60 protein-coding genes (2 of these 60 only partly in view) are annotated in these 53,979 nt (G+C 71.8%); 41 read left to right on the top strand and 19 right to left on the bottom strand.

Translation table 11 applies throughout. The features are described 5' to 3' along the window. From ACIO3P_RS22585 to ACIO3P_RS22570, 4 genes are all read left to right on the top strand, one after another. Positions 1-35 carry the 3' end of a GntR family transcriptional regulator gene (locus ACIO3P_RS22585; protein ID WP_401789543.1) on the top strand. 511 nt of this gene lie to the left of the window's left edge, so the window shows 35 of its 546 coding nt (coding positions 512-546); its start codon lies off the left edge, out of view; its stop codon occupies positions 33-35. After that, on the top strand, positions 32-811 hold the full coding sequence (locus tag ACIO3P_RS22580) for a GntR family transcriptional regulator (protein WP_401855511.1): 780 nt from the start codon (positions 32-34) through the stop codon (positions 809-811). Before ACIO3P_RS22585 ends, ACIO3P_RS22580 begins: the two co-directional genes overlap by 4 nt. 150 nt (positions 812-961) lie before the next feature. Then, the gene (locus ACIO3P_RS22575; RefSeq protein ID WP_401855514.1) at positions 962-1,600 is read left to right on the top strand and encodes a SigE family RNA polymerase sigma factor; all 639 of its coding nucleotides are present in this window, start codon (positions 962-964) and stop codon (positions 1,598-1,600) included. Beyond that, entirely contained in the window at positions 1,597-2,097 is a 501-nt protein-coding gene (locus ACIO3P_RS22570; protein WP_401855516.1) for a PASTA domain-containing protein, read from the top strand. Before ACIO3P_RS22575 ends, ACIO3P_RS22570 begins: the two co-directional genes overlap by 4 nt. A 62-nt stretch (positions 2,098-2,159) precedes the next feature. Here ACIO3P_RS22570 and ACIO3P_RS22565 read toward each other — a convergent pair whose 3' ends face one another. Both ACIO3P_RS22565 and ACIO3P_RS22560 read right to left on the bottom strand, forming a co-directional pair. Beyond that, on the bottom strand, positions 2,160-3,182 hold the full coding sequence (locus ACIO3P_RS22565; protein ID WP_329824729.1) for a LacI family DNA-binding transcriptional regulator: 1,023 nt from the start codon (positions 3,180-3,182) through the stop codon (positions 2,160-2,162). A gap of 24 nt (positions 3,183-3,206) precedes the next feature. Next, positions 3,207-4,082 (bottom strand): response regulator transcription factor, encoded by an 876-nt coding sequence (locus ACIO3P_RS22560; RefSeq protein WP_329824730.1) that lies wholly within the window; start codon positions 4,080-4,082, stop codon positions 3,207-3,209. 659 nt (positions 4,083-4,741) lie between these two features. Here ACIO3P_RS22560 and ACIO3P_RS22555 point away from each other — a divergent pair. The 7 genes from ACIO3P_RS22555 (at position 4,742) to ACIO3P_RS22525 (ending at position 9,358) form a co-directional block, all read left to right on the top strand. Further along, on the top strand, positions 4,742-4,996 hold the full coding sequence (locus tag ACIO3P_RS22555; RefSeq protein ID WP_329824731.1) for a MoaD/ThiS family protein: 255 nt from the start codon (positions 4,742-4,744) through the stop codon (positions 4,994-4,996). A 10-nt stretch (positions 4,997-5,006) separates the two neighbouring features. Beyond that, on the top strand, positions 5,007-6,308 hold the full coding sequence (locus ACIO3P_RS22550; RefSeq protein WP_401855518.1) for a hypothetical protein: 1,302 nt from the start codon (positions 5,007-5,009) through the stop codon (positions 6,306-6,308). A gap of 231 nt (positions 6,309-6,539) precedes the next feature. Continuing rightward, positions 6,540-7,289: a DUF2993 domain-containing protein gene (locus tag ACIO3P_RS22545; RefSeq protein WP_401789529.1), complete on the top strand. Its 750-nt coding sequence runs from the start codon at positions 6,540-6,542 to the stop codon at positions 7,287-7,289. Between the two features lie 270 nt (positions 7,290-7,559). Next, a complete protein-coding gene (locus tag ACIO3P_RS22540) occupies positions 7,560-7,667 on the top strand; it encodes a putative leader peptide (RefSeq protein WP_384999017.1) in 108 nt (35 codons plus the stop codon). Between the two features lie 155 nt (positions 7,668-7,822). Beyond that, complete coding sequence (locus ACIO3P_RS22535; RefSeq protein WP_329824735.1) at positions 7,823-8,662, top strand: sulfurtransferase; 840 nt, start codon at positions 7,823-7,825, stop codon at positions 8,660-8,662. A gap of 29 nt (positions 8,663-8,691) precedes the next feature. Then, a complete protein-coding gene (locus tag ACIO3P_RS22530) occupies positions 8,692-8,979 on the top strand; it encodes a DUF1416 domain-containing protein (RefSeq protein WP_030590573.1) in 288 nt (95 codons plus the stop codon). A 70-nt stretch (positions 8,980-9,049) separates the two neighbouring features. Beyond that, positions 9,050-9,358 (top strand): DUF3099 domain-containing protein, encoded by a 309-nt coding sequence (locus ACIO3P_RS22525; RefSeq protein ID WP_329824736.1) that lies wholly within the window; start codon positions 9,050-9,052, stop codon positions 9,356-9,358. 3 nt (positions 9,359-9,361) lie between these two features. Here the strand turns inward: ACIO3P_RS22525 and ACIO3P_RS22520 are convergent, their stop codons facing one another. Further along, the gene (locus tag ACIO3P_RS22520) at positions 9,362-10,159 is read right to left on the bottom strand and encodes a TetR/AcrR family transcriptional regulator (protein WP_401855520.1); all 798 of its coding nucleotides are present in this window, start codon (positions 10,157-10,159) and stop codon (positions 9,362-9,364) included. Positions 10,160-10,302: 143 nt separating this feature from the next. Here ACIO3P_RS22520 and ACIO3P_RS22515 point away from each other — a divergent pair, with 143 nt between their 5' ends. After that, the gene (locus ACIO3P_RS22515) at positions 10,303-10,689 is read left to right on the top strand and encodes a VOC family protein (protein WP_329824738.1); all 387 of its coding nucleotides are present in this window, start codon (positions 10,303-10,305) and stop codon (positions 10,687-10,689) included. Positions 10,690-10,764: 75 nt separating this feature from the next. Here ACIO3P_RS22515 and ACIO3P_RS22510 read toward each other — a convergent pair whose 3' ends face one another. Then, positions 10,765-11,142 (bottom strand): DsrE family protein, encoded by a 378-nt coding sequence (locus tag ACIO3P_RS22510; RefSeq protein WP_329824739.1) that lies wholly within the window; start codon positions 11,140-11,142, stop codon positions 10,765-10,767. 105 nt (positions 11,143-11,247) lie between these two features. On the opposite strand from ACIO3P_RS22510, the gene ACIO3P_RS22505 reads away from it, so the two are divergent. The 6 genes from ACIO3P_RS22505 (at position 11,248) to ACIO3P_RS22480 (ending at position 15,862) form a co-directional block, all read left to right on the top strand. Next, complete coding sequence (locus ACIO3P_RS22505) at positions 11,248-11,994, top strand: hypothetical protein (protein WP_329824740.1); 747 nt, start codon at positions 11,248-11,250, stop codon at positions 11,992-11,994. Beyond that, positions 11,991-12,737 (top strand): hypothetical protein, encoded by a 747-nt coding sequence (locus ACIO3P_RS22500; RefSeq protein WP_329824741.1) that lies wholly within the window; start codon positions 11,991-11,993, stop codon positions 12,735-12,737. The genes ACIO3P_RS22505 and ACIO3P_RS22500 overlap by 4 nt, the downstream gene beginning before the upstream one ends. Continuing rightward, complete coding sequence (locus ACIO3P_RS22495) at positions 12,734-13,546, top strand: hypothetical protein (protein WP_401855522.1); 813 nt, start codon at positions 12,734-12,736, stop codon at positions 13,544-13,546. Before ACIO3P_RS22500 ends, ACIO3P_RS22495 begins: the two co-directional genes overlap by 4 nt. 207 nt (positions 13,547-13,753) lie before the next feature. Continuing rightward, on the top strand, positions 13,754-14,326 hold the full coding sequence (locus ACIO3P_RS22490) for an FABP family protein (protein WP_329824743.1): 573 nt from the start codon (positions 13,754-13,756) through the stop codon (positions 14,324-14,326). A gap of 22 nt (positions 14,327-14,348) precedes the next feature. Further along, positions 14,349-14,870 (top strand): transcriptional repressor, encoded by a 522-nt coding sequence (locus tag ACIO3P_RS22485; RefSeq protein WP_329824744.1) that lies wholly within the window; start codon positions 14,349-14,351, stop codon positions 14,868-14,870. A gap of 11 nt (positions 14,871-14,881) precedes the next feature. Continuing rightward, positions 14,882-15,862 (top strand): folate-binding protein, encoded by a 981-nt coding sequence (locus ACIO3P_RS22480; protein WP_329824745.1) that lies wholly within the window; start codon positions 14,882-14,884, stop codon positions 15,860-15,862. A gap of 73 nt (positions 15,863-15,935) precedes the next feature. Here the strand turns inward: ACIO3P_RS22480 and dtd are convergent, their stop codons facing one another. Further along, entirely contained in the window at positions 15,936-16,373 is a 438-nt protein-coding gene (gene dtd / locus ACIO3P_RS22475) for a D-aminoacyl-tRNA deacylase (protein WP_329824746.1), read from the bottom strand. 168 nt (positions 16,374-16,541) lie between these two features. Between dtd and ACIO3P_RS22470 the strand changes: the two genes are divergently transcribed. The 3 genes from ACIO3P_RS22470 to ACIO3P_RS22460 all read left to right on the top strand — a co-directional run bounded on the left by ACIO3P_RS22470 (position 16,542) and on the right by ACIO3P_RS22460 (position 19,566). Then, positions 16,542-17,144, top strand: a complete 603-nt coding sequence (locus ACIO3P_RS22470) for an ABC transporter substrate-binding protein (RefSeq protein ID WP_329824747.1) — start codon at positions 16,542-16,544, stop codon at positions 17,142-17,144. A gap of 61 nt (positions 17,145-17,205) precedes the next feature. Beyond that, a complete protein-coding gene (locus ACIO3P_RS22465; protein WP_329824748.1) occupies positions 17,206-18,216 on the top strand; it encodes an asparaginase in 1,011 nt (336 codons plus the stop codon). A gap of 99 nt (positions 18,217-18,315) precedes the next feature. Next, positions 18,316-19,566, top strand: a complete 1,251-nt coding sequence (locus ACIO3P_RS22460; protein WP_329824749.1) for a GNAT family N-acetyltransferase — start codon at positions 18,316-18,318, stop codon at positions 19,564-19,566. A gap of 39 nt (positions 19,567-19,605) precedes the next feature. Here the strand turns inward: ACIO3P_RS22460 and ACIO3P_RS22455 are convergent, their stop codons facing one another. Continuing rightward, entirely contained in the window at positions 19,606-19,797 is a 192-nt protein-coding gene (locus ACIO3P_RS22455) for a hypothetical protein (protein WP_329824750.1), read from the bottom strand. Positions 19,798-19,932: 135 nt separating this feature from the next. On the opposite strand from ACIO3P_RS22455, the gene ACIO3P_RS22450 reads away from it, so the two are divergent. From ACIO3P_RS22450 to ACIO3P_RS22440, 3 genes are all read left to right on the top strand, one after another. Beyond that, the gene (locus ACIO3P_RS22450) at positions 19,933-20,895 is read left to right on the top strand and encodes a winged helix-turn-helix domain-containing protein (protein ID WP_401789501.1); all 963 of its coding nucleotides are present in this window, start codon (positions 19,933-19,935) and stop codon (positions 20,893-20,895) included. A 112-nt stretch (positions 20,896-21,007) separates the two neighbouring features. Then, complete coding sequence (locus ACIO3P_RS22445; protein ID WP_329824753.1) at positions 21,008-21,766, top strand: HAD family phosphatase; 759 nt, start codon at positions 21,008-21,010, stop codon at positions 21,764-21,766. A gap of 191 nt (positions 21,767-21,957) precedes the next feature. Further along, on the top strand, positions 21,958-23,220 hold the full coding sequence (locus ACIO3P_RS22440) for a phosphotransferase (protein ID WP_329824754.1): 1,263 nt from the start codon (positions 21,958-21,960) through the stop codon (positions 23,218-23,220). Here ACIO3P_RS22440 and ACIO3P_RS22435 read toward each other — a convergent pair. After that, on the bottom strand, positions 23,201-23,926 hold the full coding sequence (locus ACIO3P_RS22435; protein WP_329825103.1) for an ABC transporter permease: 726 nt from the start codon (positions 23,924-23,926) through the stop codon (positions 23,201-23,203). The genes ACIO3P_RS22440 and ACIO3P_RS22435 overlap by 20 nt on opposite strands. A gap of 97 nt (positions 23,927-24,023) precedes the next feature. Then, entirely contained in the window at positions 24,024-25,016 is a 993-nt protein-coding gene (locus ACIO3P_RS22430; protein WP_401789496.1) for an ATP-binding cassette domain-containing protein, read from the bottom strand. A 111-nt stretch (positions 25,017-25,127) separates the two neighbouring features. Between ACIO3P_RS22430 and ACIO3P_RS22425 the strand changes: the two genes are divergently transcribed. The 4 genes from ACIO3P_RS22425 to ACIO3P_RS22410 all read left to right on the top strand — a co-directional run bounded on the left by ACIO3P_RS22425 (position 25,128) and on the right by ACIO3P_RS22410 (position 29,732). Then, complete coding sequence (locus ACIO3P_RS22425; protein WP_401855526.1) at positions 25,128-25,907, top strand: TetR/AcrR family transcriptional regulator; 780 nt, start codon at positions 25,128-25,130, stop codon at positions 25,905-25,907. A gap of 100 nt (positions 25,908-26,007) precedes the next feature. After that, positions 26,008-26,685, top strand: coding sequence for a TetR/AcrR family transcriptional regulator (locus tag ACIO3P_RS22420; protein ID WP_401855527.1), 678 nt, complete (start codon positions 26,008-26,010; stop codon positions 26,683-26,685). 55 nt (positions 26,686-26,740) lie between these two features. Then, positions 26,741-28,885: a HelD family protein gene (locus ACIO3P_RS22415; RefSeq protein ID WP_401855529.1), complete on the top strand. Its 2,145-nt coding sequence runs from the start codon at positions 26,741-26,743 to the stop codon at positions 28,883-28,885. Between the two features lie 181 nt (positions 28,886-29,066). Beyond that, complete coding sequence (locus tag ACIO3P_RS22410; RefSeq protein WP_329824760.1) at positions 29,067-29,732, top strand: NAD(P)H-dependent oxidoreductase; 666 nt, start codon at positions 29,067-29,069, stop codon at positions 29,730-29,732. 95 nt (positions 29,733-29,827) lie between these two features. Here the strand turns inward: ACIO3P_RS22410 and ACIO3P_RS22405 are convergent, their stop codons facing one another. From ACIO3P_RS22405 to ACIO3P_RS22390, 4 genes are all read right to left on the bottom strand, one after another. Further along, positions 29,828-30,451, bottom strand: coding sequence for a histidine phosphatase family protein (locus tag ACIO3P_RS22405; RefSeq protein WP_401855545.1), 624 nt, complete (start codon positions 30,449-30,451; stop codon positions 29,828-29,830). 44 nt (positions 30,452-30,495) lie between these two features. After that, complete coding sequence (locus ACIO3P_RS22400) at positions 30,496-31,662, bottom strand: hypothetical protein (protein ID WP_401855530.1); 1,167 nt, start codon at positions 31,660-31,662, stop codon at positions 30,496-30,498. A gap of 71 nt (positions 31,663-31,733) precedes the next feature. Beyond that, positions 31,734-34,184, bottom strand: coding sequence for an ATP-binding cassette domain-containing protein (locus ACIO3P_RS22395; protein WP_401855531.1), 2,451 nt, complete (start codon positions 34,182-34,184; stop codon positions 31,734-31,736). A 350-nt stretch (positions 34,185-34,534) separates the two neighbouring features. Further along, the gene (locus tag ACIO3P_RS22390) at positions 34,535-35,905 is read right to left on the bottom strand and encodes a helix-turn-helix domain-containing protein (RefSeq protein ID WP_401855533.1); all 1,371 of its coding nucleotides are present in this window, start codon (positions 35,903-35,905) and stop codon (positions 34,535-34,537) included. 189 nt (positions 35,906-36,094) lie between these two features. Here ACIO3P_RS22390 and ACIO3P_RS22385 point away from each other — a divergent pair, with 189 nt between their 5' ends. Next, a complete protein-coding gene (locus ACIO3P_RS22385; RefSeq protein ID WP_401855535.1) occupies positions 36,095-36,733 on the top strand; it encodes a DUF4232 domain-containing protein in 639 nt (212 codons plus the stop codon). Positions 36,734-36,769: 36 nt separating this feature from the next. On the opposite strand, the gene ACIO3P_RS22380 is transcribed toward ACIO3P_RS22385, so the two are convergent. After that, positions 36,770-37,036: a helix-turn-helix transcriptional regulator gene (locus ACIO3P_RS22380; RefSeq protein WP_329824765.1), complete on the bottom strand. Its 267-nt coding sequence runs from the start codon at positions 37,034-37,036 to the stop codon at positions 36,770-36,772. Between the two features lie 101 nt (positions 37,037-37,137). Here ACIO3P_RS22380 and map point away from each other — a divergent pair, with 101 nt between their 5' ends. Further along, a complete protein-coding gene (gene map / locus ACIO3P_RS22375; RefSeq protein ID WP_329824767.1) occupies positions 37,138-37,905 on the top strand; it encodes a type I methionyl aminopeptidase in 768 nt (255 codons plus the stop codon). 97 nt (positions 37,906-38,002) lie between these two features. Here the strand turns inward: map and ACIO3P_RS22370 are convergent, their stop codons facing one another. Next, entirely contained in the window at positions 38,003-38,851 is an 849-nt protein-coding gene (locus tag ACIO3P_RS22370) for a helix-turn-helix transcriptional regulator (RefSeq protein ID WP_401855536.1), read from the bottom strand. A 280-nt stretch (positions 38,852-39,131) separates the two neighbouring features. Between ACIO3P_RS22370 and ACIO3P_RS22365 the strand changes: the two genes are divergently transcribed. Both ACIO3P_RS22365 and ACIO3P_RS22360 read left to right on the top strand, forming a co-directional pair. Next, positions 39,132-40,469 (top strand): sensor histidine kinase, encoded by a 1,338-nt coding sequence (locus tag ACIO3P_RS22365; RefSeq protein ID WP_401855537.1) that lies wholly within the window; start codon positions 39,132-39,134, stop codon positions 40,467-40,469. Further along, positions 40,466-41,167, top strand: coding sequence for a response regulator (locus tag ACIO3P_RS22360; RefSeq protein ID WP_401855538.1), 702 nt, complete (start codon positions 40,466-40,468; stop codon positions 41,165-41,167). The genes ACIO3P_RS22365 and ACIO3P_RS22360 overlap by 4 nt, the downstream gene beginning before the upstream one ends. Positions 41,168-41,175: 8 nt before the next feature. Here the strand turns inward: ACIO3P_RS22360 and ACIO3P_RS22355 are convergent, their stop codons facing one another. Continuing rightward, positions 41,176-42,450: an FAD-dependent monooxygenase gene (locus ACIO3P_RS22355; RefSeq protein WP_401855540.1), complete on the bottom strand. Its 1,275-nt coding sequence runs from the start codon at positions 42,448-42,450 to the stop codon at positions 41,176-41,178. Further along, complete coding sequence (locus ACIO3P_RS22350) at positions 42,447-43,850, bottom strand: MFS transporter (protein ID WP_401855542.1); 1,404 nt, start codon at positions 43,848-43,850, stop codon at positions 42,447-42,449. Before ACIO3P_RS22350 ends, ACIO3P_RS22355 begins: the two co-directional genes overlap by 4 nt. A gap of 273 nt (positions 43,851-44,123) precedes the next feature. Here ACIO3P_RS22350 and ACIO3P_RS22345 point away from each other — a divergent pair, with 273 nt between their 5' ends. The 3 genes from ACIO3P_RS22345 to ACIO3P_RS22335 are packed head-to-tail and all read left to right on the top strand — an operon-like array spanning position 44,124 to position 45,131. Then, positions 44,124-44,450 carry a PadR family transcriptional regulator gene (locus ACIO3P_RS22345; RefSeq protein WP_329824775.1) on the top strand — a complete coding sequence of 109 codons (327 nt, stop codon included), beginning with the start codon at positions 44,124-44,126 and terminating at the stop codon, positions 44,448-44,450. Further along, complete coding sequence (locus ACIO3P_RS22340; RefSeq protein ID WP_401853229.1) at positions 44,447-44,803, top strand: DUF1048 domain-containing protein; 357 nt, start codon at positions 44,447-44,449, stop codon at positions 44,801-44,803. Before ACIO3P_RS22345 ends, ACIO3P_RS22340 begins: the two co-directional genes overlap by 4 nt. Position 44,804: 1 nt before the next feature. After that, positions 44,805-45,131, top strand: a complete 327-nt coding sequence (locus ACIO3P_RS22335; RefSeq protein WP_401853227.1) for a DUF1048 domain-containing protein — start codon at positions 44,805-44,807, stop codon at positions 45,129-45,131. A gap of 30 nt (positions 45,132-45,161) precedes the next feature. On the opposite strand, the gene ACIO3P_RS22330 is transcribed toward ACIO3P_RS22335, so the two are convergent. Continuing rightward, positions 45,162-45,716, bottom strand: a complete 555-nt coding sequence (locus ACIO3P_RS22330) for a TetR/AcrR family transcriptional regulator (protein WP_401853225.1) — start codon at positions 45,714-45,716, stop codon at positions 45,162-45,164. 123 nt (positions 45,717-45,839) lie between these two features. Between ACIO3P_RS22330 and ACIO3P_RS22325 the strand changes: the two genes are divergently transcribed. Continuing rightward, positions 45,840-46,880, top strand: a complete 1,041-nt coding sequence (locus ACIO3P_RS22325) for an NADP-dependent oxidoreductase (protein WP_401853223.1) — start codon at positions 45,840-45,842, stop codon at positions 46,878-46,880. A gap of 336 nt (positions 46,881-47,216) precedes the next feature. Here ACIO3P_RS22325 and ACIO3P_RS22320 read toward each other — a convergent pair whose 3' ends face one another. Continuing rightward, positions 47,217-47,873, bottom strand: coding sequence for a response regulator (locus ACIO3P_RS22320; RefSeq protein ID WP_401789446.1), 657 nt, complete (start codon positions 47,871-47,873; stop codon positions 47,217-47,219). Next, on the bottom strand, positions 47,870-49,027 hold the full coding sequence (locus ACIO3P_RS22315; protein WP_401853222.1) for a sensor histidine kinase: 1,158 nt from the start codon (positions 49,025-49,027) through the stop codon (positions 47,870-47,872). The genes ACIO3P_RS22320 and ACIO3P_RS22315 overlap by 4 nt, the downstream gene beginning before the upstream one ends. 165 nt (positions 49,028-49,192) lie before the next feature. On the opposite strand from ACIO3P_RS22315, the gene ACIO3P_RS22310 reads away from it, so the two are divergent. The 5 genes from ACIO3P_RS22310 to ACIO3P_RS22290 all read left to right on the top strand — a co-directional run. Continuing rightward, the gene (locus tag ACIO3P_RS22310) at positions 49,193-49,948 is read left to right on the top strand and encodes an ABC transporter ATP-binding protein (RefSeq protein ID WP_329825106.1); all 756 of its coding nucleotides are present in this window, start codon (positions 49,193-49,195) and stop codon (positions 49,946-49,948) included. Positions 49,949-49,963: 15 nt separating this feature from the next. Then, on the top strand, positions 49,964-52,522 hold the full coding sequence (locus ACIO3P_RS22305; RefSeq protein ID WP_401853221.1) for an ABC transporter permease: 2,559 nt from the start codon (positions 49,964-49,966) through the stop codon (positions 52,520-52,522). Positions 52,523-52,671: 149 nt separating this feature from the next. Continuing rightward, positions 52,672-53,121 carry a helix-turn-helix transcriptional regulator gene (locus ACIO3P_RS22300; RefSeq protein ID WP_329824783.1) on the top strand — a complete coding sequence of 150 codons (450 nt, stop codon included), beginning with the start codon at positions 52,672-52,674 and terminating at the stop codon, positions 53,119-53,121. 23 nt (positions 53,122-53,144) lie between these two features. After that, positions 53,145-53,750, top strand: coding sequence for a hypothetical protein (locus ACIO3P_RS22295; RefSeq protein WP_401853217.1), 606 nt, complete (start codon positions 53,145-53,147; stop codon positions 53,748-53,750). A 150-nt stretch (positions 53,751-53,900) separates the two neighbouring features. Continuing rightward, on the top strand, positions 53,901-53,979 hold the start of the coding sequence (locus tag ACIO3P_RS22290; RefSeq protein WP_329824785.1) for a DUF2516 family protein. Its footprint extends 260 nt past the window's final position; 79 of the gene's 339 nt are visible here — the first part of the coding sequence; the start codon lies at positions 53,901-53,903; its stop codon lies beyond the right edge, outside the window.

The raw sequence follows: 53,979 nt of genomic DNA, 5'->3' as shown, positions 1-53,979 counted from the left end.
AGCGGCTGCGCTACGAGATGGGGATCGAACGATGACCACGCCTCGCACCGAGGGGGACGCGTACGATCGCCGCTCCCTCCACGAGCGGATCGCCGCCGATCTGCGCGACGAGATCATGACCGGGGATCTCGCCCCGGGCGCCAGTCTGCCGTCCACCGTGCGGCTCAAGGAGCGGTTCGGTGCCTCGAACGCCACCGTGCAGAAGGCGCTGCAACTCCTCAAGGGCGAGCGTCTGGTCGTCGGCCGCGCCGGTGCCGCGGTGACCGTAAGGGAACACCGGCAGTTGACCGTGCGCCCCGCCTCCTCCATGGCCCCGGCCGCCGCCGGCGAGCCGTACCCCTGGCTCGCCGAGACCGCGAAACGCGGCGGAGAGGCCCGGAGCACTCTCCTCGCCGTCACGGAGACCACACCCCCGGCGGATGTCGCGGCGGCCCTGCGTCTGCCCGCCGACGGAACGGCGCTCCTCCGCCACCAGGTGCTCTCTCTCGACGGCGAACCGGTGGAGCTGGTCCACGCCTACTACCCGCCGCACATCGCCCGGGGCACCGCCCTGGCCGAACACCGCCGGATCAAGGGCGGAACGCCCACCCTGCTGACCGCGCTGGGCCACCCGCCCCGGCTCAGCGTCGACCATGTCTCCGCGCGCATACCGACACAGGAGCAGTACGAGGCGCTCCACCTGCCCGGCGATCTGCCGGTGCTGCGGACGCTGCGCGTGGTGTACGACGCCGACGAGCGCCCGGTCGAGGTCACGGTGATGGCCAAGGCGGGCCATCTGTACGAGCTGCGCTACGAGGTCACGCCGGGGTGACACCCGCCGAGCGCCTGCCTGCCATCTGGATCTGAACCTTCCCTCCCTCCCCTCCCTCCTTCCTCACCCCTGTGACCCAGGTCTCCTCGGGGTGGTGCAGCAGATGGGGCCCTTCCGCCGTCGAGAGGGGGACAGGAAGGAAGGAGCGGCGTGGATCTGGCAACCAAGTGGAGTTCGCTGTTCTCCGAGGCGAGTCGGCCCGTTCTGACGGGGCGGGGCGGCCTCACCGGGTGGGCCGATCGGGCCGACTCGGCCTGGGCGGGGACGGATCCGGGGGCGGGGTTTCACGCTTTCGTCGCCGCCCGGTCGGGGGCGTTGTTCCGGGGGGCCCTGGTGCTGACCGGGAGCCGTGAAGCGGCCGAGGATCTGGTGCAGGAGACCCTGGAGCGGGCCTGCCGCCGTTGGCGCACCATCGCCGTCAAGGATGCTCCGGACGCCTATGTGCGGCGGATCATGGTGAATCTGGCCAACGACAGGTGGCGGCGGTTCCGTCGTGTCGTACCGCAGCCGTCCCCGGGTGACGACCGGGCCGCGCCGGGGGACGAGTACGGGCGGGTCGACAGCCGGGACCAGTTGGTCCGTGCTCTGCAACGGCTGCCGATGGGGATGCGGACCGTCGTGGTACTGCGCTACTTCCACGACCTTTCGGATGCCGAGATCGCCGAGGACCTGCGGATCTCTCCGAGCGCCGTACGGTCCCAGCTCGCCCGTGGCCTCGAAAAGCTCCGGGCCCAGATACCCGCGCTCTCCGCACCTTCGTCACCGCTGCCCCGGAAAGGAACCCGATGACCGGCCACCCAGCGCGGTCCTCGGACGGCCGCAGCGGTGACACCCACTTCGAACAGGAACTGGTAACCGCCTTGAACGACTTCGCGAACACCTCTCCCGCACCGCAGTTCGACGCCGCCGGCATCCAGCGCCGCGTCGGCCGTAAGCGCGTCGGCCTCATCGCCGCCGTTGTCGCCGTCATCGCCGTGGCGGGCGGCGGCACGGCGCTGGCCACCGTGGCCGGCGGCGGCTCCGACGCCCCCGCGCCCGCCGCGGTGACCACCGCGACCGACCCGGACGCCGCCACTCTGCTGTACGGCGACATCAGGATCGAACTGGCGGGCGCGCACCCGGACGACGCCAAGGCCGTGCTCCAGAAGGCCCGGTTGAAGCTCGGCACGGTCGGCAAGGCGAAGGCGCCGAACTGCAAGCCGGGCTCGGTCATCGGCGTCGACCCGCACAGCCCGGCGACCGTCGCCAACGGCGATACGGTCAACCTGACCCTCTGCGCCGGCTGATCCGAGCCGCCCATCGGTGAAAAAGGGCGGTGGCCCCGCCGTAATCGGGGCCACCGCCCGATCTATGCGCAGCCGCAGGAGCGTCGGACGATCAGGGCCGACGGGAACTGCTTCACGCGCTCGCGGCGCGAGCCGGCCACGCGCAGGCCGTCGTCCAGGACCAGGTCCACCGCCGCGCGCGCCATCGCGGGCCGGTCGGAGGAGACCGTCGTCAGGGGCGGGTCCGTCAGACCCGCCTCCTTGACGTCGTCGAAGCCGGCCACCGCCAGCTCGCCCGGCACGTCGAGGCGCAGCTCGCGGGCCGCGCGCAGGACGCCGATCGCCTGGTCGTCGGTGGAGCAGAAGATCGCGGGGGGCCTGTCCGGGCCCGCCAGCAGTTCCAGGGCGACCAGGTAGGCGTCGTACCGGTTGTACGGGGCCTGGAAGAGCCGCCCCTCCACCGAGTGCCCCGCCTCCAGCATGGCCCGGCGCCAGCCCTCCACGTGGTCGGCCACCGGGTCGCCGACCGCCGGGGTCGACTCGACGCCGCCGAGGCAGGCGACGTACGGATGGCCGTGCTCCAGGAGGTGGCGGGTGGCGAGCTGCGCGCCGCCGATGTCGTCCGTGACGACCGCGACGTCGTCGATGCCCTCCGGGCGCTCGTGCAGCAGGACGACCCGGGCGTCCCACGCCTCTATCTCCGCGGCGGCGCGCTCGCTCGGGCCCTGGCTGACCAGGATCAGCCCGGAGACCCGCATGCCGAGGAAGGCCCGCAGGTAGTGGACCTCGCGTTCGTCGCGGTAGTCCGAGTTGCCGACCAGCACCATTTTCCCGCGCTCGGCCGCCGCCTGCTCCACCGCGTGCGCCATCTCCGCGAAGAAGGGCTGCCTGGCGTCGGGCACGACCATCCCTATGAGGTCGGTCCGCCGCGAGGCCATGGCCTGGGCGACCCGGTCGGGCCGGTAGCCCAGCTCCTTGATGGCGTTGACCACCCGCTCGCGCGTGGCCGGGGCGACCGGCCGGGGTCCGTTGTTGATGACATAGCTGACGACGGCGGTGGAAGTCCCCGCCAGTCGTGCCACATCGTCCCGCGTCACCTTGGCCACGCGCGGCAGTCTACGCGTGGTGACCTACCGCTGGGCAGGCCGTACGGATGCTTCTTCGACCGCATCCCGCGGGGCGTCCGGTCCGGCGGCCGTCGCGGCGTCGTCGCCGGGCGCCTGCGCCTTCTCGTGACGGGGCTCCGCGCCGTCCTCCGTACGGGATCCGGCGGATCCGGCGGATCCGTTCGCGCCCGCGGCCTTCGCCCTGGCGTCCTCGGAGCCGCGCTCGGCCTTCTCCGGGGTGACGAAGCGGTAGCCCACGTTCCGTACGGTCCCGATGAGCGACTCGTGCTCCGGGCCGAGCTTGGCGCGCAGGCGCCGTACGTGCACGTCGACCGTCCGCGTACCGCCGAAGTAGTCGTACCCCCAGACCTCCTGGAGGAGCTGCGCGCGGGTGAAGACCCGGCCGGGGTGCTGCGCGAGGTACTTGAGCAGCTCGAACTCCTTGAAGGTCAGGTCCAGGACCCGGCCCTTGAGCTTCGCGCTGTACGTCGCCTCGTCGACCGACAGGTCGCCGTTGCGGATCTCCATCGGGGAGTCGTCGGTCTGGATCTGCTGCCGGCCCATCGCGAGCCGCAGCCGCGCCTCGACCTCGGCCGGTCCCGCGGTGTCGAGCAGGACGTCGTCGATGCCCCAGTCGGCGGTGACGGCGGCGAGACCGCCCTCCGTCACGACGAGGATCAGCGGGCAGCCGGGCCCGGTGGAGCGCAGGAGCTGGCAGAGCGACCGCACCTGCGGGAGGTCGCGGCGCCCGTCGATCAGGATCACATCGGCACCGGGGGTGTCGACGAGGGCAGGTCCTTCGGCGGGGGCCACCCGTACGTTGTGGAGCAGCAGCCCGAGCGCCGGCAGCACCTCCGTCGAGGGCTGGAGGGCGTTGGTCAGGAGCAGCAGAGAACTCATCGCCGCTCACCTGCTTCGGCCGGACTCTTATCCGGACAGTTGCCCGGACTGTTGTCGTTCACGGTTCGCTTGCCCATTACGTCGGTTCCTCCTCGGTCCCTGCGAGGACGTATGCGGCACTGCCTACTGCGTACTGCTTACTGCTTTTGTACTGCCGTACGGCCCGCGCTGCCCCTCGTCCCCGGGGGCGCGACCCGGATGTCCGTGTCTTCCGTCTGTGACATCTGGCTGTAACAACGATCGGAAAACACAAAAGGACCCGGGGGCTACATTGCCCGGATCCTCTTCGGAGCAGAATAACCCACATTCGTTCCGTGTCAGAGGGGCAATCTCGCAGATCATGCAATGAGTCGGGTCCACGCGACCTCCGGCGCGGGGCCGCGAGGCCGCCTCGGAACGGCGCCGGAACCGCGTGGGGAGGGCCCGGAGCGTGCACGAAGAGGCGGTGTACTGCCTGTGTACGGGGGGTTTCACGCAGGACTTGGAACTTAGACGGCCAGGACCCGATCGGGCGGATCGCACAGGGGGCGCACGGGTGCGTGTCCGCGCCGTACATCATGGAATCCGACGATCCGATGATCTGGTCGTCCCGGTCATACGGCCGTCCCGGTCATCCGGTCGTCCCGGCCGTCCGGCATCCGAGGGAAGGAGCTGCCTTCATGGCAGTCGGCACGATCCGCTACTGGGCCGCGGCCAAAGCCGCCGCGGGGGTCGCGGAGGAGCCGTACGCGGCGGACAGCCTGGCCGAGGCGCTCGACGGCGCCCGGGTCAGACACCCCGGCGAACTGACCCGGGTACTCCAGAGGTGTTCGTTCCTTGTCGACGGTGACCCCGTGGGCACCCGTGGGCATGAGACCGTACGCCTTGCCGAGGGCGGCACGGTCGAGGTGCTCCCGCCGTTCGCAGGAGGGTGAACCGCACATCATGAGCAACGATCAGCAGTACCCGTACGGGCAGCAGAACCCGTACGGGGAGCAGGGTGAGTACGGACCGCAGCAGGACGGGTACGGGCAGCAGGCGCCGTACGTTCCGCAGCCTCCCGCGCCTCCGCGGCCCCCGGCGCAGGCGTGGGCCGAGCCCGAGCAGTCCGCGCCGGGAGCGGCGGGCGCGGGCGCCGCCCAGACGTGGGAGGGGCAGACCTGGGACACCCAGTACCAGCCCCATGTCCAGGCCCACGCGCAGCCGCAGGCCCAGCCCCCGGCGCAGGCGCAGCCCCAGGGGACGTTCGGGCCGCCGTCGTACGGGCAGCCCCAGGCCCAGCCCCATCCGCGGCAGGCCGCACCGCAGGCCGCCGCCGACACCGCGTACCTGCCGCCCCAGAGCGCGTACACGGCCCCGTCGGCGCCCGCTCCGGCCCCCGCGCCCGCGCAGGCGCCCCCGTACGCCCCCCGGCCCCCGCAGGGCGCCGGACCCGCAGGGACCGCCGACGCGGGCGGCTACAGCGCGCCCACCACCCTCGGCAACGCCCGGGTCACCGACGCCCAGCGCGCCCGCGCCGAGGGCCGGTCGCCGATCATTCCGCCGGGCGTGCGGCCGGCCGCGCTGACGGCGGTCCTGGGGCTGCTGCTCGCCGGGGGCGCGGCCCTCGGCCCGTACGCGCTGCTCGTACCGCTCGTGCTGCTCCAGGCCGTCACGGCCGCCGGCTGGTTCCGGCTGAACGGGATGTGGCCGGCCCGGCAGGGCATCGCGCTCGCCTTCCTCGGCGGGATCGTCGCGGACATCGCCGTGCTCGCCGCTGGCCGGTCGAACGGTCCCGCCGCGATCATCGGCACCCTGGGGGTGTGGGTGCTGCTCGTCCTCGTCCTGCAACTGCGCAGCCGCGCGGGCGCCGACGAGCGGATGACGGGCCTGATGGCCACCGTCGTCTCCGCCGCGCTCGCCATCCTCGCCGCCGGACATCTCGCGGCAGCCCCCGACGCGGTGGTCGTCGGCGGTGTGGCGGTCGCAGCCGCGACCGTGGCCCGCGCGCTGCCGCTGCCGGGGTTCGTCTCGGTCGTGGTGGCCCTGCTGGCCGGCGCGGGCGGCGGGATCGTGGCGGGCGGGATGACGGACCTGGGCGCCGCCGGCGCGCTGCTGGGGCTCGGGGCGGGCGTCTGCGCGCTGGTCGGGCTGCGCGCTGCGAGCTACGACTACCCGTCCACGTTCGTGCACATGACGGCCGGGGTGGCGCTGCCCCTCACGGCCGCCGCGCCCGCCGTCTACCTGCTGGGCCGCGCGCTGGCCTGACGCGCGGCCGACGCGCGGCTGACGCACGGCCGACGCCCGCTCGTACGCCCGTCACCCGCTCGTACGCCTGCCACTCACCGGTTCCAGGCGTACGACGGACAGGGGCGGGAATCCGTACGCCGGGAACCGTACGGCCCTGTCGTACGTCGATCAGTCCGGCGGCCGGGGGGACGGCCGGGGAACGAACCGGACCACAGGACCGGTCATGACCAGGGTGGGGGACACCGAACAATGCGTGTACTGCGGACACTGCTGATACTCGTCGTGGTCTTCGGCGGGCTGTTCGTCGCCGCCGACCGGGTCGCCGTCCACTTCGCCGAGAACCAGGTGGCGAGCAAGATCAGGTCGAGCCAGGGGCTCGACACCGACCCGAAGGTCTCCATCAACGGGTTTCCCTTCCTGACCCAGGTGCTGAACACCTCCCTGGACGAGGTCCAGGTCAGCCTCGACGGGGTCAGCGCCAGCGCCGACGGACAGGCGGTGCGGGTGACCGAGGTCAAGGCGGAGCTGAAGGACGTGACGTTCGACAGCAGCTTCTCGACCGCGACCGCCGCGTCCGCGACCGGCTCGGCGCAGATCTCGTACGCGGACCTGACGGGCTCGGCCCCGAAGGGCGCCACGGTCGGGTACGCGGGCGCCGAGCGCGCCGCCAAGGGGGAGGTCAAGCTCTCGGGCCCGATGGGCGAGGTGCTGGACGGCGCGGGCATCACCGTCCCCGGCCCGTTCAAGTCGCTGCTGGACGGCAAGACCCTCACCGCGTACAGCGCGGTCTCGCTGGTCAACGGCGACACGGTCAGGCTGAAGGCGGTGACCCTGCCCGAGCTGTACGTGCCGGGCGCGGACGAGCGGATGCGGGAGGTCGTCGACTACGACCTGAAGATCGACGGACTGCCGTCGACCATCAAGCTCGACAAGGTCACGGCGACGGAGACGGGCCTGAGCTTCTCCGGTACGGGTACGGACCTCTCCCTGGCCGGCTGAGGCCGGCTGAGGCCGGCTGAGGGCCACCCCGGGATCACACCGGGGATCGCCCCGGGGGTCACACGGGGATCGCCCGACGCCGCCGGGCCGGATGCTGAGACGGCCCTGTCCGCTCCCCAGACCGCATCCGGCCGGGGGCGGACCCGCGGCGCGCCGCCACGCCCGGCCGGGTGTCGTGCACCCTCCTCCGGTCCCACATCGTGGATGATCGTGTCTTGACATGTGACACACCGGTGACATGACCGCCCGGTCGTCCCTACGATCGGACCCATGCAGTGCTTTATCGGCGGTCTCCCTCAGCGGGGACAGGCGGACCTCACGAAGCGGCGGGCAGTAGACCTGTGCCGCGTCGCCGCCATGCTCTGTCGCACTGTCTGAGCGGGACGGGACGTTCACGTTCCGTATCCCCCGATCCCGGCTTCCCGGGCCCTTCGAGCGCTCTCGGGGCCATCCGCGCGGCGAGCGCGGTGAAGCCGGCCCCTCGCATCACCTCGCAGTACACCCCGCCGCACACTGCCCCGGAGGAGAAAAGCATGAGCCGCAGCGACGTTCTGGTCGACGCAGACTGGGTCGAGGCCCACATCGACGACCCGAAGGTTGTCATCGTCGAGGTCGACGAGGACACCTCGGCGTACGACAAGAACCACATCACGAACGCCGTCAGGATCGACTGGAAGAGCGACCTCCAGGACCCGGTCCGCCGTGACTTCGTCGACCAGGAGGGCTTCGAGAAGCTCCTGTCGGCCAAGGGCATCGCCAACGACGACACCGTCGTCCTCTACGGCGGCAACAACAACTGGTTCGCGTCCTACGCCTACTGGTACTTCAAGCTCTACGGCCACGACTCCGTCAAGCTCCTCGACGGTGGCCGCAAGAAGTGGGAGCTGGACTCCCGCGACCTGGTCGAGGCCGTCCCGACCCGCGCCGCCACCACGTACAAGGCGAAGGCCCAGGACACCTCGATCCGCGCCTTCCGTGACGACGCGGTCGCCGCGATCGGCACGCAGAACCTGGTCGACGTCCGGTCGCCCGACGAGTTCAGCGGCAAGCTGCTCGCCCCGGCGCACCTGCCGCAGGAGCAGTCGCAGCGTCCGGGCCACATCCCGTCCGCGCGCAACATCCCGTGGTCGAAGAACGCCAACGACGACGGCACCTTCAAGTCGGACGACGAGCTGAAGGAGCTGTACGCGCAGGAGCAGGTCGACCTGGCGAAGGACACCATCGCGTACTGCCGTATCGGTGAGCGCTCCGCGCTCACCTGGTTCGTCCTGCACGAGCTGCTCGGTGTGGACAACGTCAAGAACTACGACGGTTCGTGGACCGAGTACGGCTCGCTCGTCGGCGTGCCGATCGAGCTCGGCGCCAACAAGTAATCACGCCCCGACCCGGAGGACTGAACAACATGTGTGGAGCACAGGCCGGCGGCCCCGACGCTTCGACGATCAAGCCCGGTGAGACCACCATCCAGGGTTCCGTGACCCGCGACGGCGAGCCCGTCACCGGTTACGTACGCCTGCTGGACTCGACCGGCGAGTTCACCGCGGAGGTCCCGACCTCGGCGACCGGACAGTTCCGCTTCTACGCGGCCGAGGGCACGTGGACGGTGCGCGCCCTCGTTCCCGGCGGCTCGGCCGACCGTACGGTCGTCGCGCAGACCGGTGGCCTCTCCGAGGTCGCGATCGCGGTCTGAGGCTCGCGCACGCACCGAAGGGCCGTACTCCGACTGTCGGGGTGCGGCCCTTCGCGTTTTCCACTGCTTGATGCAGGTTCCGGTCGGTCTGTCCGAGTCGTACGCTGAAGACATGTACGCGCGACGCCGTCGCCGGTATTTCCTGCTCATGGGCGGATGTCTGATCCTCTTCGTCTCCGCCGGGGCCTTCGTGCGCATCTGGTCGGTCCCCGCGGCCATCGCGCTCTGTGTGGTCGCCCTGCTGATCCCGCCGGTCGCCGCCATCGTGGGCAACACGCGCGACAAGGACGACCGCTGGTGGGACGAGCCGCCCGTGGGCCACGAGAACGACGAGAACGAGCGGTGGCTGGACGAGCTGGAACGCCGGAACCGCCCGTAGGGCCTACGCCTGAGAACGGGAACGGGAGCGGGAAGGGGAACGGCTCGCGACGAGGTGGGCGAGACCGTCCAGGACGCGCCGCAACCCGAAGTCGAAGGCGTGTTCCGGGCTGTACATGCCCTGGTGAGCCGCGCCCGCCGCGCTTCCGACCCGGGCCGCGAGAGGGAACCGGGCGGGGTCGAACACCCTGGCCAGAAGGGGTGCGTTGGCGGCCCACCACTGCGCGTCGGACAGGGCGCTGTCGCGGGCGGTGGCCTGGGTGTCGAGGTCGGCGCGGGCGACGGAGTGGACGAAGCCCAGCAGGAAGGTGAGGGCCGCGTCCATCTCGACGTCGTCGAGCCCGAGGCCGTCGAACGCGGCCAGTTCGTGTTCGTACTTGGCCATGAGCCCGGGGCCGAGCGCCGGGCGGGTGGTGGGCAGGGTCGCCACCCAGGGATGGCGCCGGTACAGGTCGCGGTTCTCGCGCGCGACGGCTTCCACCCTCGTACGCCACGGCGCGCCCTGCTGATCGGTGCGCGGCATCCGCAGATAGGCCGCGTCCAGCATGAGATCGAGCAGCTCCGCCTTGCCCGGGACGTACGTGTAGAGCGTCATCGGCGTGACGCCCAGCCGCTGGGCGACGCTCCGCATGGTCAGGGCGTCCAGCCCGCCGGAGTCCGCGAGTTCGACGGCGGCCTCGACGACACCGTCGACCGTCAGCCCCTGCTTGGGTCCGCGCCGGGTGCCGCCGTGTCCGGGCTCGCGCCACAGCAGTTCCAGGGTGCGGGCCGGGTCGTCCGCGCCGCTTCGTTCCTTGGCCATGCCCTCCATCCTCTCCCGTGCGGGCGGCGGACCTTCCTCTGTAATCTCTGTACGTCGTATGCTGTACGACGTACAGAGATTAATCCCAGGTGACCGGGCGACCGGGCTACCGGGCCATCGGGCCATCGGATCCAGGAGGAACCATGAAGATCACTTCCACCGCCGTCTCCCTGACCGTCGATGACGTATCCGCCTCCAGCGCGTTCCTGGCCAGGCACTTCGGCTTCCAGGAGGTCATGGCCGCCGACGGCTTCGCCTCCCTGGCCCGCGAGGACACCGCCAACGTGGTCTTCCTGCGGCGTGGCATCGAGGTCCTGCCCGAGGGGATGAGGGACCGGCACGCCGCGGGCGTGATCATCGCGTTCGTCGTGGCCGACCTGGAGGCCGAGTACGAGCGACTGCGGAAGGAAGGTGTCCCCGTCACCATGCCGCTGCGCGAAGAGCCCTGGGGCGAGCGCCTCTTCCAGGTCACCGACCCGAACGGAGTGATCCTCCAGCTCGTCGACTGGACCACCGCCGGCGACCGCTGACGGCCCGGAGCCCGGCGCGGGCCGACGGTCGGCGCGGGCCGGGCCGGGCTCCGGGCCGGAACACGGGGTCGTCCGTCAGTAGACGAGCGCCTGGACGCCGTCCGCCATGATCTCGCTGACGAAGACCTGCGCGCCCGCGATCCGTACCCCGTCCAGTACGTCCTTCTCCGTGATGTCCCGCCGGGCCGCGCACTGCGTGCACAGCGTGACCGACCCCGCCGCCAGGACCGACTCGATCAGCTCGGGCAGCGGCGCGGCGTGCGGCAGTTCGAACTCGGCCGCCCGCCCCGGCAGCGCGAACCACGCGGACTCGCCCGTCAGCCACAGCGAGACCTCCACCCCGCTGGCCACGGCGACCGCGGCCACCGTGAATGCCTGGGAGCAGCGCTCGGGGGCGTCGGCCCCGGCGGTCACTTTGATCACGAGCTTCTTGGCGTTCTCGGCGGATTGCATGGGCCGAATCGTAATCCGCCGCCCTACAACCCCTCTGTGTCCTGGCGGGTCAGATCTGTGCGCGGGTGACGGAACCCGCGCCTCAGGTCTCGTGGGGGGACACTTTTGGAAGCTCAACCAGTTACGGAGCCGACAGGCGCGTCGCGAAGACGCGGCCGTACGGCGCTGCTGATCGCCGTGGCCGCGGTGCTCGGCATCGTCGGCGGCACGGCCACGGGGTACGCGATCCAGGCCGACCGCCCGCCGACGCCCCTGCCGACGCTCGCCCAGGCGGGGCTGGCGTACCCGTCGAAGGCGCTGCCCGAGGGGGAGAAGGCGGAGCCGCTCTCCGCCGAGGAGGACAACCAGGTCAGGACGGAGGGCGATCTGCGCGAGCTGCTGATCGACAGGCCGGCCGGTGGGCGCGAGGCCGCGGTGCCCTGGCTTGAGGACGGCTGGGTGTCGGTCAGGGCCTACGCCCACTACTTCGAGGGTGGCGGCTACGCGTTCTCCTCGGCGCTGGACAACGGCCTCCGCCGGGTCGCCGGTACGGCCTGGACGGAAAGCGGCGATCGGCAGGGGACCGTCGTCCTGGCCCAGTACCGGCCGAGCGTCGACACGCACGCCACCACCGCTTTGGAGGTGCTGCCCTGGGGGATGATCGCGCGCTCCGGCTCCGGCAACCCCGTCGAGGGCACCGCCAAGGGCCGCTACTACGTCTACGACGCCGGTGCCGGGGAGCCGCTGCGGTTCCGCGCGTACGCCGCCGCGCACCGGGGCGATGTGCTGGTCAAGGTCCAGCTCGTCGACAGCCGGCCGATCGGCGAGAAGGACATCCGGACGCTGATCGAGGACCAGGTGGAGCGCCTGTGAACGACCACCGCACGCACCGGTTCCTCGGGACCGTACTGCCCGCTCTCCTCGTCGCCGGTGCCCTCGGCGGCGGATTCGCGTTCGTCAGGGCCACCGTCGACGGAGCGGACCGGAGCGTTTCCACCCGGGTCTGGGCGGAGAGCCAGGCCAAACCGGCCAAGGACCCGGCCGGGCCGATCGGCAAGGGCCGCGCCGACACCGACCTGACCCGGAAGCTGCTGCCGGTGCCGCCGGGCTACGTACTCGGACCCGACACCGGCGCATACGGCAACGACGCCGAGCTGACCGGCGAGCAGGCGATCGACATGATGAAGGCCGCCGTGCCCGATGTTCCTCCCGCCGTACGCCGGGAGGTGGACAAGGAGATCGACCGGATGGGGATCGACGGGCTCGGGCTCCGCTCGTACACCTTCCCCGGGAACGCGCTCACCGTTGACGTGTCCCTCATCGCGGTCAAGGACGCGGACGACGCCCGCCGCTGGTACCAGGACAGTTCACGGCGTTCGGACGGGGAGCGCGAGGGGCCGGCCATCGAGGGCCGGAAGAACGCCTCGTGCTCCGTGCAGACCGAAAAGTCCGAGAGCGAAGGGACGCCCGATATCGGGACCATGACCTGCCTGGCGTACGAAGGCGAGCTGGTCGTCATCGTGGTCGCGCAGGGCATGCCGATCGACCAGTCCACCGTCGCCGAGCTGGTCAAGGACCAGCTCGACCGCCTCGCCGCCCCGGGGGAGAACGTATGAGCGAGCAGACCGCCTCCGCCCCCGCCTCCGCCCCTGCTCCCGCCGCGCCCCCGCCCCGCTGTGTGCTGCGCGCGGTCGCCCGCTGGGCTCTCGCCGGGGCCGTTTTCGCCGGGCTCGGCACCGGTGTGGCGTACGGCCTCAGCGGCATGGAGCGCACCGACCTCCCCGGGCTCTCGACGCGCGGTGACGGGCGCTGGGACTACCCGGAGCTCTCGCTGCCCGCCCTGCCGGTCGGCACTCCGCGTCCCTTCAACCCGGAGAACGCGGGCGAGATCCACCATGCCGATCTCCGGGCGCTGCTGCTTCGCGCCCCTGCCGGTGCCACGCCGGACAAGAAGCTGACCGGGGGCTGGGTGAGCACGGAGCGGTATCTGTCCGAGTACACCGCCGAGCAGCGCGGCGACCTCACGACGCTGCTGGACGACTACGCCGTACGGCACATCGCCGCCCGGGGCTGGACCATGCCGGACGGCACCGTCTCCCGCGTCTACCTTCTGCGGTTCCCGTCGTCCGGTCTCGCGGCCGGCTTCAAGCTCGGCGCGGTGCTCGGGAGCGGTGTGGGCGAGACGGTGGCCGCCGCGCCCGGCGCGGAGCCGGACGCGGCGTGGCCGGATTCGCCGCCCGGTTCCGAGATGTTCGTCAGTACGGACGTCTACGCCGAGCCGGAGCCGTACGGCCCGACGCAGGCCCGGCACGCGTATGTCGGGGCGGGCGACACCATCGGGCTGATCGTCCACGAGAAGAAGGGCGGCATCCCCGCCGTTCCCTTCCACCAGACCGTGGTGCTCCAGGGCCAGCTTCTCGGCTGAGCCGGGCGTACGCCCCCTGGCGCACCTCGACGAGAGGGCCGGTGCCCCACCCACTAGGCTGGGGCCCGGCCGTACCGCGTCATACCGTTCATCCGAGGAGCACCCCGTGCTTGAGGCTTTCTTCACTTCCCTGCTGATCCTTGTCTGTGTCGGCGTGCTCGCCTTCACCGGTCTGGCCGTGAAGAAGCTGTACCAGGGCCAGCGCTGATGATCGAGATCCCCTCCGACCTGCACCCGGACCTCGTCCCGCTCGTCTTCCTCCTCGGTGACTGGGAAGGCGTCGGCGTCTTCGACTTCCCCGGTGAGGAGAAGGCCAACTTCGGCCAGGAGGTCTCCTTCAGCCACGACGGCCGGGACTTCATCGAGTACGTGTCGCACACCTGGGCGCTCGACGCCGAGGGCAGGAAGATCCGGCCGATCGAGTCCGAGTCCGGGTTCTGGCGCATCGACAAGGACCGCAAGGTCGAGGTCGTCATGGTGCGGGACCAGGGTGTCGTCGAGGTCTGGTACGGCGAGCTGGCGGACCAGAAGCCGCAGATCGACCTGGTGACCGACGCGGTGGCCCGTACGGCCGCCTCCGGGCCCTACAGCGGGGGCAAGCGGCTCTACGGGTACGTCAAGAGCGACCTGATGTGGGTGGGCGAGAAGTCCACGCCGGACGTGCCGCTGCGCCCGTACATGTCGGCGCACCTGAAGAAGACCGTGAGCCCCGAGCAGGTCGCCGAGTGGGCCAAGGACCTCGGTGACCTCCCGGACGACGGCATCGCCTTCTTCAAGTAGTCCGCCTGCCTACACTGGGGGCGTGGTGAGCACCGACTGGAAGAGCGATCTGCGGCAGCGCGGCTACCGGCTGACCCCGCAGCGCCAGCTTGTCCTCGAAGCCGTCGACACCCTCGAACACGCGACGCCCGACGACATCCTCTGCGAGGTGCGCAGGACCGCCTCGGGGGTGAACATCTCCACGGTCTACCGGACCCTGGAGCTGCTGGAGGAGCTGGGCCTCGTCTCGCACGCCCACCTCGGGCACGGCGCTCCGACGTACCACCTGGCCGACCGGCACCACCACATACATCTGGTGTGCCGGGACTGTACGCGGGTGATCGAGGCGGACACCGAGGTCGCGGCCGAGTTCACCGCGAAGCTGCGCCGCGACTTCGGCTTCACGACGGACATGAAGCACTTCGCGATCTTCGGCCGCTGCCGGGAGTGCACGGCCACCGCCACGGCCACCGCCACGGCCACCGGCGCCTCCACCGGCACCTCCGCCTCCGCCTCCGCCACGGGAACAACGACGGGAACAAACGCGGGCGCGGCCGAGTCGTAGGCTTCATGACTATGCAGCGACATTCGACCACCAGCCCTCTCCTCGCCCTGCCCGGAGCCGTCGCGGCCGAAGGCCAGGACGAAGGTGTCGCCGCGCACTACGGCGATCTGTTCCGTGAACAGCGCGCCCTCGCCGACGGCAGCGGCTTCGTCGACCTCTCGCACCGCGGCGTCGTCACCGTCACCGGTGACGACCGGCTGAGCTGGCTGCATCTGCTGATCACCCAGCACGTCACGGCGCTGCCCGTGGGCCGGGCCACCGAGGCGCTGATCCTCTCCGCGAACGGCCATGTCGAGCACGCGCTGTATCTCGTGGACGACGGCGAGACGGTCTGGGCGCATGTCGAGCCCGGGACGCAGGAGGCCCTGGTCGGCTATCTCGAATCCATGAAGTTCTTCTACCGGGTCGAGGTCGCCGACCGTACGGACGACTACGCGCTCGTCCACCTCCCGGCCGGCTCCATCGCCACGGCGCCGGAGGGGGCCGTCGTACGGGAGACCCCGCACGGCCGTGATCTCTTCCTGCCGCGCGCCGAGCTGACCGCGTACGCGGAGCAGCACGGCCCGGCGGCCGGGATCCTCGCGTACGAGGCGCTGCGCGTGGAGGGGCACCGGCCGCGTCTGGGCTTCGAGACCGACCACCGGACCATCCCGCACGAGCTGGGGTGGATCGGCGGCGCCGTCCATCTCGACAAGGGGTGCTACCGGGGCCAGGAGACCGTGGCGCGCGTCCAGAACCTGGGGAAGCCGCCGCGCCGGCTGGTCTTCCTGCACCTCGACGGCAGCGACGTCCACCTCCCGGGGCACGGCACGCCGGTGCGGCTCGCCGCGGACGGCCCCGAGGGGCGTCAGCTCGGCTTCATCACCACCTCGGCCCGCCACCACGAGCTGGGCCCGATCGCGCTGGCGCTGATCAAGCGCAATGTGCCGGTGGACGCGCCGCTGCTGGCGGGGGACACGGCGGCGGCGCAGGAGGTCGTGGTCGAGCCGTAGGGCCGCCCCCCCCCTGCGGGCCGGGGAGCCTCCCCCGCGGCCACGCCCCGTACGGGGCGGAGCCCCGTACCGGTCAGAAGTCCAGCAGCACCGTGAACGGGCCGTGGTTCGTGAGCGAGACGCGCATCTCCGCTCCGAACCGGCCCGTCTCCACCTTCGCGCCCACCTCGCGCAGCCGCGCCACCACCGCGTCGACCAGCGGTTCGGCCACCGGACCCGGCGCTGCGGCGTTCCAGGTGGGGCGGCGGCCCTTCCGGGCGTCCCCGTAGAGAGTGAACTGCGAAATCACCAGGAGCGGGGCGTTCACCTCCGAACAGGACTTCTCGCCCTCCAGCATCCGTATCGACCAGAGCTTGTCGGCGAGCCGCCGCGCCTGCTCCACCGTGTCCTCGTGGGTGACTCCCACCAGCACACACAGCCCTTCGCCGACGATCTCGCCGACGGTTTCCGTCCCGTCCCCGGTCACGGCGACGACGCTCGCGCCGTCGACTCTCTGCACCACTGCTCGCATACGGACCAACCTATCGGGGGCCGAACGGGTGCAGAGCGCCCCCATACCCGGTGGCAGGAGTGGCACGATGCACGGAGGCGGTGCGCGGCAGGCACCCGTCGAGGGATGGGGGTTCCCAGCGGTGTGCGGGACGGGGTCTCCCCAGCGGAGTGAGGGGAAGTACGCGCGATGAGCACATCGAGCACATCCGGCGCCGGGCAGCCGCCCGGTACCGTACCGGCGACCCGGACGACCAGCGGGGTCGGCAGCGGGGGACCCGTGGCGGGCGGTGAGGGGGCGCTGCCCGCGCCCCGGCCGTACGACTTCGGCCTCCTGCGGCTGCCCGAACTGCGCGCGCTGCGCCGGGACTCGCACCGCGACGAGGGGGACCTCAGCTATCTGCGGCGGCTCCTCCAGGGCCGTATCGACATCCTGCGGGCCGAGTTGGCGCGCCGTACGGCCCCGGAGACCCCGGTGCTCGACCGGCTCTCCGAGATCCTCACGGACGCCCCGTCGCGCCACCGCAGCTCCGCCCGGCACGTCACGCTCTCCACACCGCGCAGCCCGGAGTACCGGGCGCTGGCCGCGGAGACGCTGGCGGAGGTGGAGCTGTCGGACCTGGAGGCGCGTACGGACGAGGAGTTGCACGCGGCGATGGGGCGGCTGGTCCGCAACGAGCGGCAGCTCTCGCGCCGCCGTCACCAGCTCCAGCGGACGGCGGACGATTGCAGCGCGGAGATCGCGCGCAGGTACCGTGAAGGCGAAGCTCAAGTGGACGACCTGCTCATGTAGGGGGCGGGCAGTCCGTTCGCGCGCGGGCGGGGTCCGTCCTGCCCCTTCCGGAAGGCCGAGGATGACCTCCAGCACGCCCAGCAGCACGTCCACCGCGGTCGGTGTCGGCACCTCCCGTACCGGTACGGGAGCGGACTCGCCCGTGCTCGCCGAGGTCGTACGGTCCGGCTTCGTCGAGGGGCGGCACCGCGGCTCGATGGTGCTGCTCGCGGCGGACGGCACGGTCGAACTGGAGCTGGGCGACCCGGAGGTGCCCGTCTTCCCGCGCTCCAGCAACAAGCCGATGCAGGCGGCGGCCGTGCTGCGGGCCGGTCTCGAACTCTCCGGGGAGCGGCTGGCGCTGGCCGCAGCGAGCCACTCGGGCGAGGGCTTCCACCTCGATCTCGTACGGACGATGCTCGCCGAGTACGGCCTGCGCCCCGACGACCTCCAGACCCCGCCGGACCTGCCGCTCGATCCGGTGGAGGCGGAGTCGTACCTCGCCGCCGGCGGGGTGCGCGAGCGGATCGCGATGAACTGCTCGGGCAAGCACACGGCGATGCTCGCCGCCTGCGCGCTGAACGGCTGGCCGAAGGAGAGCTATCTCGACCCCGCCCACCCGTTGCAGCGGCTCGTGCTGACGGTGGTCGAGGAGGCGGCCGGGGAACACGTCCCCACGGTCGGTACGGACGGCTGCGGCGCCCCGCTGATGGCCCTCAGCCTCACCGGACTCGCCCGCGCCTTCCGGCACTTCGTCCTCGCGGCGCCGGCGACGGCCGAGGGGCGGGTCGCCGAGGCGATGCGCGCGCACCCCGAGTACGTGGCGGGCACGCGCCGCTCCGACACCTGGCTGATGCGGGAGGTGCCGGGGACGCTCTCCAAGATGGGCGCGGAGGCGGTCCAGGCGGTGGCGCTGGCGGACGGCCGCGCGCTCGCCTTCAAGATCGACGACGGCGGGACCCGGGCGCTGGGCCCGGTGCTGGCGCGGGCGCTCCAGCTCCTGGGCGTCGAGGCGGAGGTGCTGGGCCGGATCGGCCGGGCGCCGCTGCTGGGCGGGGGCGCGGAGGTCGGGGCGGTACGGGCGGCGTTCTGAGCCGCTTGCAGCGCGTGAGGCGTGTACGGCGCGTACGGCCCGGTTGTACGGCGGAAATCCGGATGCGGCGGCGGCGCGGCTGCGCCTAGCGTGCTGACCATGAGCATCGAGGTCCGTACCGTCACCGAGGCCGGGTTCGCCGACTGGAACCGCGCCCTGAACACCGGCTTCCTGCGGAAGCCGACCGATACGGACGAGACGGTGCAGTGGCGGCTCGCGCGGGCCGATCTCGACCGTACCCAGGGCGCGTTCGAGAACGGGCGGTGCGTCGCGACCTTCCGTTCCTTCGCCCAGGAGCTGACGGTGATCGGCGGCGCGGTGCTGCGCGCCGACGCGGTCTCCAACGTCACCGTCTCGCCCACCCACCGCAGGCGCGGGCTGCTCTCCCGGATGATGGGCACCGATCTGGCGTGGGCGAAGGAGCGCGGGGACACCGTCGCCACGCTGATCGCCGCCGAGTACCCGATCTACGGCCGGTACGGCTTCGGGCCCGCCGCCTCGGTCACCGAGTGGGCCGTCGACGTGGCGCGCTCGGGGCTCGACCCGCGCTGGGCCGGCCCCACCGCGGCGGACGGCGGCGGCCGGATCGACCTGGTCGACGCCTCGGACGTACGGAAGCTCGGCCCCGAGCTGCACGAGCGCTTCCGGGCGGGGCAGCCGGGCGCGGTCGACCGGGACGAGCGCTGGTGGGGCGCGTTCACCGGGCAGACGTCCAACGGGCTCCCGTGGACGGAGCCGTACTACGCCGTGTACCGCTCGGCGTCGGGCGAGGTGGCGGGGCTGGTCGTGTACGCGTCCGACGGGCTCTGGGGCGACTCCAAGCAGCCGCTGAACACCGTCTCCGTACGGGACCTGATCGCGCTGACCCCGGCGGCCGAGCGCGCGCTGTGGCGGTTCGTCTGCTCGATCGACTGGGTCACGACGGTCAGGACGGGCCACCGCGCGCCGGACGACCTGCTGCCGTACTTCCTGCCGGACCCGCGCGCGGCCAGGATCGTCACGCAGGCGGACTTCCTGTGGGTGCGGATCCTCGATGTCGTACGGGCCCTGGAGGCGCGTACGTACGCCGTCCCCGGCACGCTGGTGCTGGAGATCCACGACGCGGCGGGCCTGGCGGGCGGCCGTTTCCGGCTGGACGCGTCGCCGGAGGGCGCGAGCTGTACGGCGACGGCGGAGCCGGCGGAACTGGCCCTGGACGTACGGGAGCTGGGCGCGCTGTACCTGGGGGACGAGTCGGCGCTGCGGCTCGCCGCGCTGGGGACGGTGGCGGAGGAGCGGCCGGGGGCCGCGGCGGTGGCGGAGGCGCTGTTCCGTACGCCGCGGCGGCCGTGGTGCCCGGATGTCTTCTGACGTCTCCTGACGTCTTCCGCATGCCTTCCGGGCGGGCTGTCAGCCGTGGCCGAGCCGGGTGACGAGCAGGGCCAGGACGGCGGCGCCGATCCCCGCGCAGGTGGCGTTCCTGGCCTTGACGCCGAGGGTGAGCAGGAGGAGCGCGACGGTTCCGGCGGTACCGAGGCGCCAGTGCACGAGCTGGTCGAGCCCGATGCCGAACGCGGAGGTGAGGAGCGCGGACACAGGCATGGCGGTCACTCCTTTACGGCAAAGTTGGCTGCCAACTCGACACCAACTAATGAAGTTGTCCCGCCAAGTTGCGATCCGTAAACAAGTTCTCCGTTACAACTGCCGAGAGATGGCAGGAAGTTGTAACGTACTGTCGTGACCTCAGAACACGCTGCTGCGAACAGCGCGGGAAAGCCCACCCCGGAGCAGGTGGCGGAGGCCCTGCGCGCCCGTATCGCCTCGGGTGACCTCGTCGCGGGCCAGGCCCTGCCCACGCAGAAGAACCTGGTGGCCGAGTTCGGCGTACAGCGCGGGGTGGTCCGCCAGGCCCTGCGGCGCCTCCAGGAGGACGGCCTGCTCACCGAGGTCACCCGGGGCGCGCCGCCCCGTATCGCCGACCGCGCCGCCGCCGAACGGGCCGCCGCCCGGCGGGCGTCGCCGGTGGGCGCCGACGAGGGGCCGCAGGAGACCATGGTCGCGCTGCGCCCGCGCATCATGGCGGCGTTCGAGGCCGACCATGTACGGATAGACGCCCTCTGCCTGACGGCCGAGTCGCTGAGCGCGGCCCTCGGCGAGCAGCGCCTGCGCATCCGGGACCGCGCCGCCCTGCCGGCCGGGTCCGCCGCGCCGGGCGCGGGCGCGCTGCCCGCCACCGTGACGGTCCGGGTGCTGCTGCCCAACCGCGACATCGAGCTGGCGTTCCCGCGCTCCGTCTCCACCACCGACACGCATCCGGACGAGAGCGACCTCGTCCACCAGCGCTGGCTCCAGCAGCGCAACGCGCACGGCACGGTCCTGAGCGACCATCTGATGGGGATGCGCTCGGCGGGCATCGACGTCGACGTGCGGTTCAAGGCGCTGCCGTTCACGCCGCCGGTGAAGCTGTACGTGCTCAACGGCGACGAGGCGCTGTTCGCGTACTACAAGGTCACCGTGCGCGAGGCGGAGATCCACCGGACGTCCGTCGAGATGTACGACGCGCTGGGGGACCGGTCGCCGCTGTTCTCGTTCGGGCCGGGGGAGCTGCGGGCGCAGCGTGACCACGCCTTCGTGACGGAGTCGCAGGCGTGGTTCGACGCGCTCTGGGAGACGATCGCGACCGACCTCGCGCTGGGGTGACGGGCGCGGGAGTTACCGGCGGCGCCGTGTGTGTCGTACGGGTGTGGTTCGGGGCAAGATGTGACCCGGAGGCGCTGAGGTGCCCGGCCTCCGCCCCGACGGACGGAGCGACGTGACCGACTCGTACGCGGCCGACTGCCGCGCGGCCCAGGGGCCGGCCCGGCTCGGCGTACTGGACGCGGTCTCCGTGCGATGCGTGCTCTTCGACTTCGACGGTCCCGTCTGCGCGCTCTTCCGCAACCACCCGGCGCCGGACGTGGCCGCCCGTCTGCTCGCGGCGCTCCCCGAGGAGATCGCCCGCACCGTGGGGACGGCGGACGGCGCCCCGGTCACCGACCCGCAGGCCGTTCTGCGCGCGGTGGGGGAGCTGGCCCCGGGCGGCGCGCGGGTGGCCGAGCTGGAGGCGTGGCTGACGGAGGAGGAGATACGGGCGGCGGAGTCGGCCGTACCGACGAGGCACGCGGCGGAGCTGATACGGGCGCTGGACGATGCCGGGGTCGCTCTCGCGATCACCACCAACAACTCGCCGAGAGCGGTGCGGCGCTACCTCGAACGGACCGGCCTCGCCCGCCACTTCGGCGGGCACGTCTACGGACGCCGGCACGACCCGAGGCTGCTCAAGCCGCATCCGGACTGCCTGGAACGGGCGCTGAAGTGGACGGGCGTGACGGCGGCCGAGGCGGTGATGATCGGTGACGCGGAGGCCGACCTCCGCGCGGCGGAGCGGCTCGGCGTCCGTTTCCTCGGGTACGCGACCCGGGAGACGAAGAGCGCCGTGCTGTACGGGGCGGGGGCGCGGGTGGTCGTGGACGAACTTCCCGACAACCTGACGGAGTTGGCCGGACAAGTCCGCCACGTCGGCCAACTCTGACCATTTCCGGCCGCTTCGGGGTACGGGGGCACAGGAACCGCTGATCCGAGTTGGTGAAGATGGCGCCAACTTCCCCTCATGAGGGCCCCCGGAGAGGTAGCTTCCGCACAACGGCTCCACACACCGCACGCACACCGCGTACATCAGAGGCACCACCGGCACCGAGGGCATACGGCACAGTGCACAAGGCAATGACAGTCGGCCGGGCATCCGGCACCCGATCCGGCACGGTATCCGGCACCGGCACCCGATCCGGCTCCGGCACGGCGTCCGACACCGGCACGGCATCCGGCACCGGCTCCGACATGCGCAGGCGAGCGGGCGAGCTGAGCCGGGACGGCCAGGGGGTCACCGGCCCCCTCAACGGCTACCACCACGAGACGTACGCCTTCCCGCTGCCCGCCACCCACGAGCTGAGCGCCCGTTTCGAGCGCGCCAAGCTGCGCGCGCCCCGCCCCGGGCTGCTCTGGTTCGACCGGCGCTGCTTCGCCTCCGAGGATCTGCTGCTCACCGCGCTCCAGGGCCGGGTGGACCGTATCCCGGAGATCGTCAGGGTCGACGGCGGTGTCTACCTCCAGGGCTTCATCGAGGGCCGGACCCTCGACGCCCGCCAGGTGCCGGGGCTCCAGGGCGCCGGGCGCGGGCTCTCCCGGCGCCATGCCGACCAACTCGGCAGGTTCTTCGGACAGTTGGTGTCGATCGACCCGAAGGAGCTGGCGGAGCGTGAGGTCACCCGGATCTGCGCCCCGGACGACTGGACGGCCGAGGGCGACTCGGCGGCGTTCCTCGACCGGCTGATCCGGTTCACCGAGGAACAGGTCCACCGGGACCACGGCGAGCCGTACCGGACCCTCTTCGCGGAACTCGGCGTCGGCGCCGACGCCCTGGTACGGCTGCGGAAGCGCACCGTCGAGCTGCGCACCCGCCCCTTCGCGCTCCTCCACTGCGATCTGCACCGGAAGAACCTGATCGTCGACCGGGACGGCGACCTCTGGGTCATCGACTGGGAACTCGCCATGATCGGCGACCCCCTCTACGACCTGGCGACCCACCTCCATCTGATGGGCTACCCGAAACAGGAGGAGGCCCGGGTCAAGGAGTTGTGGGTGACGGCGGTGGAGGAGGCGCGGCCCGGGAGTTCGTACGGCTGGGAGGAGGACCTGCCGCTGCTCCTCGCGTACAAGCGGGTGCAGTCCGTCTTCACCGACATCATCCGTACGGCACTGCTCCTCGGCCCCGACGCGGAGTCGAACTGGCGGGTGCTGCCCCGGGCCGCGTGGCGGATCCAGCGGGTCCTGGCGGCGGCGGAGCGTGAGGTGTACGGGGCGGACGCGGCGGCGCCGTCGATGCGGCAGGTGGTGACCGCCTACCGGAACTGGTTCCGTACGACGCGCGCGGCCGACGAGGGCGGGGGCGAGGCGGAGGAAACCGCCCTCACGAGGTCCGGGACCTGAACAGCACGCCCGACAGCCCCAGCGCGACGGCCAGGAACCCGGCGCTCCAGGCCAGCGCGATCCACGGCGCCGTGCCCACCGGCAGCCCCAGCAGCAGTCCGCGCAGCGACTCGATCACCGGGGTGACCGGCTGATGGTCGGCGAAGCCGTGCAGCCAGGACGGCATCGTCCCGATGGGGACGAAGGCGCTGCTCGGATAGGGCAGGAAGAGGACGAGGAAGGTGAACCCGGAGGCCGCCTCGGGGGACTTGGCGAGCAGCCCCACCGCCGCCGAGAGCCAGGACATCGCCGTGATGTAGGCGAGCAGGACACCCGCGGCGGCGAGCGCGGCGGCCGGTCCCGCCTCGGGGCGGAAGCCGATCAGCAGGGCGACGGCGAGGACGAGCGCGGTCGAGACGAGATTACGGGCGACGCTCGCCGTGACATGCCCGGCGAGGATCGGCGCGCCGCCGACGTCGAGGGAGCGGAAGCGGTCGATGATGCCGCCCTTCATGTCCTCGCTGACGCTCACGGCGGTGCCGGCCGAGCCGAAGCCGGCGCAGACGATCAGGACGCCGGGGACGACGTACGTGACGTACTCCGTACCGGTGTCGATGGCGCCGCCGAAGAGGTAGACGAAGACCAGCATCATCATGACCGGCAGCATCATCGAGGTGATGACGGCGTCGGTGTTGCGCCGGCTGAGGCGGATGCCGCGCCCGGCCATGGCGGCGGAGTGGGTCAGGGCGCGGTGGACGAGGTCGCGGGGAGCGAGGGCCCGGGGTACGAGGTCGTGGGGTGCGAGGTCGCGGGCTGCGAGCGCGTCAGACATGGGCGGGCTCCTGGGCGTTGGGTCCGGTGTCGGGGGTGGAGCGGGTGAGGGAGAGGAAGACGTCGTCGAGGGTGGCGCCGTGGACGGCGAAGCGCGCCACCTCCGTACCGCCGGGGTCGACCTCGTCCAGCAGGGCGCGTACGTGCGCGGCGGTGCCGTCGGTGGGCAGGCCGAGGGTGAGCGAGTCGGGGGCGTGGTGCACGGCGCGGCCCGCGAGGCGCAGATAGGCGTCGGGGCCGGTGAGGACGAGGTCGAGCCGGTGGCCCGAGACCAGGCGTTTCAGCTCGTCCACGGTGCCCTCGGCGGCGATCACGCCCTGGTCCATGACGGCGATACGGTGCGCGAGCCGGTCGGCCTCCTCCAGGTACTGGGTGGTGAGGAAGACGGTGGTGCCCCGCGCGGCGAGGTCCCGTACGACCTGCCACAACTCCTGGCGGCTGCGCGGGTCGAGGCCGGTCGTCGGCTCGTCCAGGAAGACCACCTCGGGGGCGCCGACCAGCCCCGCGGCGAGGTCGAGCCGGCGCCGCATACCGCCGGAGTACGTGGCGGCGAGGCGGTGGCCGGCGTCGGCGAGGCCGAACCGGTCGAGGAGTTCGGCGGCGCGGCGCTGGGCGGCGGCCCGGGAGAGCCCGCCGAGGCGGGCCATCATGCGGAGGTTCTCCTCGCCGGTCTGCTTCTCGTCCACGGCGGCGAACTGCCCGGTCAGGCTGATGGCGCCGCGTACGCGCCGCCGGTCGGCGACGACGTCGTACCCGGCGACGCGGGCGGTGCCCCGGTCCGGGGTGGTGAGGGTGGTGAGGATCCGGACGGCGGTGGTCTTGCCGGCGCCGTTGGGCCCGAGGAGGGCGAAGACGGTGCCGCGCTCGACGCGGAGGTCGATGCCGCGCAGGACGCGGGACGCCGTCCTTCCCTTCTCCTTGCCCGCCGCCCTGCCCGGGTAGGACTTTTCGAGGCCGATGGCCTCGACGGCCGTATCTGAACGCACGGGTGCCCCCTCGATCTTCTTCTGCGTATGGCATACGCGTTACTGTGTAAGGGTTACGCATTACTAGGATGGGCGTCAAGCGGCGGGGAGCGGACGAAGAGGGGTACGGCGATGGCGGACAGCGCGGACAGCGCGGCTGAGGGAGGCGGTACGGGGCTTCCCGCGAGCATCGAGGCGGCGTGGGGGCTGCGTGACCGCCCCGCCAAGGGGCCGCGGCCCGGCCTCACCCTGGAGCGCATCGTCGGCGCCGCGGTCGGCGTCGCGGCGGCGGAGGGGCTGGGCGCGGTCTCGATGGGGCGGGTCGCCAAGGAGCTCGGCGTCTCCACCATGTCCCTGTACCGGTACGTCGCCGCCAAGGACGAGCTGTACATCCTCATGCTGGAGGAGGCGATCGGCGCGCCGCCCCCGCCGCCCGACCCGGCGCTCGGCTGGCGCGAGGCGCTGACGCGGTGGGCCTGGGGGCAGCGGGAGGCGTTCCACCGGAACCTGTGGTCGCTGCGCCTGCCGATCTCGGGCCCGCCCACCACGCCCCACATGGTGGCGTGGTGGGAGCGGGGGATGGTGGCGCTGGACGGTACGGGCCTGGACGACCGGACCAGGATCGCGGTGATCCTGCTGGTCAGCGGCTTCGTACGGAACGAGGCGATGCTGATGGCGGACCTGGACGCGGCGGTCGGGGCGAGCGGTGCGTCGGCCCAGGAGGTGATGGCGGGCTACGGGCGCACCCTGCGCCGACTGGCCGACCCGGCCCGCTACCCGTCGGTCGCCCGGCTGCTGGCCGAAGGCGGCCTGGAGGGGGAGGAGGAGCCGGACGCCGACTTCACCTTCGGCCTCGACTGCCTCCTGGACGGGGTGGAGGCACTGATCCGGCGCCGGGCGGCAGGGGGGTGAGGGGCAGGGGGTGGCGGGGGTGATGGGAGTGGCAGGAGTGATGGGAGTTGCGGGGGTGAGTGGCGGGGGTGGGCGCGCCGCACCCGTAGGCTTCTCCGTCATGAACGGCGACGACGACAACGAGGTCCTCGACCCCGACCCCCACTCCGCCCCCCACCCCGGCCTCCCCTCCGATCTCGGTCTGCGGGAGCGGAAGAGGCAGCGCCGCTACCAGGAGATCTCGGAGGCCGCGATCGCGCTCTTCCTCGCGAAGGGCTTCGACCGTGTCCCGGTCGCGGAGGTCGCCGCCGCGGTCGAGATCTCCAAGCCCACCCTCTTCCGGTACTTCCCGGCCAAGGAGGACCTGGTGCTGCACCGCTTCGCCGACCACGAGGACGAGGCCGCCCGCGTCGTCTCCGGCCGGCCCGACGGCGTGCGGCCGCTGGACGCCCTGCGGCTGCACTTCCTGGCGGGGCTCGACGGGCGCGACCCGGTGACCGGCCTCAACGACGCCGAGGGCGTGCTCGCGTACCACCGGCTGCTGTACGGGACGCCGAGCCTGGTGGCCCGGTTGTACGGGTACCAGCGGCGCTCCGAGGAGGCGCTGGCCGCCGCCCTCGGGAGCGGGGTCGAGGGGGCGCTCGGTGCCGCGCAGATCATCGCCGTGCAGCGCGTCCTCGCGCAGGAGAACTGGCGGCGGATCGCGGCGGGCGAACCGGCCGGGGCGGTGTACCCCGACGCGGTCGCCGCGGCGGAGCTGGCCTTCGAGCGGCTGCGCAGCGGGCTCACCCTCTGGTGACCAGGCGTTTTTAACTCGGTAACGTTTTTTCCTCGGTCACGCTATTCTTGGTGGAATGACCGCAGCCGAAGCACTCGACGAGGAACGGACCTACCACCAGACCTGCCGCGCCGCGCTGACCGGCATGGTGGACGACGCGCACGAACAGATCGTCACCGGCGAGAACGCCTTCGCCTCCGGGGCCGACGCCGAGGTCCTCGGCCGCCATCTGCGCAGCTACGCCAAGGAGCTGCGGCAGGAGCCCGACAGCCCGCTGTTCTTCGGCCGCCTCGACTTCGGCGGCGGCCCGGAGGCCGGTGACCACGCCGGGCAGAGCTACCACATCGGGCGCCGCCGGATCTCCGAACATCCCGCCACCCCGCCCCTCGTGGTCGACTGGCGCGCGCCCGTCTCGCGCGCCTTCTACCGCGCGAGCGCCGCCGACCCGCAGGGGGTCGCCGTACGCCGCAGATTCGGATGGGCGCCCTGGAGCAAGGGGGAACCGGAGGACCTGACCGGCCTGGAGGACGAGCCCCTGGGGCCGGGCGCGGCGACGGCGGGTGCGGCGACGGCGGGTGCGGCGGCTGCCGGCGGGAGCGCCATCCTCACCGGCGAGATCGAACGCCCCCGCATCGGGCCCATGCGCGACATCGCCGCCACCATCCAGCCCGAGCAGGACGAACTCGTACGGTCCGAACTCGGCCGCTCCCTCTGCGTCCAGGGCGCCCCCGGCACCGGCAAGACCGCCGTCGGCCTGCACCGCGCCGCGTACCTCCTCTACACCTACCCGCAGCGCCTGCGACGCGGCGGGCTGCTGGTCCTCGGGCCCAACCGGACGTTCCTCTCGTACATCTCCGAAGTGCTGCCCGCCCTCGGCGAGATCGGCATCCGCCAGTCGACGGTCGGCGACGAGATCGCGCGCCATCCGGTACGTACGCGGGACACGGAGGAGGCGGCGGTCGTCAAGCACGACGCCCGCATGGCCGAGGTGCTGCACCGCGCGCTGTACGGACGCGTCGCCGGGTCCGACGCCGCCCCCGCGCCGCTCGTCGTGGCGGACGGCTCGTACCACTGGCGCCTCGAACCGGACGAACTGGCGCGCATCGTCGCGGAGGTACGGGCCGAGGCGCCCCCGTACGGTGTCGGCCGGGAACGGGTCCGCAGCCGCGCCGTCCGGGCCGTTCAGCTCCGGGCCGAGCGGCGGGCGGGGCCGCGGCCGGCGCAGTGGGTGCGGCGGGTGGGCGGTTCGCGGGCGGTCACCGCCTACCTGGACGCGGTGTGGCCCAAGGTGAGCCCCGAGGAGGTGCTGGCCGGGCTGCTGGCCGACCCGGCCGCGGCGGACGGCATCCTCACGCCCGAGGAGCGGCGGGCGATCCACCGCACGGGTACCCGCGTCCCCTCCGGGCCCCGGGCGGCCAGGAAACTGCCCTGGTCGGCGGCGGATCTGGTGCTGCTCGACGAACTCGCCGGGCTGATCGAACACCCCGAGGGATACGGCCATGTCGTCATCGACGAGGCGCAGGACCTCTCCCCGATGGAGTGCCGCGCGATCGCGCGCCGCGCCGCCTTCGGCTCGCTGACGGTGCTGGGCGACCTCGCACAGGGCACCACCCCGTGGGCCGCCCGCTCCTGGCCCGCGCTCCTCGCCCACCTCGGCCGGCCGGACGCGTCCGTGACCGCGCTGACCACCGGATTCCGGGTACCCGGCGCGGTCGTGGAACTCGCCAACCGGCTGCTCGCCTCGCTGGACGTCGACGTACCGCCTGCCGTGTCCCTGCGCGGCGCGGGCGAGTTGACGATCAGCCGCGCGGAGGAGGGGGAGGAGGGGCCGGGCGGGCTGGACGCGGTGGTGGCCGACGCGGTCCGCGCGGCCCTCGCCCGCGAGGGTTCGATCGGCGTGATCGCGGCCGGGCCCGAGGCGGACCGGCTCCGTACCGTTCTCGCCGCGGCCGGGATCGCCACCGTCACGGCGGACGACCTCGGGGCACCGGCGGCCCGGGTGACGGTACTGCCCGCGACGGCGGCGAAGGGGCTGGAATACGACCATGTCGTCCTGGTCGAACCGGCGGCCGTGGTGGCGGCCGAGGCCCGTGGGACACACCGCCTGTACGTGGCGCTCACGCGCGCGGTCTCCCGCCTGCACATCGTGCACAGCCGCGCGCTGCCGGGGGAGTTGGGGCGGGGGCCCGAGGAGCCGCGGGCGACCCTCACGTTCGACTGACCCACCGCCAGGAGCTCACGGGCACCTCGGTCCGCTGTCGTAAAGAAGAAGAATGGCCTGTACGTTGCTCTCGCCGGGAAGCGGAGAGCCTGCTCCGTATGCGGTCGACCAGCGGTATCCGTCCATGTCCAGTTGAACCGGACCCAGGTGTTCCGGGCGCACCAGCGAGGCAGCAACCTTCATGAAGCTTCTGCACATCGACTCCAGCATCTCGGGCGCCGATTCGGCCAGCCGCCAGATCTCGGCCGCCGTCGTCGCCCGCTTCAAGGACGAGCACCCCCGCCTTGAGGTCACGTACCGCGATGTCGCCGCCGAGCCGCTGCCGCACCACTCGGAAGCCATCCTGAAACTCAAGGCGGCCTCGGCGGCGCGGATCGCGGACACCGGCCCCGGCTCTCCTTCCCCCTCCGGCACCGATCTCGACGCGGGCGCCCGCACCCTGGGCGAACTGAGCAGGCTCGAAGAGGCGTTGGAGGAGTTCCTGGCCGCCGAGGTCGTCGTGATCGGCGCCCCGATGTACAACTTCGGCATACCCAGCCAGCTCAAGTCGTGGATCGACGCCCTGGCCGTGTTCGGCAAGACCTTCCACTACACCCAGGACGGCCCCGAGGGGCTGGCGGGCGGCAAGCGCGTCATCGTCGCCTCCTCGCGCGGCGGCGAGTACGTGGCGGACACCCCGACGGCGCCGTTCGACCACCAGGAGACCTACCTCACCAGCTTCTTCGCCTTCCTCGGCGTGCGGAACCTCGAATTCGTCCGCGCCGAGGGCATCAACTACGGCCCCGAGCAGCGCAAGCACGCGATCGACACGGCGCTCGCCGAGGCCATCGCGCTCAAGCCCGCCTGAAGCGGCCCGAACGGCCCGAACCGGCCGAACGGCCCGAACCGGCCGAACGGCCCGAACCGGCCGAACGGCCTGATCCTCAAGGGCTCTTGCCCACCTCAGACGTGGAGTTCGGGCGAGAAGCCGGTCCAGCGCAGCTCGTCGGGCAGGTGCCGCAGGTCGTTCGCGCAGAGCACGGAGGGCGGCCGGCCGGGCGCGTAACGGATCACCGTCAGCGCGGCGTTGGCGAAGTTGAGGCCCATCCAGCGCCACGCGGGCGCGTCGAGGGCCGCGCGTACCAGCCATCCGACGAGGAAGTTGTGCGTGACGACCAGCTCGTGGCGGGGCGTGTCACCGGCCACCGGACCGGTGAACTCCGCCTGCGCCTCACGCGCCAGAGCGGCACCGAGCCGGGCCTCCTCCTCCGTGACCTCCGAGAGGAAACCGAGCAGGCCGTCGGCGGAGTCCGGCGGCAGCTCCGCCCTCCCCGGCAGATGCGGGATGTAGTCACCGGCCACCTCCGACGCGCGCAGCGGTACGCCGTCGAGCTCGGCGGCGAGCAGGGTGGCCGTCTCCACGGCCCGGGGGAGCGGACCGTGGTGCACCGCCGACAGCGGTACGTCGCGCAGTCGTTGGCCGAGCAGTACGGCCTGGCGCCGGCCGTTGCCGGTCAGCGTGGTCTCGTCCGCCGAGGCTTCGCCGTGCCGGGCGAGATAGAGAAAACGGGGGGCGGTGCTCATGATCGTCTGTGCCTCTCACTCCGTGCGGGTGCAGGACGGCGCCGCGGTCAGCGCGGCGCGGCGGCGCGTTCGGTGACGCGGCCCTGGGCGTCCGCGCGGAGAGTAGCGGATCCGCGGGGGTCCGTGACAGTCACACGGATGACCAGGGGGCCGGTCTTCGCGTCGTGGCCGATGTCGATGCGCCAGGAGCCGTCGTCACCGGCGCCGGAGGTGGTGCGCGCCTCGCGGACCAGGGCGGGGAGCCGCTCGTACGGGAGGGAGCGCAGCTCGATCGACGGCTCACCGGCATCCGTACCGCTGTCGCCGCTGTCGCCGCTGTCGCTGCTGGTGCTGTCGCTGCCGTCGCCGGTGCCGTTGGCCCACATGCTGTGCTCCTCGATCCGGAACTCGACGGCGGTCGTCACCCCCGCCGTGGCCAGCGCCTCGACGGTCCTGCGCATCTGCCCGTCCGCCAGCATCGACTCGCTGGTCCGCGCGGAGGTCGTACGCGACGACACGGAGGCTGAGGCGGACACCGAGACCTCGGCGCCCCCGGCCCTGCCGCCGTCCCCGTTCCCCTTCCCGCCGTCCCCGTCGCCGTCCCGGAACAGCTCGGCGCGGAACAGCAGGACGATGACCGCCGCGCCGAGGAGGAGCGCCAGGAGGGAGAGCAGGCAGTGTGTTCCTTCCCGGTTGGGGTTCTTGACGAGCGTGGACTCGGGGGCGGAGTCCATCGACGCCTCGGCGGCCCGCCGCGCCCACTCCTGATCCGGCCGGGTCACGATGGTGACGTCCCACGGCTCGTGCGCGGGATACTCGACGACCACGACGCGGCGCGGCGGATAGTCGGCGATGTCGACGAGATTGATCGCCTGGGAGAACGCGACCCGGTAGGCGGCGCGGTCCTCCGGAGCGACGGTCAGGACGAAACTGATCGGGACGTCCGCCATTTCACCGCTGGTCGCCCGCCGGCTCTCGATCATCGCGAGGGCCCTGCGCTTCTCGGCCCGCGGGGTCCGGGCCCGCTCCCGGCGTCCCGAGACGGCCGAGACCAGGACGAGGAGCAGGAAGAACCCGGCACCGGCGCCCCACAGCGTGGCCTTCCCGAGGATGATCCCGACCACCACGGACGCCACCGCCGCGCCGATCGCCCCACCGGTCAGCACACTGCCCAGCAGCGCGGCGGGTCCGGCGCGGCGGGACTCGACGGGCCCGCTGGTCTCTGTGATCGTCACAAAGGGTGATTGTCCCCCGGCTCCCCGACCACGGGAAGCCCCAGGCCCCGCCGCGTTCTCTCTCCGCCAGGTCAGGCGCCGACGTACGCCGCGAGGTGTTCGCCGGTGAGGGTCGAGCGGGCGGCGACGAGGTCGGTGGGGGTGCCCTCGAAGACGATCCGGCCGCCGTCGTGGCCCGCGCCCGGGCCGAGGTCGATGATCCAGTCGGCGTGTGCCATGACCGCCTGGTGGTGTTCGACGACGATGACCGACTTGCCGGAGTCGACGAGCCGGTCGAGGAGGCCCAGCAGATGCTCGACGTCGGCGAGGTGGAGGCCGGTGGTCGGCTCGTCGAGGATGTAGACGCCGCCCTTCTCCGCCATGTGCGTGGCGAGCTTGAGCCGCTGCCGCTCGCCGCCGGACAGCGTGGTGAGCGGCTGGCCGAGGCTGAGGTATCCGAGCCCGACGTCGGCGAGCCGGCCGAGGATGGCGTGCGCGGCGGGCGTACGGGCCTCACCGGCGCCGAAGAACTCCTCGGCCTCCGTCACCGACATCGCGAGGACCTCGCTGATGTCCCGGCCGCCGAGGTGGTGGTCCAGCACCGCCGCCTGGAACCGCTTCCCCTCGCACTCCTCGCAGGTCGTGGAGACGCCGGCCATCATCCCCAGGTCCATGAAGAGGACACCGGCGCCGTTGCACTCGGGGCAGGCGCCCTCGGAGTTGGCGCTGAACAGCGCCGGCTTCACCCCGTTGGCCTTCGCGAACGCCTTGCGGATCGGGTCGAGCAGTCCGGTGTACGTCGCCGGGTTGCTCCGCCGCGACCCGCGGATCGCACCCTGCCCGATCGACACCACCCCCGTACCGTCGGCCCCCGTACCGCTGGCCCCCGCACCGTTGCCACCCGTACCGTCGGCCCCTGAGCCCTTGGCCAGCGACCCGTGCACGAGCGAGCTCTTGCCGGAGCCGGCGACGCCGGTGACGACGACCAGCACTCCGAGCGGGACGTCGACATCGACGTCCCGCAGGTTGTTCGCGGTGGCGCCGCGGATCTCCAGCGCGCCGGTGGGCTTGCGCACCGTCTCCTTGAGGACGGCCCGGTCGTCGAAGTGGCGGCCGGTGAGGGTGCCCGCGGCCCGCAGCCCCTCGACGTCGCCCTCGAAGCAGACGGTGCCGCCCGCCGTACCGGCACCGGGGCCGAGGTCCACGACATGGTCGGCGATCGCTATCGTCTCCGGCTTGTGCTCCACCACGAGCACCGTGTTCCCCTTGTCCCGCAGCCGCAGCAGCAGGTTGTTCATCCGCTGGATGTCGTGCGGGTGCAGACCGGTGGTGGGCTCGTCGAAGACGTACGTGATGTCGGTGAGCGAGGAGCCGAGGTGCCGGATCATCTTCACGCGCTGCGCCTCGCCGCCCGACAGCGTGCCCGCCGGCCGGCTGAGCGAGAGGTAGCCGAGGCCGATCTCCACGAACGAGTCGAGGGTGTCGCGCAGCGTCGTCAGCAGCGGCGCCACCGACGGCTCGTCGAGGTCGCGTACCCATGCGGCCAGGTCACTGATCTGCATCGCGCACGCGTCGGCGATGTTGATCCCGCCGATCCGTGACGACCGGGCCGCCTCGGCGAGCCGGGTGCCGTCGCAGTCGGGGCAGGCGGTGAAGGTGACCGCCCGGTCCACGAAGGCCCGGATGTGCGGCTGCATCGCCTCCCGGTCCTTGGCGAGGAACGACTTCTGGACCTTGGGGATCAGCCCCTCGTAGGTGAGGTTGATGCCGTTGACCTTCACCTTGGTCGGCTCGCGGTGGAGGAAGTCGTGCAGCTCGGTCGCGGTGTAGTCGCGGATCGGCTTGTCCGGGTCGAGGAAGCCCGACTCGGTGAAGATCCGCAGGGTCCAGTGGCCGTCCGTCTTGTAGCCGGGCACGGTGACCGCGCCCTCGGCGAGCGACTTGGAGTCGTCGAAGAGCTGGGCGAGGTCGATGTCGGAGACGGTGCCCCGGCCTTCGCAGCGCGGACACATGCCGCCGGTGCGGTTGAAGGTCTGCTTCTCGGTCTTGCGGCCACCGCGCTCGACCGTGATCGCCCCGCTCGCCCGGACCGAGGGGACGTTGAAGGCGAACGCGCCGGGTGACCCGATGTGCGGCTGCCCGAGCCGGCTGAAGAGGATGCGCAGCATCGCGTTGGCGTCGGTGGCGGTGCCGACGGTGGAACGGGGGTCGGCCCCCATCCGCTGCTGGTCGACGATGATCGCGGTCGTCAGCCCTTCGAGTACGTCGACCTCGGGGCGCGCCGGCGTCGGCATGAAGCCCTGCACGAAGGCGCTGTACGTCTCGTTGATCATCCGCTGGGACTCGGCGGCGATCGTGCCGAACACCAGGGAGCTCTTGCCCGAGCCGGAGACGCCGGTGAACACCGTCAGCCGGCGCTTGGGTATCTCGACGCTGACGTCCTTGAGATTGTTCTCCCGCGCGCCGTGCACGCGGATCAGCTCGTGACTGTCGGCGGCGTGCGGCGCGGGCGACCGGGTGGCCGTCCTCGTGACCGTGCTCATCGTGTCTCCATCTGTTACGCGGGCATCCGTTGCGGGAGTATCCGTTGCGCGGGCATCTGTCAGGCGGGCATCCGGTGACGCGGGGCATCCGTGACGCGGGGCGCCCTGTGCGGTCTCGGGCGGGAGGCGCGGAACCGGCGGTACGGGGCGGCCACCGCACCCGGGTCGCGGCCGGTCGGCGCGGCGGAACGGTCACCCCGCCGCTGCGGCGGCGCGTCGATGTGTCGAAGGATAGCCGCACCGGATACGAGGCATCTGTCCGCGCATACGAGGACATCTGTCCACGGATACGAGGACATCTGTCCGCGGATACGAGGCGGGGTGGGCCGGCGCGGCCCGTGCGGGGCCGGTCAGCCCTCCCGTTCGATCCACTCGCCGCCGCCCAGCGGGTAGTCGAAGCCGGGGCGGCCGGCGTTGGCGCTCGTACGGAACGGGGCGCCGTCGCTGTCGATGCGCACCGTGCCGCGGCGGCTGCCGCTGGACCAGTCCAGGCTGAGGTACCAGCGGACATCGTGCGCCACGGCGCGCGCGGTGATGTAGAAGACCTCCGGATCGGACTCGCTGACCTTGTACGGGAAGTCGCGCTGGCCGTTCTTGACGGTGACCGTGGGGCTGCCGTTGTCGAGGTCGACGTCGAACGACTTGGTGCCGACGCCACCGCCGCAGCCGACCCCCATCGAGTAGTCGTTCCAGGCGAGCGGGGCGCCCTTGGAGACGACGTGTACGTGCAGCTCGTTCAGGACGACCGTGTCCCGCCCGGTGCCCTGAACGGTCAGGGCGACGCGCTGCTCCCCCGCGGAGACCGCGCCGTAGGCGGCGGCCCAGCGCGGCGCGTCCGGCTCGCTCGCGGGCGGGCCGACCTGCTCGGGTTCGCTGTCGACGAGGAAATGCTGGCTGCACGGGTCGTCGTAGACGTACGGGCGGGTGGCGACGTTCAGCGGTACGCCGCCGCTGACACCGGGGGGCTCGGCCGCGCCCCGCTCGCCGCCGCCCTTCGAGGCGCTGGGGGTGGGCCCGCCGGATTCGGCGGCGGAGACGGAGGCGGACGGGCGGGGGCTCTCGCCGCTCGGGGAAGGGGAAGGTGTGGCGGAGCCCGTCGCCGACGGCCCGGTGGTGTCCGCCGGTCCGGTGGCCGCGGAGGTGTCAGCGGCCGCCCGGTGGTCCTCCGTATCGTTGCCGCCTCCGCCGAAGGGCACCTGGACGGCGAGCACCACGGCTCCCAGTACGGCGGCCACCGCGGCGGAGGCGATCAGCGCGCCCCGGCGTCGCCGTGGCGCCGCGGGCTCGCGCGGCACGTCGGCGACCACCGGCTCACCGTCGTCCTCGCCCGGTCCGTACGACGCCGCCGCCCCGGCCTCCTGGTCCGGCCCCGTCTCCCGGGCCGGAACCTCCGGGGCCGGGACCTCGCGGACCGGCTCCGGAGCCGTGGCCCGCTCCGGCCTGTCCCTTCGTGCCGCGTCCGCTCGTGCCGCGTCCGCCAGGATCCAGTGCCGGTGCAGCTCCACCAGCTCCTCCGGCGTCGCTCGGCACACCCTGGCGAGGCGCTCCGCCGGCGCGTACTCGTGGGGCACCGCGGTGCCGTTGCAGTAGCGGTGCAGTGTCGACGTACTCATGTGCAGCCGCTTGGCGAGCGTCCCGTAGCTCAGCCCCGAGCGGTCCTTCAGCTCCCGCAGCAGCGCCGCGAACATGTCCGTACCCCTGGCACCGGTCGTATCCGACACTGTTCCGCCACCCTCCCCGTGTCCCATCCGCCCATTCCAGGTTCCCTGTGTTTCGCCTGGTCAGAGCCTGTTTCAGCGTTCCAGCGTCCCGAACTCCCCGCTGTCCATGGCGGCTGGGACGGGTCACCCCACAAGCTTCGGTCATCCAAGCACCACCCCCACCCGAACACCGAAGGGGCCCACCACCACATGTCCAGCACCCGGAACTCCCGCTCCCGCCTCCTGACCGCCGCCGCGACCGTCGCACTCGCCGTGTTCTCCCTGACCGCGTGCAGCGACGGAACGGGCGTGGCCGACGAGGGCAAGGCGGCGCGTTCCTCCTCGGAGGACGCGGGGGCGGCCGCCTTCTCGAAGTCCGCCGCGCACGCCCCCGCCGCGAAGGATTCCGCCACCGCCAAGAAGACCGTCACCTGCGAGGGCTCCCGCACCAAGACGGTCGCGGCCCCGCTGACCCGCCCGGTGAACCACCTGCTCCTCACCGTCACCAACACCGGCAGCGACACCTGCTACCTGTACGGCTACCCGGCCGTCCGCTTCGGCGAGGCCCAGTCGGTGCCGCCGGTCATCGAGGACTCCCAGCCGCAGGCCGTCGTCACCCTGGAGCCCGGCCAGTCCGGCTACGCCTCCGTGAACCTGTCCGCCGCCGACGGCAGCGCCGGACACGGCCGTACGGAGAAGTCCCTCGCCGTCTACTTCCAGGGCCGCTCCGGCGAGGGGAGCGTCGGCAAGGGCGCCACCCCGGCACTGCCCGCCGAGGGTGTGTACATCGACGACTCGCTCAAGGTCACGTACTGGCAGCAGTCGATGGACGACGCCATCACCTGGTGACGAGGCGGCGGCCGGCAGCTCGCGGGCTGGAGGGGGCTAGGAGACCTTGCTCAGGGCGGGATCGGTGCGCCAGACGAAGGCGAGCTCCGACAGGGGTACGCCGAGCACCTCGCTGAGCCGGACAATGGTGCCGAACGCGGGCGTCGGCAGCCGGCCGGTCTCGATCTTGCGGAGGGTCTCCGGCGAGATCTCCGCCGCCAGGGCCACATCGACGAGGCTGCGTCCGGCCCGGGCGGAGCGCAACGCGACCCCGAGGCGTCGGCCCGCCTCGATCTGTTCGGGGGCGAGCGGATAGCGAACCATGCGGCACATGCTAGAGGCGGGGACGATTCGGCGGCAACCACTCCGGCCGGCCACTGGTATAAATATACCTGTCGGTCGCCCCGGAGAAATCGAGGATCGCAGTGATCGAGCACAAATCCCCGCAGGACATCGAGCGTATGCATGTCACCGGGCAGTTCGTCGGCCAGGTGCTGGCCGAGCTCGCCGGCCTCGCCGCGGTGGGGGTCAACCTGATGGACCTGGAGCATCACGCCCGCCGCCGGATCAAGGAGCGCGGCGCGGAGTCCTGCTACTGGGACTACGAGCCCTCGTTCGGCAAGGGCCCGTTCCGCAACGTGGTGTGCCTCTCGGTCAACGATGCCGTGCTGCACGGATTGCCGCACAGCTACACGCTGCGCGACGGCGACCTGCTGACCATGGACATGGCGGTGAGCATCGACGGCTGGTCCGCGGACTCGGCCCACTCGGTCGTCGTCGGCACCCCGGCCGCTGAGGACCTGCGGCTGATCGAGGCCACCGAGGTCGCCCTGGAAGCCGCGATCAAGGTCGCCCTGCCCGGCAACAGGCTCGGGGACATCTCGGCGGCCATCGGCGCGGTCGCCGCCGAGTACGGCTACCCGGTCAACCTGGAGTTCGGCGGCCACGGCATCGGCCGCACGATGCACGAGGACCTGCACATCCCCAACGACGGTCGGGCCGGCCGCGGCTGGAAGCTGCGTCCCGGCCTGACGATCGCGATCGAGCCCTGGTTCGCTGCGGGCACCAACAAGATCGTCTACGACCGGGACGGCTGGACGATCCGCTCGGCCGACGGCTCGCGCACCGCCCACTCCGAGCACACGGTCGCCGTCACCGAGGCCGGCCCGCTCGTGCTCACCCGCCGCCCCTGAGGCGACGAGGCGCCGGAGGGCAAGCGGGAATCATCGGCGACCCGACGCTGACGGGGCTTCATCGGGGGGCGCCGGACGAGAGGCCCTGGGACAGGGCCTAGCGGTGGGGCCGGGGTTCGGGCCGGCGCCGGGTGGCGTGGATGGAGCCGAGCAGGTGGAGGGACTGGGCGCTGGAGCTGCCCGGTTCGGCGTGGTAGATGACGAGCTGCTGGCCGGGGGCGTCCCGTACGTCGAAGGCTTGGTAGGTGAGGGTGAGGGGCCCGACGTCCGGGTGGAGGAAGCTCTTGGCGTCGTGGGTCTTCCCGCGTACGGCGTGGGTGCCCCAGAGGCGGGCGAAGTCCGCGCTGTGCTCGGTGAGGGTGTGGACGAGCTCGCGCAGCCGGGGGGCGTCCGGTTCGAAGCCGGTCGCCTCGCGCAGATGGGCGACGGTGGCCTGGGCCGCCCGGTCCCAGTCGGTGTGGAAGTGCTGTCGCGCGGGGTCGAGGAAGGTCATGCGGGCCAGGTTGTCCGCCGGCGTGAACGGGGCGTAGAGGGCGTCGGCCAGGGCGTTGGCGGCGAGGATGTCCAGGGTCCGGCTCATGACGAACGCGGGAGTGTTCGGGTAGCCGTCCATCAACTGGCGCAGCGCCGGGCCGACCTGCGCGGTGGAACGGCCGGAGGCCCGGTCGGCCGGTGCGACCCCGGCCAGCCGGTACAGGTGCGCCCGGGCGTCCTCGTCGAGGCGCAGCGCGCGACCGAGGGCGTCGACCACCTGGGGCGAGGGGTGGCGCTCGCGCCCTTGTTCCAGCCGGGTGTAGTAGTCGGCGTTCACCCCGGCCAGGACGGAGACCTCTTCACGGCGCAGTCCGGCGACCCTGCGGGTGCCGTGGCTCGCCATGCCGACGTCCTCCGGCCGCAGACCGGCGCGGCGTGCGCGCAGGAAGTCCCCGAGGCGGTTGTCGTCCATGCGGTTCAGGTTAGGCGCCGACCCGGTGTGCCGCCTGGGTGTGCCGCACCCAGGCAGTACGTGGTGTCCGGAGTGATCAGCGGATGGCGGCCTTCCCCGGCAACTCCTCAGGTGCCGGGGCCCGTTCGGTGTTCCGGGCCCGGTGGCTGCCTCGTATCCTCAGCCGTGTGCTGCCGAACGGGGACAGGCGGATACGGGGATTACCAGGATTACGGGGATACGGGGACTGCAGGGGTTACGGGGATTACGGGGATATCGAGGGTGGGGCGCTGAGCCGGCCATGACGGATACGGGCGGCGGTGGCCGGCGACCGCGCGGCACGTGGCGGCGCGAGGGTGCGATCACGGCGACGGCGTTCGTGCTCTGTCTGTTCGGCGGCGTGGTGCGGGACGACGGCACACTGGCACCGCCGCCCGCCGCCGCCTGCCTCATCGCCGTGGTGTCCTGTGCCGTACTGCCGGTACGGCACCGGGCGCCCGTGGCCGCCATGGCGGCCACGACCGCGTGCGGTGTGCTGGTGCCGTCCCTGGACCTCCTGCTGAGCCCGTTCATCGTGGCCCCCGCCGTACTCACCGTCTACTCCTACTCGCTCACCGTGCGCACCGAACGGCGCGCGGTGAGCGCGGTGTTGCTCACCTCCGCGGCGCTGCTGGTCGCCTCCACCCCCTTGTTCGGGGCTCTTTCGTGGCAGGACGCGAGCAGGCTGGGAGCGGTGGCGGCGTTCCCGCTGGTGGCCGGCGTACTCGGCCACTCGGTGCAGAACCGGCGGGCCTACCTTGCGGCCGTGGAGGAGCGGGCCCGGCGGGCCGAGGAGAGCCGGGACAGCGAGGCGCGCCGGAGGGTGGCCGAGGAACGGGTGCGCATCGCCCGGGAACTGCACGACCTCGTGGCCCATCAGATCACCCTGGCCAACGCGCAGGCCACGGTCGCCGCCCACCTCTTCGACGCCCGCCCGGAGCAGACCCGTAAGAGCCTGAAGGAACTCGTCGAGACCACGGGCCACGCGCTCGACGAACTGCGGGCCACGGTCGGCCTGTTGCGCCAGTCCGGGGACACGGCCGCGCCCGCCGAACCGGCGCCCGGGCTGTCCCGCCTCCCCACGCTCCTCGAATCCTTCCGCCGCGCGGGCCTGGCGGTGTCGGTGCACCAGGAGGGCACGGCCGGACCGCTGCCGCCGGGAGTGGACCTCACCGCCTACCGCATCGTCCAGGAGGCACTGACCAACGTGACCAAGCACGCCGGAACCGGGAGCGCCCGGGTGCGCCTCGCCTGGGACCGCGATCACGTGACGCTCACCGTCACCGACGACGGAGGGGACGCCCGTACGACACCGACCGCACGTGCGGGACGGACCGCGTCCACGGGGCCGAGCGGGCCCGCGGGACGGACCGCGTCCACGGGACCGAGTGGGCCCACGGTGTCGGACGGGTCCACGGAGCCGGACCATCCCTCCGGTTACGGTCTGATCGGGATGCGGGAACGTGCCACCGCGGTCGGGGGACACCTCTCCGCGGGCAGCCGCCCGGAAGGCGGCTTCCTCGTCTCCGCCCGACTGCCCCTCCCGCCCGCCAAGGACACGACGCGGAGGAGCGACGGAGAGGCAGGGGACGCGCCATGACGCTCCGCGTACTGCTCGCCGACGACCAGGCCCTGCTGCGCGAGGCATTCCGGATGCTCCTCGACACCGCCGACGACATCACCGTGGTCGGTGAGGCCGCCGACGGCAGGGAAGCGGTGAGACTCACCCGGGAGCTGCGCCCGGACGTGGTGGTCATGGACATCCGCATGCCCGAGGTGGACGGGCTCACCGCCACGGCGGAGATCTGCGCGGACCCGGAACTGCGCGCCAGCCGCATCCTGATCCTCACCACGTACGAGACCGACGAGTACGTCGCCCAGGCGCTGCGCGCGGGGGCCGGCGGCTTCATCGGCAAGGGCATCGGGGCCGAGGACCTGATGGACGCCGTACGTACGATCGCCCACGGCGACACCCTGCTGTCCCCCGCAGCGACCCGCTCCCTGGTCGCCCGTTTCCTGGCCACACCGGACGACGCCCCGCCGCACCACCCCGAACAGCTCGCCGTACTCACCCCGCGCGAACGCGAGATGGTGGCGCTGGTCGCGACCGGCCTGTCCAACCAGGAGATCGCCGAGCGGATGTTCCTCAGCCCCTTCACCGTCCGCGCCCATGTGCAGCGCGCCATGACGAAGCTGGAGGCCCGCGACCGGGCGCAACTCGTCGTCATCGCCTACCGGACGGGCCTGGTCCACGCCGCCCCCGACGCCACACCCAAACCCGACGCCCGCCCCTCGTAGTCCGCCTCTCAGCCCGGGGGGAAGTCGGGCAGCGTCAGGGCTGAGTGGGCCGGCCGTGCCGGTGCTGAGGGCAGGGTGACGAGGCCGCGCAGCATGGTGTTACGTCGCTCCAGCGCCCGCGCCGTGGTGGGGAAGAGCGAGGCCGTACCGTTGTCGACGAGTGCCTGGTTCATGGTGACGAACCCGCGAGTGTCGCGTTCGTAGGCGGCGAAGGCCGCGGTGTGGTCCCGGTTCGTGGCCAGGGCGTTGGCGAGCATGTAGGCACCGGCCAGCGCGAGGCTTGAGCCCTGCCCGGTGAGGAACGAGGGTGCGTGTGCGGCGTCGCCGACGAGCGCGACGCGGCCGCTGGACCAGTGGGGCATACGGATCTGACCGGCCGTGTCGAAGAACAGGTCATCCGCGTCGCGCAGGGCGTTGACCATGCCGGGGACCTCCCATCCCGCGCCTGCGAAGACCGTGGCGATCAGGTCCCGCTGGGCGTCGGGGTCCCGGAGGGCACCAGGGTTCCGGAGGGCTTCGAACGCTGGTTCCGGATGGTGGAAGTTCAGGAAGGCGTGCACCTCGTCGCTCTCCCCGACGGCGTAGAGGGCCGCGGCTCTCCCCGGGGTGTTCCACAGCATGACCTCGCGGGAGAGCCCGAGGGTGTTCGGCATGGTGAAGAGGGCGAAGCAGTAGCCGAGGTAGCGGTGGAACCGCTCTTCGGGGCCGAACACGGACGCCCGGGTGTGTGAGTGCATACCGTCGGCGCCGACCACCACGTCGAACGTACGCTGTCGCCCACTGCGGAAGGTGACGTCGACCCCTGGTCCGGACCGGTCGAGTTGTCCGGACCGGTCGCGTTGTCCGGACTGGTCGAGGGTGTCGATGGAGTCGTCGAACAGGAATTCCACGTCGTCGCGGACCAGCGCGTAGAGGATCGTGGCCAGATCGCCACGACGTACCTCCAGGTCCTGTCCCTCGACACCGCCGGCCACGGCGTGCGGGCTGACCGAGGCCACTTCGCCGCCCTCGGCGTCGAGGAACGTGCAGCGACGCGATTCGATGTGCGCGTCCCGCAGTCGGGGCAGTATCCCCATCCGCCGGACCACCTCTGTCGCGGTACCGCGGATGTCGATCGGATACCCGCCGCCGCGCAGTGCGCCCGCCTTCTCCACCACGGTGACCGCGAAGCCGGACCGGCGCAGCCAGTACGCCAGCGCGGGTCCGGAGATGCTGGCCCCGGAGATCAGCACGGTGCGCTTCGGGCGGGTCCGCGCGTTCATCGACAGACCGGTGGATGTCATGCCTGGGCTTCTTTCCTCGTGATACGGACGACGAGCAGGGACAGTGCGGCGACGAGGCCCGCGAGGGCGAAGCCCGTGGCGAAGGCCGATTCGGCCGGCAGGCCCGTCACCGGGGCGGCCCCGGCGGCGAGGATCGCGCCGCCGATCTGGACGCCCAGGGCGATGCCGATCACGCGGGTCACCACGAGCAGGCTGGTGGCGATGCCGATGTCCTTGGTCTCGACGGCGGTGGCGGCGCCGGCGAGCAGCGCCGTGGTGCCGACGCCCGCGGCGAACGCGGTCAGCACCTTCGCCAGGACGAGCTGCCACGCGGCGGTGTGCAGCGAGGCCAGGGCGATCAATGTGGCCGCCGTGACGACGGCGCCCACGACGACCACGGCACGCGGACCGAAACGCCGCGCCGCGACCCCGCCGACGGAATCGCTCACCGCCCCGGCGATGGCGCCGGGCAGCAGGAACAGACCGATGTCGGTGGTGCTGCCGCCAAAGCCGTATCCGTCCGCCGATATCGCGAACATCTGCGGGAGCAGGAAGACCACCATCCCGGAACTGACGGTGATGACGAGGGTGAGCACGCACGCCTGCCACATCGCGGGCCTGGCCAGCATGTGCAGATCGACCATCGGCGAGGCCGCCCGGCGCTCGACGGCGACCCATCCGGTCGCGAGGGCGGCCACGACCACCGCGACGGCGCCGACCGCGAGGGGCGGCAGGCCGGCGCTCGTCACCGTCACGAGCCCGAGCATGAGCGCGAGCAGTGTGCCGCTGAGCAGAGCCACGCCGGGCCAGTCGATCCTGTCGTCCGACCGGACCGGCGGATCATGCGGCATCAGCCGCGTCACGGCCACCGTCGCCGCGACGATCGCGATCGTCGGCAGCGCGAACATCCCGTGCCAGGACAGGTTTTCGGCGATCGGTCCGGCGGTCAGCGTTCCCACCATGCCGCCGCCGGTGAACAGCGCGACGACCACCCCGATGGCCCCCTGCGACTCTCCCGCCGGGAGGTGTTTGCGCACCAGGATGAACGAGAGGGGCAGCGCACCCACCATGACGCCCTGCAACACCTGACCGAGCAGCAGCACCGGCAGGTTCGGCGCCAGGGAGGCCAGCAGACCACCGGCCGAGACCACGGCCATCAGCCGGACCAGCACCCGTTTTCCGCCGTAACGGTCGCCGAGTTTGCCCGCGACGGGTGCGACGACCGCGCCGGTGACGAGCAAGGCGTTGGCGACCAGCGCCCCTTCGGCGGGACTGACGCCCAACTCACGTTGCAGCAGCGGGAGCGCGGGCTCCACCACCGACTGCAGGGTGCCGAGGGCGAGCGCCAGGACACCGAGGGCACCGATCGACGGTCTCCCGATACGGACGGCAGGGACCGGGGACACCACAGCTTCGGACATGGACAACTCCAGACGCCGCCAGGCAAGGGGGAATGCGCGGGATCCACGCGCCTCCCACCTTTCCTCCCGGCGCCCCACCGGGCATCGTCCCCCGCCACCGTCCTCCCCTGGTGCGCGGGCACCAGCCGCTCACGCGTCCTGGTGCCCGCGCACCACAGAGCGCCGGTACCCCTCCCAGCACTAGGCACATCCACTACTCTGCGATACCGTGTAGTGGTACTTGGTGCTACGCAGTACTGGGGCGGGTGAGTGGGAGGGGTGAAGAGGCTCGCGATGGACGATCTGACGGAGATGCTGAAGGGCACGCTCGAAGGGTGCGTGCTGCACATCATCGACAGCGAGGAGACCTACGGGTACGCCATCACACGTCGGCTGAACGAACTCGGCTTCGCCGATGTCGTCGAGGGGACGACGTACACGATCTTGCTGCGGCTGGAGAGGAACGGGCTCGTCCAGGTGACGAAACGGCCGTCCGGACTGGGGCCGCCGCGCAAGTTCTTCGCGCTCAACGACGCGGGGCGCGAAGAGCTCGCGACGTTCTGGGCGAAGTGGGAGTACCTCTCCTCACGCATCGACAAGCTCAAGGAGGGTGGGCGATGACTTTCTGGGAGACCGTCACGGGCAGTGACATCACGAGGGAGTGGAAGGCGTTCGAAGTCCGGGCCGAGGCCCTGCCGGCCGACCACCGGGCGGCATGGGACCAGATCAAGGTGCATGCCTTCCCCCACGCGGACTTCACGGGCCGCAACCTGATGCCGATCCTCGACGGCGTCCTGGGGCTGCTCGAAGAAACGGCGGCGGACGGGCAGGGCATCCGTGAGGTGCTCGGCGACGACATCGGCGGCTTCTGCACGGCACTGACCGGCGGAGAAGGGGCGCGGGACTACCGCGACCGGTGGCGCGAGCAGTTGAACAGGAACGTCGCGAGGAAACTGGGCCGGCTAGGAGGCTGACGTGGGCATCCAGAACATCATCCAGGGCAAGAAGCAGTGGTGGGCGCACATGGCGCGGGTCCAGGCGCTGCCGCCGGACTATCAGATCGTCTACAAGGAGATGCAGAGGTACCTCTTCAAGGTCGGGCCGGTCGACCTGACCGACGGGCATCTGCTCTCGGAGATCGTCGATTTCTTCGAGGAGGGTGTGGCGGCCGGCAAGGGGGTCCTGGAACTCATCGGCAACGACGTCGCCGCCTTCAGCGACAACCTCATCAAGGACTCGCGCACCCACGCGGACCTCTATCAGGAGTCCATCAGCGGGGAGCCCGGCGCGGCCGAGAAGTAACGTGACCTGCTCGAAGGCGGCCGGTGACCCTCAGCTTTCCGCGGTTGTCGGAATCGCGCTCGCGACCACCTCGAAGAGGTGATCGGCGCGTGGCGCGAGCGAGGGCTGATCGCCGAGCCAGGCGAGCATGGCTATCAGCGCGAACACATCGGCGCCATCGATATCGCTCCGCGCCCTGCCCGCGGCCTGAGCGCGGCCGAGGAGCCGCGCACCGGCCGCGCGCAGGGCGACGCACGAGGCGTGGAGTGCGGACTCGGGGTCCTCGATGGCGGCTGCCATCAGCACGGTCACGCCCCGGTACTCGGTGGTCCACGCGACACAGTCACGCAGCCACGTAACGAGAGCGTCCTCGGGCGAGCTCGACGTTTCGAGCTCGGCCGCCTGTGCCGTCATGTCGTCGAAGCTCGTACGGAGCAGGGCGTCGAGCAGCGCCTCACGCGTCGGGAAGTGCCGCAGCAGCGTCGCGAGCCCGACCTCGGCCCTGCGCGCGATGTCGCGCAGCGACACGTCGACGCCCTGCTCGGCGATGGCGGTGCCCGCCACGGCGAGCAGGTGGTCGCGGTTCTTCCTGGCGTCGGCCCGCATCTGCCCCTCCTGACTGTCCGGTTGACTATCCGGATCAGTGGTCCATATATTCGGATCAGTGGTTCACTTATATGGATCGCTGATCCGGATAAGCGTATCCCGCAGTGCGGGCAGGAGAGAACGATGCCGACACACACGATGAGGGCGGTCCGGCTCCATGAGCACGGCGGCCCCGAGGTTCTGCGCTACGACGAGGTGCCGGTTCCCGAGCCGGGGCCGGGCGAGGTGCTCGTTCGCGTGCACGCGGTCGGCGTCAACCCTCCGGACCGGTACCTGCGAGGCGGGCTGACCACGATGCCCGGGGAGACGGAATCGACGGTCAGCCTGCCGGTGATCCCCGGGACGGACGTGTCGGGCGTCGTCGAGGCCGTCGCCCCGGACGTGGACGGCCTCTCGATCGGTGACGAGGTCTTCGGACTCCTCCGCTTCCCCAGCTTCGACGGCCGCGCGTACGCCGAGTACGTGACCGCGCCCGCCTCGCACCTCGCCCGCAAACCGGCCGGCATCGACCATGTGCACGCCGCCGGGGCGCCCATGGCCGGGCTCACCGCGTGGCAGTTCCTGATCGAGGCCGGACACGATCACCCCTCGCCCTTCCAGGAGGCGCGGCACCGCCCGACGGCACTCGACGCCGACACGACGGTGCTCGTCAACGGCGCCGCGGGCGGCGTGGGGCACTTCGCGCTGCAACTGGCGAAGTGGAAGGGCGCACACGTCATCGCGGTGGCATCGGGCGCGCATGAATCATTCCTGCGCGAGCTCGGCGCCGACCGGTTCATCGACTACACCAAGGGCCGTCCCGAGGACCTCGTGCACGACGTCGACCTCGTGCTCGACACCGTCGGCGGCCCCGACAGCACACGCCTCCTGCGCACGCTCAAGCGCGGCGGCGCCCAGTTCCCCGTACTCCCCGGGGACTTCGACGAAACGGAGACCACGAAGCTGGGCGTCACGGTCTCCAGCGCCCAGGTCCGCTCGAACGGCGCGCAACTCACCGAACTGGGACGCCTGCTCGACACGGGCACGGTCCGCGTCGCGATCGACAGCACGTTCCCCCTCGCGGACGCCCGAACGGCACACGAACGCGCCGCCCGAGGCCACATCCGGGGCAAGATCGTACTCACGGTCGCTCGGAAGCCATTCCGCTTGGCCGGCCTGCGGTGACATATGCCGGGACGACTCGATGCCCTTGCGGGCGAGGTGTTGCCGTCCGGTCTCGCTGAGGGAGAGGCAGCGTGAGTGGCTGACCTGGGGTGCCTCAGTTCGAGTGAGACGGGGGCGGGTCGATTGTCTTGCTCAAACTGAGGCAGTCCGGGCTGGCTTGGCGGTGATCAGCAGTGCGGCGAACGCTATCGGGGCGGCGGTCTGGTACCCGATCCAGACTTCACCCCCGGCGCTGCTGCCCTGCCACGCCAGAACAGTCAGGCCCGCAGGCGTCCTCGTCGGCGTAAGCGGCGATGGGCCGGATCGCAGACCTGGGGTGACCTACTTGCCGCCGGGTCATGGTGAGGACGACACCAGGCCCGCTCTGTAAGCGATGATCACGAGCTGGACACGGTCGCGGGCGTCGAGTTTGGTCAGCAGCCGCGCCACATGGGTCTTGGCGGTGGCGTGACCGATGAACAGCTCGGCCGCGATCTCGCTGTTGGACAGGCCGCTTCCGACGAGTGTCAGCACCTCGCGTTCCCGCTCGGTGATGCCGTCGAGTCGCTGCGGAGGGGCAACGGCCGCGGGACGGTTCGCGAACTCCTCGATCAGGCGTCGGGTGACGCTCGGTGCGATGAGGGCGTCACCGGCGGCCACGACGCGGGTCGCGGCGAGGATGTCGTCCAGCGCCATGTCCTTGACCAGGAATCCGCTGGCCCCCGCCCGGAGCGCGGCGTAGACGTTGTTGTCGTCGTCGAAGGTGGTGAGCATGAGTACGCGCGGCGCCGGGGCGTTGGCGGTGATCATCCGGGTGGCCTCTATGCCGTCCATGCCGGGCATCCGGATGTCCATCACGACCACGTCGGGCCGGAGTTCCCTGACTGTCCGGACCGCCTCCGTGCCGGTTCCGGCCTCGCCCACGATCTCCAGATCGGGGGCTTCGGCGATGACCATGCGAAGGCCGGCTCGTATGAGGGGCTGGTCGTCGGCGAGGACGATGCGGACGGTCATCCCGGCAGCCTGGCCGTCACCCGGAAGCCGCCCTCGGGGCGCGGTCCGGCGCTGAACTCGCCGCCCAGCAGGTCTGCTCGGTCGCGCATTCCAGTGATTCCGTAGCCGGTGCCGTCGGTCGTGGAACCGGGCGGCGCGCCGGTGCCGTCGTCGACGACCTCGATGGCCAGCTCGGTGGCGCGGTAGTCGACGTTCACCTGGCAGTGGCGGGCGTTCGCGTGGCGGACCACGTTGGTCAACGACTCCTGGATGATGCGGAATGCCGATTGGTCCGTGTCGGGTGGCAGTGGACGTCTCGTGCCCTGCCAGCGCACCTTTACGTGGAGTCCGGCCGTGGCGGTGCCCCGCGTCAGCCGGTCCACGCCTGCCATGCCCGTCACCGGTTCGGGTTCGGTCCGGTGCAGCGCGCCGAGCATTTGACGGAGCCCCACGAGGGTCTCCCGGCTGGTCAGCTCGATCACGTCGAGCGCTCTGCGGGCTCCCTCGGGCTGGGTCTCGATGACCCGCTTGGCCGCGCCGGCCTGGATGGCGACCACTCCGATGCTGTGGGCGACCGTGTCGTGCAGCTCCCGGGCGATCCGCAGGCGCTCCGCCTGCACCGCCTGGGCGGCGGCCTGTTCACGCAGCCGCTCGGCGTACTCACGCCGCTGGCGGATCGAGCTGCCCAGCGTCCAGGAGACCAGGGCGACCGAGGCGATCGGCACCGCGGCCTCGGTCACACCGTGCGCCCAGCCTCCGTTCATGATCCGCCAGCCGCTGATCTGCGCCGCGAGGACCGCGGCGGCCGCCATGGCAGCGGTGCGACGGCTGCGGCCGGCGGTGGCGGCGATGTAGAGCAGCAGCACGTCCGCCGTCGGGAGCAGCAGAGCCCACGCCCAGGGAGCGAGCGCCGCGGCCGCCAGGGATTCGGTGAGGACCAGCCCCAGGACCGGCAGTGGTCGGCGTCGGGCCGCTGAGAGCGGCAACGCCAGGCCCATGGCCAGCGCCAGGCCGGCCCAGGGGCCCCGCAGGAAAGGGGCGGCCTCGGGCCCGCCCTGTTGTTCGAGCAGCCACAGAGCCAGTGCGAACAGCAGGGCCGCGCACCAGGTGAGGACCGGCCAGGCGCCTGGCGGAATGCGTCCGAGCAGGGGCGGCCGGGGCTTGATCTCTTCCACAGGCCGAGCGTAGGCGGGCACCCGGCACTCCGCGTCGCCTTACAGGCGTACGCCCGCGGCATGACGGACCACCCGACGGGTCCGCTGAGGGCCGGACGCCCCCAGGACCCGGCTTGGGCGAGCGTGGACGGCGTTCCGAGCTCCACCGAGAGGACTCCCATGGTGATGGACACGATGACGACGACCACGTACGCGGCGGCTGCCCGAGCCCGAGGGCTGCACAAGGTCTACGGGGAGGGGGAGGCCCGGGTCCTGGCGCTGGACGACGTCAGCGTGGAGTTTCCGCGCGGCGAGTTCGCCGCGATCATGGGTCCCTCGGGATCCGGCAAGTCCACGCTGATGCACTGCATGGCCGGGCTCGACAGTGTGACCTCCGGCTCCGCGACGATCGGTGATGTGGAGCTGGTCGGCCTGAAGGACCAAGAGCTGACCCGGCTGCGCCGAGACAGGATCGGGTTCATCTTCCAGGCATTCAATCTGATGCCCACGCTCACCGCCATGGAGAACATCACGCTGCCCGGTGACATCGCCGGGCGCAGGCCCGACAGGGACTGGCTGGCACGGGTCGTCGAAGCGGTGGGCCTGGCCGACCGGCTGAAGCACCGCCCCGGCCAACTGTCCGGTGGACAGCAGCAACGCGTGGCCTGCGCCCGAGCCCTGGCAGGAAAGCCCGAGATCATCTTCGCCGACGAGCCCACCGGGAACCTCGACTCGCACGCCGGCGCGGAGGTCCTGGCGCTCCTCGGGTCCTGCGTGCGCGAATTCGGCCGGAGCGTCGTCATGGTCACCCACGACCCGGTGGCCGCCTCCCATGCGGACCGGGTGGTCTTCCTCGCCGACGGCCGCATCGTCGACGAACTGCGGGCGCCCACCGCCGACAGTGTGCTGGACCGCATGCGCCGGCTCGACCGCGTCGGCTGACGGGGGCTGTCACCCATGTTCCGTACCGCACTGCGCAATGTCCTGGCCCACCGCGGCCGGCTCCTGATGACCACCCTGGCCGTGCTGCTCGGCACCGGCTTCATGACCGGCACCATGATCTTCTCCGACAGCATCCACCAAGCCGCGAACAACAGCCGCAGCAAGGACTTCACCGGCATCTCGGTCCAGGTTGCCGACGACACCGCCGGACTCCCCTCCAGCGCCAGGCAGAACAGCACCAAGAGCTCCGCCCGGCTCACCGAGGCGACCGTCCGTCGGATTGCCGCGCTGCCGGGAGTCGCCGGGACCCGCGCGGTGGTGAGCGGCACCGCTGCCATCGCGGACAAGAACGGCAACACGATCGGCGACATCATGAGAAGCACGGGCGTCAACTTCGTGCCGGATGCCGCCGGGAACGATGCACGCCACCCGATGCTCCGGGGCCGGGGACCGCACACCGCGACCGAGGTCGCCCTGGACCGGGGCACCGTCGAGAAGGCGGGCTACCGGCTCGGTGACACCGTCCGAATCGCCGCCAACGGCCCTGCCATCAGCGCCACCCTGACCGGCGTCTTCTCCTCCGGCGCGCCTGCGGTCCGGTCCGGCAACCCGCTGGCCCTGCTGGACACCCGGGGCGCCCGGCGGGTGCTGTCGCTGGCGCCGGACCAGTACAGCAGCATCGACGTCACCGCCGCCCCCGGCACCTCCGAGACCGCACTGCTGCACGCCGTCACCCCGCTGGTCCCCGGCGGCAACCAATTCCGAGCCGAGACCGGCGCGGAGCTGGCCGCGCAGCAGGCCGAGAGGCTGGCCCAGAGCGGCAGGAGCCTGGCCACCATGCTGACCACCGCTGCCGGGATCTCGCTGTTCATCGGCGTCTTCCTCATCGCCAACACCTTCACCATGCTGGTGGCCCAGCGCACCCGGCAACTGGCACTGCTCCGCGCCATCGGCGCCGGCCGCAGCCAGGTCACCCGCTCCGTGCTGATCGAGGCGCTCCTTGTCGGTCTCACCGGCTCCGCCGCCGGACTGCTCCTCGGCATCGGCATCGGCGCCGGCCTCGCGGCGGGAGTGAAGTCCCTGGACGCGGACCTCCCCAGAGCCGCCGTGGTCATCACCCCGGCAACCGTGCTGATCACCCTGCTCGTCGGCACCCTGGTCACCGTCCTGTCCGCCGCCCTGCCCGCCCTCCGCGCCTGCCGGATCCCTCCGGTCGCCGCGCTGAGCGGCGGCGAGCGACCCGCCACTCACCGAAGCCTGCTGCTCCGCAACATCCTCGGCGCCCTGACCACCGCCGGCGGCATCGGCCTGGTCCTGCTGGGCAGCACCGAGAGGGGCGCCACGGCGCGCTTGCCGCTCATGGCGGGGGCACTCCTCGCGGTCCTCGGCATCGTGCAACTGCTGCCGCTGCTGTCCCGCCCGGTGATCGCCCTGGCCCGCCCGCCGCTCGCCCGCCTGTGCGGCACCCCCGGCTCACTCGCCGCACTCAACGCGATCCGCAACCCGCGCCGCACCGCGAGTACGGCCGCCGCCCTGACCATCGGACTCACCCTGGTCACCGCGATGACCGTGATCGGCGCCTCGGTCTCGGATGCGATCGACCGTGCCGTGACCCAGGAGATGGCGGCGGACTACGCCGTCACCCCGCTCACCGGCACCCTGGACCCGAGCGTCGCGACATCGGTCTCCAAGGCCCCCGGGGTGGTCGCCTCCAGCCCGGTCACCGACGTGGAGTGGCGGATAGCCGGCGTACGGACCGAGGCGAAGGGCCTGGACGCCGACAGCGCCGATCAGCTGGTCCGACCGAGCATGAGTCAGGGGGCGGCCGCGGCACTGAAACGAGGTCAGATCCTGGTGGACTCCGACTTCGCGAGCCGGCACGGACTGGCCGTCGGCTCCACCGTGACCGTGGCCGCCCCGCACGGGACCGGCACCCGCCTCACCGTCGGCGGGGTGTTCGCACCCAGCCGGATGCTCGCCCCCGTGCTCCTGCCGGGCGGCGTGGTCGCCGCACACCAGCCGTACGCGCCGGCGCAGCAGATCCTGGTCAAGGGCGCGAACGGGGCAACCCCCGCCTTTGAACAGGCTCTCAAGGACGCCACCGGCAAAAGCCCTGTGATCGAGGTCGAGAACAAGCAGGACCTGAGGAACGGGTTCGACCGCACCATCACCTTCGCCCTCAACCTGCTCTACGCACTGCTCGGGATGTCGTTGCTGGTCGCGGCCCTGGGAGTGGTCAATACGCTGGCAATGGCCGTGTTCGAGCGCAGGCGCGAGCTCGGCCTGCTCCGGGCGATCGGCCTGGACCGCTGTGGCGTCAGGCGGATGGTACGGCTGGAATCGGTGTTGATCTCCGTCTTCGGCGCGGCGATCGGCATGGTCTTCGGCGTCTTCCTGGCCTGGGCGGCCGGCACCACCATGACCGTGACCCTGCCGGAGCTCCGCACGGTCCTGCCCTACCCCAAGCTGTTGCTGATGCTGCTGGCCGCCGTTCTCGTCGGCCTGGCCGCCGCCCAATGGCCGGCTCGCCGGGCCGCCCGTCTCGACGTGCTGGACAGCATCACCGCGGACTGACGGCCCGGCCTGCTCCGAAGGTCCGCCTCGGCTTCAGCGAGACAGGGCAACAACTGTCGCTGCGCGTCACAGCGGCCGGGATCTGTGCGGTGGAACACTTTTGCAAGCGTCTGCTTGCAAAAGTTAGCGGCGCGGCGCACCATGGCGGCATGGCATCACTCAACGTCGGCAATCTCGGTGAGTACCTGCGGGAGCAGCGCCGCAACGCGCAGCTCTCGTTGCGGCAGCTCGCCGATGCCGCCGGAGTGTCGAATCCGTATCTGAGCCAGATCGAGCGCGGGCTGCGCAAGCCGAGCGCGGACATCCTGCAGCAGCTCGCCAAGGCGCTGCGGATCTCCGCGGAGACGCTGTACGTGCAGGCGGGGATGTTGGACGAGCGGGAGCGGGAGGAGTTGGAGACGCGGGGCGTCATCCTCGCCGATCCCTCGATCAACGAGCGGCAGAAGCAGGTGCTGCTGCAGATCTACGACTCGTTCCGCAAGGAGAACGCCCTCGACACGGACACCTCGGAGCCGGCCCCTGAGCAGACCTCGGAGCAGACGTCGGAGCGAGCCGCCCGTGCGGACGGCGGCAGTGCTGCCAGCCCACCCTCACACTGAACTGACCCGGGAGGACCCCAGTCATGGCCATCACCGATGACCTGCGTAAGACCTTCAGCGACCCGAAGCCCCTCTACTTCGCCGCCGGTACCGCCGATCTCGCCGTGGAGCAGGCCAAGAAGGTGCCCGGTCTGATCGAGCAGATCCGGGCCGAGGCGCCGGGGCGGATCGACGCCGTACGGAACTCGGACCCCAAGGCCGTCCAGGAGAAGGTCGCCGGTCAGGCCAAGGAGGCCCAGGCGACCGTTCAGGCGAAGGTGACCGAGGTGATCGGTTCGCTCGACACCGATCTGCGGAAGCTGGGCGAGACCGCCCAGGACCTGGCGCTGCGTGGCGTGGGCGTGGCCGCTGAGTACGCGGTCAAGGCGCGCGAGACGTACGAGAAGGTCGCGGAGCGCGGCGAGCAGAGCGTACGGGCGTGGCGCGGCGACGCGGCCGACGAGATCACCGAGATCGCCGTCGCCGTCGAGCCGGAGCCCGCGGCCAAGGCCGAGCCCGCGGTGGCGACGGAGACCGCGCCCGCCGTCGAGGCGAAGCCCGCGGCCGAGGCGAAGGCCAAGCCCGCCGCCAAGAAGCCCGCGCCGCGCAAGCCGGCCGCCAAGAAGGCCACGCCCCCCTCCGCCGAGTAGAGCGGGCGGGACGGGGAACGGGACAGCGAGCGGGACAACAGGCCGGGCCGGGCACCTCAGGGGTGTCCGGCCCGTTGTCCAGGTACCTTCGACGTACGGATCGGCATACGGATCGCAAGGCGTCCCACCCACTGTTAGGCGGTGCTCAGCATGTTGCTCTCGGCATTCGGTTCTGTTCTGTGGCTGCTCAATATGGCCATGCTCGTCCTGGCCGTCGTCGCGCTCTTCT

Origin of the sequence: Streptomyces sp. NPDC087310, from assembly GCF_044744405.1 — a bacterium.
Taxonomy (GTDB): domain Bacteria; phylum Actinomycetota; class Actinomycetes; order Streptomycetales; family Streptomycetaceae; genus Streptomyces.
This window is presented reverse-complemented; position numbering and strand designations above follow the sequence as displayed.

Coding starts and splice junctions, on each gene's coding strand:
- ACIO3P_RS22570 (WP_401855516.1), top strand. CDS start 1,597: ATGACCGGCCACCCAGCGCGGTCCTCGGACGGCCGCAGCGGTGACACC.
- ACIO3P_RS22415 (WP_401855529.1), top strand. CDS start 26,741: ATGACCGCAGCCGAAGCACTCGACGAGGAACGGACCTACCACCAGACC.
- ACIO3P_RS22385 (WP_401855535.1), top strand. CDS start 36,095: ATGTCCAGCACCCGGAACTCCCGCTCCCGCCTCCTGACCGCCGCCGCG.
- ACIO3P_RS22540 (WP_384999017.1), top strand. CDS start 7,560: ATGCAGTGCTTTATCGGCGGTCTCCCTCAGCGGGGACAGGCGGACCTC.
- ACIO3P_RS22515 (WP_329824738.1), top strand. CDS start 10,303: ATGAAGATCACTTCCACCGCCGTCTCCCTGACCGTCGATGACGTATCC.
- ACIO3P_RS22295 (WP_401853217.1), top strand. CDS start 53,145: ATGGCCATCACCGATGACCTGCGTAAGACCTTCAGCGACCCGAAGCCC.
- ACIO3P_RS22360 (WP_401855538.1), top strand. CDS start 40,466: ATGACGCTCCGCGTACTGCTCGCCGACGACCAGGCCCTGCTGCGCGAG.
- ACIO3P_RS22490 (WP_329824743.1), top strand. CDS start 13,754: ATGATCGAGATCCCCTCCGACCTGCACCCGGACCTCGTCCCGCTCGTC.
- ACIO3P_RS22350 (WP_401855542.1), bottom strand. CDS start 43,850: ATGTCCGAAGCTGTGGTGTCCCCGGTCCCTGCCGTCCGTATCGGGAGA.
- ACIO3P_RS22535 (WP_329824735.1), top strand. CDS start 7,823: ATGAGCCGCAGCGACGTTCTGGTCGACGCAGACTGGGTCGAGGCCCAC.
- ACIO3P_RS22550 (WP_401855518.1), top strand. CDS start 5,007: ATGAGCAACGATCAGCAGTACCCGTACGGGCAGCAGAACCCGTACGGG.
- ACIO3P_RS22440 (WP_329824754.1), top strand. CDS start 21,958: ATGACAGTCGGCCGGGCATCCGGCACCCGATCCGGCACGGTATCCGGC.
- ACIO3P_RS22435 (WP_329825103.1), bottom strand. CDS start 23,926: ATGGCCGGGCGCGGCATCCGCCTCAGCCGGCGCAACACCGACGCCGTC.
- ACIO3P_RS22560 (WP_329824730.1), bottom strand. CDS start 4,082: ATGAGTTCTCTGCTGCTCCTGACCAACGCCCTCCAGCCCTCGACGGAG.
- ACIO3P_RS22525 (WP_329824736.1), top strand. CDS start 9,050: ATGCAGGTTCCGGTCGGTCTGTCCGAGTCGTACGCTGAAGACATGTAC.
- ACIO3P_RS22305 (WP_401853221.1), top strand. CDS start 49,964: ATGTTCCGTACCGCACTGCGCAATGTCCTGGCCCACCGCGGCCGGCTC.
- ACIO3P_RS22520 (WP_401855520.1), bottom strand. CDS start 10,159: ATGGCCAAGGAACGAAGCGGCGCGGACGACCCGGCCCGCACCCTGGAA.
- ACIO3P_RS22530 (WP_030590573.1), top strand. CDS start 8,692: ATGTGTGGAGCACAGGCCGGCGGCCCCGACGCTTCGACGATCAAGCCC.
- ACIO3P_RS22425 (WP_401855526.1), top strand. CDS start 25,128: ATGGCGGACAGCGCGGACAGCGCGGCTGAGGGAGGCGGTACGGGGCTT.
- ACIO3P_RS22545 (WP_401789529.1), top strand. CDS start 6,540: ATGCGTGTACTGCGGACACTGCTGATACTCGTCGTGGTCTTCGGCGGG.
- ACIO3P_RS22355 (WP_401855540.1), bottom strand. CDS start 42,450: ATGACATCCACCGGTCTGTCGATGAACGCGCGGACCCGCCCGAAGCGC.
- ACIO3P_RS22555 (WP_329824731.1), top strand. CDS start 4,742: ATGGCAGTCGGCACGATCCGCTACTGGGCCGCGGCCAAAGCCGCCGCG.
- ACIO3P_RS22420 (WP_401855527.1), top strand. CDS start 26,008: ATGAACGGCGACGACGACAACGAGGTCCTCGACCCCGACCCCCACTCC.
- ACIO3P_RS22510 (WP_329824739.1), bottom strand. CDS start 11,142: ATGCAATCCGCCGAGAACGCCAAGAAGCTCGTGATCAAAGTGACCGCC.
- ACIO3P_RS22495 (WP_401855522.1), top strand. CDS start 12,734: ATGAGCGAGCAGACCGCCTCCGCCCCCGCCTCCGCCCCTGCTCCCGCC.
- ACIO3P_RS22320 (WP_401789446.1), bottom strand. CDS start 47,873: ATGACCGTCCGCATCGTCCTCGCCGACGACCAGCCCCTCATACGAGCC.
- ACIO3P_RS22340 (WP_401853229.1), top strand. CDS start 44,447: ATGACTTTCTGGGAGACCGTCACGGGCAGTGACATCACGAGGGAGTGG.
- ACIO3P_RS22330 (WP_401853225.1), bottom strand. CDS start 45,716: ATGCGGGCCGACGCCAGGAAGAACCGCGACCACCTGCTCGCCGTGGCG.
- ACIO3P_RS22470 (WP_329824747.1), top strand. CDS start 16,542: ATGAGCACATCGAGCACATCCGGCGCCGGGCAGCCGCCCGGTACCGTA.
- ACIO3P_RS22395 (WP_401855531.1), bottom strand. CDS start 34,184: ATGAGCACGGTCACGAGGACGGCCACCCGGTCGCCCGCGCCGCACGCC.
- dtd (WP_329824746.1), bottom strand. CDS start 16,373: ATGCGAGCAGTGGTGCAGAGAGTCGACGGCGCGAGCGTCGTCGCCGTG.
- ACIO3P_RS22325 (WP_401853223.1), top strand. CDS start 45,840: ATGCCGACACACACGATGAGGGCGGTCCGGCTCCATGAGCACGGCGGC.
- ACIO3P_RS22460 (WP_329824749.1), top strand. CDS start 18,316: ATGAGCATCGAGGTCCGTACCGTCACCGAGGCCGGGTTCGCCGACTGG.
- ACIO3P_RS22365 (WP_401855537.1), top strand. CDS start 39,132: ATGACGGATACGGGCGGCGGTGGCCGGCGACCGCGCGGCACGTGGCGG.
- ACIO3P_RS22310 (WP_329825106.1), top strand. CDS start 49,193: ATGGACACGATGACGACGACCACGTACGCGGCGGCTGCCCGAGCCCGA.
- ACIO3P_RS22370 (WP_401855536.1), bottom strand. CDS start 38,851: ATGGACGACAACCGCCTCGGGGACTTCCTGCGCGCACGCCGCGCCGGT.
- ACIO3P_RS22465 (WP_329824748.1), top strand. CDS start 17,206: ATGACCTCCAGCACGCCCAGCAGCACGTCCACCGCGGTCGGTGTCGGC.
- ACIO3P_RS22380 (WP_329824765.1), bottom strand. CDS start 37,036: ATGGTTCGCTATCCGCTCGCCCCCGAACAGATCGAGGCGGGCCGACGC.
- ACIO3P_RS22345 (WP_329824775.1), top strand. CDS start 44,124: ATGGACGATCTGACGGAGATGCTGAAGGGCACGCTCGAAGGGTGCGTG.
- ACIO3P_RS22455 (WP_329824750.1), bottom strand. CDS start 19,797: ATGCCTGTGTCCGCGCTCCTCACCTCCGCGTTCGGCATCGGGCTCGAC.
- ACIO3P_RS22410 (WP_329824760.1), top strand. CDS start 29,067: ATGAAGCTTCTGCACATCGACTCCAGCATCTCGGGCGCCGATTCGGCC.
- ACIO3P_RS22580 (WP_401855511.1), top strand. CDS start 32: ATGACCACGCCTCGCACCGAGGGGGACGCGTACGATCGCCGCTCCCTC.
- ACIO3P_RS22300 (WP_329824783.1), top strand. CDS start 52,672: ATGGCATCACTCAACGTCGGCAATCTCGGTGAGTACCTGCGGGAGCAG.
- ACIO3P_RS22480 (WP_329824745.1), top strand. CDS start 14,882: ATGCAGCGACATTCGACCACCAGCCCTCTCCTCGCCCTGCCCGGAGCC.